Source organism: Kitasatospora indigofera, from assembly GCF_014655955.1.
GTDB lineage: Bacteria > Actinomycetota > Actinomycetes > Streptomycetales > Streptomycetaceae > Kitasatospora > Kitasatospora indigofera.
This window is the reverse complement of record NZ_BNBO01000006.1, coordinates 144777-201629: the sequence shown is the minus strand read 5'-3', so window position 1 is coordinate 201629 and position 56853 is coordinate 144777. Positions and strand designations below refer to the sequence as shown.

47 protein-coding genes and 1 pseudogene (1 of these 48 cut by a window edge) are annotated in these 56853 nt (G+C 75.1%); 22 read left to right on the top strand and 26 right to left on the bottom strand.

The annotated features are described in order from the left end of the window. Positions 1-57: 57 nt before the first annotated feature. Positions 58-1014 (bottom strand): GlxA family transcriptional regulator, encoded by a 957-nt coding sequence (locus IE329_RS08740; RefSeq protein WP_190210252.1) that lies wholly within the window; start codon positions 1012-1014, stop codon positions 58-60. Positions 1015-1521: 507 nt separating this feature from the next. Between IE329_RS08740 and IE329_RS08735 the strand changes: the two genes are divergently transcribed. Beyond that, positions 1522-3756 (top strand): carbohydrate-binding module family 20 domain-containing protein, encoded by a 2235-nt coding sequence (locus IE329_RS08735; RefSeq protein WP_190210251.1) that lies wholly within the window; start codon positions 1522-1524, stop codon positions 3754-3756. Positions 3757-3922: 166 nt separating this feature from the next. Here the strand turns inward: IE329_RS08735 and IE329_RS08730 are convergent, their stop codons facing one another. After that, a complete protein-coding gene (locus tag IE329_RS08730; RefSeq protein WP_190210250.1) occupies positions 3923-4324 on the bottom strand; it encodes a hypothetical protein in 402 nt (133 codons plus the stop codon). 610 nt (positions 4325-4934) lie between these two features. Between IE329_RS08730 and efeU the strand changes: the two genes are divergently transcribed. Together efeU and IE329_RS08720 are read left to right on the top strand one after the other, a co-directional pair. Further along, the gene (gene efeU / locus IE329_RS08725) at positions 4935-5822 is read left to right on the top strand and encodes an iron uptake transporter permease EfeU (RefSeq protein WP_190210249.1); all 888 of its coding nucleotides are present in this window, start codon (positions 4935-4937) and stop codon (positions 5820-5822) included. A 243-nt stretch (positions 5823-6065) separates the two neighbouring features. Further along, entirely contained in the window at positions 6066-6974 is a 909-nt protein-coding gene (locus IE329_RS08720) for a LysR family transcriptional regulator (RefSeq protein ID WP_190210248.1), read from the top strand. 53 nt (positions 6975-7027) lie between these two features. On the opposite strand, the gene IE329_RS08715 is transcribed toward IE329_RS08720, so the two are convergent. Next, positions 7028-8590 carry an aminotransferase class I/II-fold pyridoxal phosphate-dependent enzyme gene (locus IE329_RS08715; RefSeq protein WP_190210247.1) on the bottom strand — a complete coding sequence of 521 codons (1563 nt, stop codon included), beginning with the start codon at positions 8588-8590 and terminating at the stop codon, positions 7028-7030. A gap of 128 nt (positions 8591-8718) precedes the next feature. Here IE329_RS08715 and IE329_RS08710 point away from each other — a divergent pair, with 128 nt between their 5' ends. The 3 genes from IE329_RS08710 (at position 8719) to IE329_RS08700 (ending at position 12978) form a co-directional block, all read left to right on the top strand. Further along, positions 8719-9153, top strand: coding sequence for a VOC family protein (locus IE329_RS08710; RefSeq protein WP_190210246.1), 435 nt, complete (start codon positions 8719-8721; stop codon positions 9151-9153). Between the two features lie 450 nt (positions 9154-9603). Beyond that, positions 9604-10401 carry a class I SAM-dependent methyltransferase gene (locus IE329_RS08705; RefSeq protein ID WP_190210245.1) on the top strand — a complete coding sequence of 266 codons (798 nt, stop codon included), beginning with the start codon at positions 9604-9606 and terminating at the stop codon, positions 10399-10401. A gap of 108 nt (positions 10402-10509) precedes the next feature. Next, positions 10510-12978, top strand: a complete 2469-nt coding sequence (locus IE329_RS08700; RefSeq protein WP_190210244.1) for a hypothetical protein — start codon at positions 10510-10512, stop codon at positions 12976-12978. 240 nt (positions 12979-13218) lie between these two features. On the opposite strand, the gene IE329_RS08695 is transcribed toward IE329_RS08700, so the two are convergent. Both IE329_RS08695 and IE329_RS08690 read right to left on the bottom strand, forming a co-directional pair. After that, a complete protein-coding gene (locus tag IE329_RS08695; RefSeq protein WP_190210243.1) occupies positions 13219-15417 on the bottom strand; it encodes a TerD family protein in 2199 nt (732 codons plus the stop codon). Positions 15418-15520: 103 nt separating this feature from the next. After that, positions 15521-16501: a LysR family transcriptional regulator gene (locus tag IE329_RS08690; RefSeq protein ID WP_229927272.1), complete on the bottom strand. Its 981-nt coding sequence runs from the start codon at positions 16499-16501 to the stop codon at positions 15521-15523. Positions 16502-16608: 107 nt separating this feature from the next. Here IE329_RS08690 and IE329_RS08685 point away from each other — a divergent pair, with 107 nt between their 5' ends. After that, the gene (locus IE329_RS08685; protein ID WP_190210241.1) at positions 16609-17502 is read left to right on the top strand and encodes an NAD(P)H-binding protein; all 894 of its coding nucleotides are present in this window, start codon (positions 16609-16611) and stop codon (positions 17500-17502) included. A 76-nt stretch (positions 17503-17578) separates the two neighbouring features. Beyond that, positions 17579-17944 (top strand): darcynin family protein, encoded by a 366-nt coding sequence (locus IE329_RS08680; protein ID WP_190210240.1) that lies wholly within the window; start codon positions 17579-17581, stop codon positions 17942-17944. An 89-nt stretch (positions 17945-18033) separates the two neighbouring features. Here the strand turns inward: IE329_RS08680 and IE329_RS08675 are convergent, their stop codons facing one another. After that, complete coding sequence (locus tag IE329_RS08675) at positions 18034-18627, bottom strand: DinB family protein (RefSeq protein ID WP_190210239.1); 594 nt, start codon at positions 18625-18627, stop codon at positions 18034-18036. Positions 18628-18938: 311 nt separating this feature from the next. Between IE329_RS08675 and IE329_RS08670 the strand changes: the two genes are divergently transcribed. Together IE329_RS08670 and IE329_RS08665 are read left to right on the top strand one after the other, a co-directional pair. After that, positions 18939-19721 carry a hypothetical protein gene (locus IE329_RS08670; protein WP_190210238.1) on the top strand — a complete coding sequence of 261 codons (783 nt, stop codon included), beginning with the start codon at positions 18939-18941 and terminating at the stop codon, positions 19719-19721. 147 nt (positions 19722-19868) lie between these two features. Beyond that, positions 19869-20525 (top strand): hypothetical protein, encoded by a 657-nt coding sequence (locus IE329_RS08665; protein WP_190210237.1) that lies wholly within the window; start codon positions 19869-19871, stop codon positions 20523-20525. Positions 20526-20655: 130 nt separating this feature from the next. On the opposite strand, the gene IE329_RS08660 is transcribed toward IE329_RS08665, so the two are convergent. From IE329_RS08660 to IE329_RS08630, 7 genes are all read right to left on the bottom strand, one after another. After that, complete coding sequence (locus tag IE329_RS08660) at positions 20656-21720, bottom strand: 2-aminoethylphosphonate ABC transporter substrate-binding protein (protein ID WP_190210236.1); 1065 nt, start codon at positions 21718-21720, stop codon at positions 20656-20658. 77 nt (positions 21721-21797) lie between these two features. Continuing rightward, complete coding sequence (locus IE329_RS08655) at positions 21798-22595, bottom strand: ABC transporter permease (protein ID WP_190210235.1); 798 nt, start codon at positions 22593-22595, stop codon at positions 21798-21800. Next, complete coding sequence (locus IE329_RS08650; RefSeq protein WP_190210234.1) at positions 22582-23499, bottom strand: 2-aminoethylphosphonate ABC transporter permease subunit; 918 nt, start codon at positions 23497-23499, stop codon at positions 22582-22584. Before IE329_RS08650 ends, IE329_RS08655 begins: the two co-directional genes overlap by 14 nt. Beyond that, complete coding sequence (locus tag IE329_RS08645; RefSeq protein WP_190210233.1) at positions 23492-24646, bottom strand: ABC transporter ATP-binding protein; 1155 nt, start codon at positions 24644-24646, stop codon at positions 23492-23494. The genes IE329_RS08650 and IE329_RS08645 overlap by 8 nt, the downstream gene beginning before the upstream one ends. Then, positions 24643-25329: a phosphonatase-like hydrolase gene (locus IE329_RS08640; protein ID WP_190210232.1), complete on the bottom strand. Its 687-nt coding sequence runs from the start codon at positions 25327-25329 to the stop codon at positions 24643-24645. Before IE329_RS08640 ends, IE329_RS08645 begins: the two co-directional genes overlap by 4 nt. Positions 25330-25349: 20 nt before the next feature. After that, entirely contained in the window at positions 25350-26471 is a 1122-nt protein-coding gene (locus IE329_RS08635) for a TIGR03364 family FAD-dependent oxidoreductase (protein WP_190210231.1), read from the bottom strand. A 386-nt stretch (positions 26472-26857) separates the two neighbouring features. Further along, the gene (locus IE329_RS08630; protein ID WP_190210230.1) at positions 26858-28990 is read right to left on the bottom strand and encodes a family 20 glycosylhydrolase; all 2133 of its coding nucleotides are present in this window, start codon (positions 28988-28990) and stop codon (positions 26858-26860) included. A 1439-nt stretch (positions 28991-30429) separates the two neighbouring features. Here IE329_RS08630 and IE329_RS08625 point away from each other — a divergent pair. Beyond that, a complete protein-coding gene (locus IE329_RS08625) occupies positions 30430-31956 on the top strand; it encodes an alkaline phosphatase family protein (protein ID WP_190210229.1) in 1527 nt (508 codons plus the stop codon). A gap of 63 nt (positions 31957-32019) precedes the next feature. Here IE329_RS08625 and IE329_RS08620 read toward each other — a convergent pair whose 3' ends face one another. After that, positions 32020-34161: a SpoIIE family protein phosphatase gene (locus IE329_RS08620; RefSeq protein ID WP_190210228.1), complete on the bottom strand. Its 2142-nt coding sequence runs from the start codon at positions 34159-34161 to the stop codon at positions 32020-32022. A gap of 493 nt (positions 34162-34654) precedes the next feature. Here IE329_RS08620 and IE329_RS08615 point away from each other — a divergent pair, with 493 nt between their 5' ends. From IE329_RS08615 to IE329_RS08590, 6 genes are all read left to right on the top strand, one after another. After that, positions 34655-35011, top strand: coding sequence for a PRC-barrel domain-containing protein (locus tag IE329_RS08615; RefSeq protein WP_190210227.1), 357 nt, complete (start codon positions 34655-34657; stop codon positions 35009-35011). Between the two features lie 147 nt (positions 35012-35158). Then, a complete protein-coding gene (locus IE329_RS08610; RefSeq protein ID WP_190210226.1) occupies positions 35159-36109 on the top strand; it encodes an alpha/beta fold hydrolase in 951 nt (316 codons plus the stop codon). Positions 36110-36134: 25 nt separating this feature from the next. Continuing rightward, complete coding sequence (locus IE329_RS08605) at positions 36135-36659, top strand: hypothetical protein (RefSeq protein ID WP_190210225.1); 525 nt, start codon at positions 36135-36137, stop codon at positions 36657-36659. A 658-nt stretch (positions 36660-37317) separates the two neighbouring features. Beyond that, positions 37318-37692 carry a hypothetical protein gene (locus IE329_RS08600; protein ID WP_190210224.1) on the top strand — a complete coding sequence of 125 codons (375 nt, stop codon included), beginning with the start codon at positions 37318-37320 and terminating at the stop codon, positions 37690-37692. Between the two features lie 179 nt (positions 37693-37871). Further along, entirely contained in the window at positions 37872-38231 is a 360-nt protein-coding gene (locus tag IE329_RS08595) for a PadR family transcriptional regulator (protein WP_190210223.1), read from the top strand. Then, the gene (locus IE329_RS08590; RefSeq protein ID WP_190210222.1) at positions 38228-39229 is read left to right on the top strand and encodes a hypothetical protein; all 1002 of its coding nucleotides are present in this window, start codon (positions 38228-38230) and stop codon (positions 39227-39229) included. The genes IE329_RS08595 and IE329_RS08590 overlap by 4 nt, the downstream gene beginning before the upstream one ends. A gap of 104 nt (positions 39230-39333) precedes the next feature. On the opposite strand, the gene IE329_RS08585 is transcribed toward IE329_RS08590, so the two are convergent. Next, positions 39334-41775 (bottom strand): SpoIIE family protein phosphatase, encoded by a 2442-nt coding sequence (locus IE329_RS08585; RefSeq protein ID WP_190210221.1) that lies wholly within the window; start codon positions 41773-41775, stop codon positions 39334-39336. A gap of 183 nt (positions 41776-41958) precedes the next feature. On the opposite strand from IE329_RS08585, the gene IE329_RS08580 reads away from it, so the two are divergent. Continuing rightward, positions 41959-42783, top strand: coding sequence for a DUF1963 domain-containing protein (locus tag IE329_RS08580; RefSeq protein WP_190210220.1), 825 nt, complete (start codon positions 41959-41961; stop codon positions 42781-42783). Between the two features lie 105 nt (positions 42784-42888). Next, on the top strand, positions 42889-43527 hold the full coding sequence (locus tag IE329_RS08575) for a LysE family translocator (protein WP_190210219.1): 639 nt from the start codon (positions 42889-42891) through the stop codon (positions 43525-43527). A gap of 70 nt (positions 43528-43597) precedes the next feature. Here the strand turns inward: IE329_RS08575 and IE329_RS08570 are convergent, their stop codons facing one another. The 8 genes and pseudogenes from IE329_RS08570 to IE329_RS08535 form a co-directional block, all read right to left on the bottom strand. Next, positions 43598-44647: an SDR family oxidoreductase gene (locus IE329_RS08570; protein ID WP_190210218.1), complete on the bottom strand. Its 1050-nt coding sequence runs from the start codon at positions 44645-44647 to the stop codon at positions 43598-43600. Positions 44648-44957: 310 nt separating this feature from the next. Then, positions 44958-45410, bottom strand: a pseudogene (locus IE329_RS08565) (SRPBCC family protein); the annotation flags it as partial. Positions 45411-45542: 132 nt separating this feature from the next. Next, positions 45543-45836: a WhiB family transcriptional regulator gene (locus IE329_RS08560; protein ID WP_190210216.1), complete on the bottom strand. Its 294-nt coding sequence runs from the start codon at positions 45834-45836 to the stop codon at positions 45543-45545. A gap of 280 nt (positions 45837-46116) precedes the next feature. Further along, positions 46117-46962 carry a YihY/virulence factor BrkB family protein gene (locus IE329_RS08555; protein ID WP_229927271.1) on the bottom strand — a complete coding sequence of 282 codons (846 nt, stop codon included), beginning with the start codon at positions 46960-46962 and terminating at the stop codon, positions 46117-46119. A 133-nt stretch (positions 46963-47095) separates the two neighbouring features. After that, entirely contained in the window at positions 47096-48025 is a 930-nt protein-coding gene (locus tag IE329_RS08550) for a phosphatase PAP2 family protein (protein ID WP_190210215.1), read from the bottom strand. A 9-nt stretch (positions 48026-48034) separates the two neighbouring features. After that, complete coding sequence (locus IE329_RS08545) at positions 48035-49033, bottom strand: YihY/virulence factor BrkB family protein (protein WP_190210214.1); 999 nt, start codon at positions 49031-49033, stop codon at positions 48035-48037. After that, positions 49033-50676 (bottom strand): bifunctional phosphatase PAP2/diacylglycerol kinase family protein, encoded by a 1644-nt coding sequence (locus IE329_RS08540; protein ID WP_190210213.1) that lies wholly within the window; start codon positions 50674-50676, stop codon positions 49033-49035. The genes IE329_RS08545 and IE329_RS08540 overlap by 1 nt, the downstream gene beginning before the upstream one ends. Positions 50677-50907: 231 nt before the next feature. Continuing rightward, on the bottom strand, positions 50908-51864 hold the full coding sequence (locus IE329_RS08535) for an alpha/beta fold hydrolase (RefSeq protein WP_190210212.1): 957 nt from the start codon (positions 51862-51864) through the stop codon (positions 50908-50910). Positions 51865-51926: 62 nt separating this feature from the next. On the opposite strand from IE329_RS08535, the gene IE329_RS08530 reads away from it, so the two are divergent. The 3 genes from IE329_RS08530 (at position 51927) to IE329_RS08520 (ending at position 54389) form a co-directional block, all read left to right on the top strand. Next, on the top strand, positions 51927-52874 hold the full coding sequence (locus IE329_RS08530) for a helix-turn-helix transcriptional regulator (RefSeq protein WP_190210211.1): 948 nt from the start codon (positions 51927-51929) through the stop codon (positions 52872-52874). A 416-nt stretch (positions 52875-53290) separates the two neighbouring features. Beyond that, entirely contained in the window at positions 53291-53818 is a 528-nt protein-coding gene (locus tag IE329_RS08525) for a SixA phosphatase family protein (protein WP_190210210.1), read from the top strand. A 205-nt stretch (positions 53819-54023) separates the two neighbouring features. Next, positions 54024-54389 carry a PRC-barrel domain-containing protein gene (locus IE329_RS08520; RefSeq protein ID WP_190210209.1) on the top strand — a complete coding sequence of 122 codons (366 nt, stop codon included), beginning with the start codon at positions 54024-54026 and terminating at the stop codon, positions 54387-54389. A 652-nt stretch (positions 54390-55041) separates the two neighbouring features. Here the strand turns inward: IE329_RS08520 and IE329_RS08515 are convergent. From IE329_RS08515 to IE329_RS08505, 3 genes are all read right to left on the bottom strand, one after another. Continuing rightward, positions 55042-55476: an ATP-binding protein gene (locus IE329_RS08515; protein ID WP_190210208.1), complete on the bottom strand. Its 435-nt coding sequence runs from the start codon at positions 55474-55476 to the stop codon at positions 55042-55044. Then, complete coding sequence (locus tag IE329_RS08510) at positions 55476-55841, bottom strand: STAS domain-containing protein (protein WP_190210207.1); 366 nt, start codon at positions 55839-55841, stop codon at positions 55476-55478. Before IE329_RS08510 ends, IE329_RS08515 begins: the two co-directional genes overlap by 1 nt. A gap of 189 nt (positions 55842-56030) precedes the next feature. Continuing rightward, positions 56031-56853 carry the 3' portion of a SigB/SigF/SigG family RNA polymerase sigma factor gene (locus IE329_RS08505; RefSeq protein ID WP_373311113.1) on the bottom strand. The gene runs 59 nt beyond the window's last position, so only the last 823 of its 882 coding nucleotides appear in the window; its start codon lies beyond the right edge, outside the window; its stop codon occupies positions 56031-56033.

Genomic DNA, 56853 nt, shown 5'->3' with positions numbered 1-56853 from the left:
GTGAGTGCCATGGTTCGAAAGGATCGCGCCAAGCGGGGCCACCGGCCGGGGGGCGGGCTACTCCCCCTGCGCGAAGGTGCGCCGGTACTCGCTCGGCGTGGTCCCGAGAATGCTCTGGAAGTGCAGCCGCAGGTTGGCGCCGGTGCCCAGGCCGGTGTCGGCGGCGATCTGCTCGACGCCCCGCTCGGAGCGCTCCAGCAGCTCCCGGGCCATGTCGACGCGGGCGCGCATGACCCACTGCATCGGCGTGTAGCCGGTGTCCTCGACGAAGCGCCGGGAGAAGGTGCGCGGTGACACCGCCGCGTGCCGGGCGAGCGTCTCCAGGGTCAGGGGCTCGCCCAGCCGGTGCAGCGCCCACTCCCGGGTGGCGGCGAACCGCTCCCCGATCGGCTCCGGCACGCTGCGCGGCACGTACTGCGCCTGGCCGCCGCTCCGGTAGGGCGCGGCGACCAGGCGCCGGGCCGCGTGGTTGGCGGCGGCCACGCCGAGGTCGCCCCGCAGGACGTGCAGGCACAGGTCGATGCCCGAGGCGGCGCCGGCCGAGGTCAGCACGCTGCCCTCGTCGACGAAGAGGACGTTCTCGTCGACGCGGACGAGCGGGTACTGCGCGGCGAGCGCCCGGGTGTAGTGCCAGTGCGTGGTGGCACGCCTGCCGTCGAGCAGGCCGGTGGCGGCCAGCGCGAACGCGCCCGTGGAGATCGCCGCGAGCCGCGCGCCCCGGTCGTGGGCGGCCACCAGCGCTTCGAGCACGGCCGGCCCGGGGGGCTCGCGGTCGGGGTGCCGGTAGCCCGGGACGAAGACGATGTCCGCCCAGCCGAGCGCGTCGAGCCCGTGGGCCACGTGGTACGACAGGCCGTCACCACCGGTCACCAGCCCCGAGGCCGCGCCGCAGACCCGTACCTCGTACGGCATGCTCGCGCGGGTGGTGAACACCTGCGCGGGGATGCCGACGTCGAGCGGCTTGGCGCCGTCGAGCACCAGGACGGCTACGCGGTTCAGACGGGAGACGGGCACGGGGACAGGGTACGGAACGCAGCCCGGGACCAGTTGGTCCGGGCGGCGCCCGGAGCGGCGGGCCACGGCAGGAGCGGCACCCGGAGCGGCGGGCCGCGTCCGGGGCCCGGGCGAGGGCCCGGGGGCGGCCTGACGCGACGTCAGCGACGTCGTGCCCGCTCGATGAAATTCATTTCCGCAAGTTTCAGCAAAATGTGTCAGAAGCCTTGACGGTGCGTCGGTTCGACGGAATCGTCTTCACCGCACAGTCACACACCGCAGGACGGGCCCCACGCCGCGACCGCCGCGCAGGGCCCGGTCCGCGGGCGCCGCACACCGACCGGCAAGGGACCGCCGGCCGGGCCTCGCGGCGACCGCGGCCCTGCGTGCCGCGCACCGGCCGCCGGGAGCGGCCGTCCGAGTTCCCGCTCCGCCGATTCCGAAGAGTCCGGGCACACCCCAGCCCCGCAGGACTCCGACCGGCCCACCGGCGCGCCGTCCCACCCCGCCCCCACCCGAGGAGACCCCATGCCCGTCCTGTCCCGTTCCTCCGGACACCGGCCGAGACCGGACACCAGGACCGATGCCCCGGCGAAGCGCCGCGCCCGCCGGTCGCCGGCAGGCCTCGCGGCGGCGGCCGCGCTGCTGGCCGGCGCCCTGCTGCCGATCGCCTTCCAGCCGAGCGCCCAGGCCGTGGCCGCGCCCAACGGCGGCGACGTGATCGCCAACCTCTTCGAATGGAACTGGAACTCCGTCGCCGCCGAGTGCACCAACGTCCTCGGCCCCAAGGGCTACGGCGCCGTCCAGGTCGCGCCGCCCGCCGACTCGATCAAGCTGAGCGGCGCCCACCCCTGGTGGGAGGTCTACCAGCCGGTCTCGTACGGCCTGAACAGCCGGATGGGCACCGAGGCCCAGTTCAAGGCCATGGTGACGGCCTGTCACAACGCCGGCGTCAAGGTCTACGCCGACGCGGTCATCAACCACACCGCGGGCGTCAACCAGACCAGCACCAGCTCCTACGGCGGCGCGACGTTCAACCCGGTCGGCTACAGCTACGCCAACATCCCCTACAGCAGCGCGGACTTCCACGGCTCCCCGCCGTGCCCCAACTCGAACCTGGGCATCAACGACTGGAACAACGTCACCCAGGTCCAGGAGTGCCAGCTGCTCTCGCTCTCGGACCTCAACACCGAGTCGGACTACGTCCGCGGCAAGATCGCCGGATACCTCAACAGCATGGTCGACGCGGGCGTGGACGGCTTCCGCGTCGACGCGGCGAAGCACGTCGCCCAGGCCGACATGGCGAACATCCTGTCCCGCCTGCACAGCACCGTGTGGGGCGCGCGCCCGTACGTCTACCAGGAGATCTTCCCGGGGAGCAGCGGCCAGCTCGCCCCGGCCGCCTTCGAGGGCAACGGCAGCGTCCTGGAGTTCACGTACGCCTACAAGCTGAAGGACCAGTTCAACGGCAGCATCGCGAACCTGAAGACGTTCGGGGCGAGTTGGGGCCTGGAGCCGAGCGACAAGTCGGCCGTCATGGTGACCAACCACGACCTTGAGCGGGACCGGACCACGCTCACCTACAACGACGGCTCGAAGTACCAGCTGGCACACATCTTCGAACTCGCCTGGACCTACGGGACCCCGCAGGTCTACTCCGGCTTCCGCTTCGCGAACAAGGACGACTCGCCGCCCGCCGACGCCAACGGGTACGTCACCGACACCAACTGCTCCAACAACACCTGGACCTGCACCGACCGCGACCAGGGCATCGCCAACATGGTCGGCTGGCACAACGCCGCCCGGGGCCAGTCCGTCGCCAACTGGTGGGACAACGGCGGCAACGCCATCGCCTTCAGCCGCGGCGACAAGGCCTGGGTCGCGATCAACAACAGCGCCACCGCCGTCACCCAGACCTTCACCACCGGCCTCGCCGCGGGCACCTACTGCAACGTGATCCACGGTGACGTCACCGCCGCCGGCACCTGCACCGGCGGCACGGTGACCGTCGACGCCACCGGCAAGGCGACCACCACCGTCCCGGCCGGCGACGCGGTCGCCCTCTACACGCAGGCCCCGCCCTGCACCGCCGACTGCCCGACCCAGCCCCCGACCACCCAGCCCCCGACGACCCAGCCGCCCACCACCCAGCCGCCGACCGACGGCAGCGTCTCCGAGACCTTCAACGAGAACAAGAGCACCGTGGTGGGCCAGAACGTCTTCGTGGTCGGCTCGGTCGCGGCCCTCGGCACCTGGGCCCCGGCCTCGGCCGTCCCGCTCTCCTCCGCGAACTACCCCACCTGGTCGGCCACCGTCGCCCTGCCCGCCAACACCGCGTTCGAGTACAAGTACATCGTCAAGGACGCCGCGGGCAACGTCACCTGGGAGTCCGGCGCCAACCACACGGCCAACAGCGGCTCCGGCGGCACCCTGAACGACACCTGGAACGGCACCTCCGGGACCACCAACGGCCAGGTGACCGTCAACTTCAGCGAGAACAGGACCACCGTCCTCGGCCAGAACGTCTTCGTGGTCGGCTCGGTCGCGGCCCTCGGCAGCTGGGCCCCGGCCTCGGCCGTCCCGCTCTCCTCCGCGGGCTACCCGAACTGGACCGGTTCGGTGACCCTGCCCGCCAACACCGCGTTCGAGTACAAGTACATCGTCAAGGACGCCGCGGGCAACGTCACCTGGGAGTCCGGCGCCAACCGCACCGCGAACAGCGGCTCGGCCGGATCGCTCAACCTGACCGACAGCTGGAAGTGACGCTCCGGAACCCCTGAGCCGGGTGGCCCTGCCCTGGGCCACCTGGCTCCACCGTCATGACCGGGCCGCCTTCACGGCCGGGGGCCCGGCACCGCCGCGCCCCCGGCCGCCGACGTCAGCAGGACCAGGGGCCAGGGGCCAGGGGCGAGCAGCCGGCGGCCGGCGGTCAGGGCGTGGCCGTCGGGCTGGGACCGGCTCCGGGCCCGAAGGTGACCACGTCGGGCCGGGACGCGCCGAAGCACCCGGCGTCGAAGCCGGCCCGGTCCAGGCCGGCCTGCTTCTCCGGCGGAAGCTCGTTCCACTGCGCACCGCAGGTCTCGGCCGACGGCTGCCCCCCGCGGTGCAGGATGTTCATCACCGCGGCGGCCCCGGCCACCGCGGACTGCGCCCGGCTCGCCACCACCGGCTGCGCCGACACGGAGAGCGACGGAGCTGCCGTCCCGGGCGCCGACGTGACGGCGCGCGCGGTGCTGGAGACGGCCGGAGGCTGCGCGGAGGAACAGCCCGCGAGCAGCGCGAACGCGCTGCCGAGGACGGCGGCCCCGACCATCTGTGTGATCTTCTGCATGATGGCAGACCGTAGCCGACCGGGCGGACGTCGCTTCACGCGGGTCGCCCGGTGGGCGACGACCGCCCGCTCGATCCCCCGGCCCCGAAGAGCGGCCGGCCCCCGAATGCCAGGTGGCGCCCGAGAGCGGCAGGGCACCGAGCAGCGACGGCGCAGGCCGGCGCGCAGCCCGTACGACCCGCCCGCCGCCATCCGGGTGGCGCGGCGCGCCACCGGCTCCGTGGCCACGGCCGGACCGGCCAACTAAGGTATGCCTTAGCTTGCAGGAGGGTGCCCCTCGCCCCAGGACGGCGCCCGTGCCCGGGCCCGTCCCGGTCGCCGTCCTGGGGCGAGGGAGACCCGGGCCGGCCGCCTGCCGTCGCTCCCGGCGGGGAGCGCCTCGGCCTCGCCGCCCGCCGTCCGTCACCCGCCGCCCGCGTCGACCCGGCCGGCCGGCCGGCCGACCTGCCGTCGCTCCCGGCGGGGAGCGGCACGATCCGGAACGCTTCGGCGGCGGCCCGCCCGCGGCCGGCGGGCCGGGCTCCGCGCGTGCGGCCGCCGCCGGCCGAGCAGGCCGTCCCCGGCGTTCGGGCGGGGCCGTCCCGGCCGGATCACCATCCGAGGAGAACGCGTGTTCGCCAACTACCTGATCGGCCTCCGCGAGGGCCTCGAAGCGAGCCTGATCGTCTGCATCCTGATCGCCTACCTGGTGAAGACCGGCCGACGGGACAAGCTCCTCCCCGTGTGGGCCGGGATCACCGCCGCCGTCGTCCTCAGCATGGCCTTCGGGGCGCTGCTCCAGTACGGCTCCGCCCAGCTGGGCTTCGAGGCCCAGGAGGCACTCGCCGGGACGTTGTCCATCGCCGCCGTCTGCCTGGTGACCTGGATGGTCTTCTGGATGCGCCGCACCGCCCGCCACCTCAGGAGCGACCTGCACGGCAAGCTGGACGAGGCCGTCGCGCTCGGCACCGTCGCCCTGGTCACGACCGCCTTCCTGGCCGTCGGGCGGGAGGGGCTGGAGACCGCACTGTTCATCTGGAGCGCCGTCCAGGCCACCGATGACGGCGTCCGTCCGCTGATCGGCGCAGCGCTCGGCCTGCTGACCGCCGTCCTGCTCGGCTGGCTGTTCTACCGGGGAGCCCTGCGGATCAACCTCGCCGGGTTCTTCACCTGGACCGGGGCGCTGCTGATCGTCGTGGCGGCCGGTGTCCTCGCCCACGGCGTCCACGACCTCCAGGAGGCCGGCTGGCTGCCCGGCCCGGAAGACCTGGCGTTCGACATCAGCGGCACCGTCCCCCCGGACAGCTGGTACGGCACCCTGCTGAAGGGCATCCTGAACTTCCAGCCCGACCCCACCCTGCTGCAGGTCGTCGTCTGGGTGGCCTACCTCGTGCCCACGCTCTACCTCTTCCTGCGCAGGCCCGCGGCCGGGACCGCCCGCCCGGTGGCCGGAGCCGAGGCCGACGCCGGTACGGGCAGCGGTACGGGCAGCGGTACTGACCATCCCCGGCAGTCCTGACGCATCGTCCCGCGGCCACCCGTCCGGCCCACGGTGGCCGCCCGGAGCGACCTGCGCTGCAATGGTGTGGGCCCGTCCGTACGGTGCGGGCCCACCGCTACGGTCCCGGCCGTCCGCCGCCCGGCCGCCCGCGGCCGTTCCCGGCGGGCCCGCACCGCCCACGCCGGGCCCGGACGGGGACCGGGCCCGGCGCGAGCGTACGGGATCGGAGCCGTCGTCCTCCCGTCCACAGCAAGGCCGTCCATGCTCGAACTGCGCCATCTGCAGGTGCTGCGCGCGATCGCCCGCGAAGGTTCGCTCGCCGCGGCCGCCCGGGCGTTGCAGCACAGCCAGCCCACCGTGACCCACCATCTCGGCACCCTGGAGGCGCACTTCCGGACCAAGCTGGTCGAGCGCGGCCCGCGCGGCGCCGTCCTCACCGAGGCCGGGGAGGCGCTGCTGACGCACGCCGAGGCGGTGCTGGCCCGGATCGCGCTGGCCGAGCGGGAGGTCCGCGGCCTGGTCGAACAGGGCTCGGTCGCGCTGCGGGTCGGCACCTTCCCGACCGCGGGTGCGCTGCTGCTGCCGCCGGCCGTCCGGCAGGTGCACGGGCACGGGGTGCGGGTGTCGCTGACCGAGGGCGAGCCGCCCGAGCTGCTGGCCGGCCTGCGCAGCCGGGAGCTCCACCTGGCGCTGGTGTTCTCGCAGCCCGGCGACCGGCTCGGACTGGACGAGGACTTCGTGGTCCATCCGCTGATGGAGGACCCGCTGCTGCTCGTCCTGCCGGCCGGCCACCCGCAGGCCGGGATGGAACGCGTCCCGCTGGCCGCGCTGCGCGACGAGGCCTGGATCGTCGGCACGACGGACGCCGACCCGTGCGACCGGCTGCTCGGCCTGGCCTGCGCGCGGGAGGGGTTCGAGCCGGTGCACGCCCTGCGGACCGACGACTACGGCGTGATGCAGGGCTTCGTCGCGGCCGGCATCGGGGTGGCGCTGGTACCCCGCCTCGGCCTCGGCCGGCCCCGGGAGGACATCGTGGTGCGGGAGCTGGCGGACTTGGTGCTGGCCCGCCAGATCGGGGTCGCGATGCCCAGGTCGGGGGTGTCGCCGGCCGCGCTGGACCTGCTGGCGGCGCTTCGCCGGCAGGCGCGGGTGCTGGCCGGGCCGGCCTGACCCGTCCCGCGGCCCCGTCCGGCTGCCGCGCCCGCCGCCTCGCCCCGCTCCGGCTACGCCCCCTCGTCGACCACCCGCAGGGTGCTGACGGCGAGGTCGGCCGCGCCGCGGACGTGGCCGCCCGGGACGGCGGCGGTGCGCCGGAAGAAGTCGACCAGCTCCTGGGTGATCACCTCGCCCGGGAGGAGATTGGGAATGCCCGGCGGGTAGGCGGCCAGGGTGTCGGCCGACACCCGGCCGACCGCCTGCGCGGCGGGCACCGCCGTGCTCGGCGCGAGGAAGGCCGCCCGGGCCGTCGACCGGACCGGGCCGGGCGCCGGCAGCGGGATCCGGACCGGCGCGGCCTGCCCGCCCGACGGCGCGGGGAGCGCGTGCAGGGCCGCGGTGAAACGCTCCGGGTCGGGTGCCGCACCGGCGCCGACCACCGCGACGATCGCGGAGTCGGTGGCGACCTCGACCATGATCCGGTGCTCGTTCAGCAGGCGTCGCCTGGCCTCGTGGCCGGAGACTCCGCCGGCCCGGGTGTCGACGGCCACCCGCAGCGGATCGGCGGCCACGATGTCGGCGAACCGGCCGAAGCCGTCGCTGACGACACCGAACCGGCCCTCCGCCCGGACGGCCGCGCGCATCGCGTCGGCGGCGGCGAGCGAGGCGCCGATCGCCTCCCGCCCGGTCGCCAGGGTGCGGCGGGCGAGGTCGAGCGAGGCCAGCAGCAGGGCGCTCGCGCTGGTCGACTGGGTGAGGTGGAAGGCCCGGCGGAGGTGCGGTTCCAGCACGTCGGCGTACGGCCCTTCGCCCAGGTGCAGCATCGCCGACTGGGTCAGGCTGCCGCCCAGCTTGTGGGTGCTGGAGACCACCAGGTCGGCGCCGTGGGCGAGGGCGCCGCCGGGCAGGTCCGGGTGGAAGCCGAAGTGCGAGCCCCAGGCCTCGTCCACGATCAGCGGCACACCGGCCCGGTGCGCGGCCTCCGCCAGGCCCCGGACGTCCGCCACCGCGCCGAAGTAGCTGGGCGTCACCACGTACGCGGCCGCCGCATCGGGGGTGGCCGCGAGCGCCGCCGCGAGGTCCGCCGGGGTCACGCCGTGGGCGATCCCGAGGTCCAGGTCCACGGAGGGGTGGACGAAGGCGGCCCGCAGGCCGGAGAGCACCAGTCCGTCGATCACGCTGGAGTGCACGCTGCGCTGCACCACCAGCGTCCCGCCGAGGGCCCGGGCCGCCAGGACGGCGATGCGGTTGCCCTGGGACGCGCCGTTGGTGAGGAACCAGGTGCGGCGCGCGCCCCAGGCCTCGGCGGCGAGGCCGAGCGCCTGGTCCAGCGGACTGCCGGCGCCCAGGTCGACGCCCTCCAGCAGCGGCGGTACGTCCAGCCGCAGCGGGGCGTCGCCGAACATGCCGGCCAGGTCGGTGAACCGGCGGGTGCCGGCCGCGTGGCCGGGGACGTTGAGGCGCAGCCAGTCGTGGCCGGCGGTGCGCAGGACGGCGTCCGCGTAGGGCGCGGCGTGCTGCGACGCCGCGGTGCCGACGGGGTCGCAGCCGCCGGGCGGGCGGCTCGCGGGGGCGGAAGCGGGAGCAGGGGCGAGGGCACGGGCAGGGGCGGGAATTCGGGAAGGGCTCACCCTTGGAGGCTCGCAGCGGGCGGGTGGTCGCGGAATGCCGCAGTTCTCTGGCGGGGTCCAGCATTCGTCTATGGCTGCCGGCCGCGGCCCCGCCTGCGGGTGTCGGTGGCGAGCAGTACGGTCCTGTCATGGCAGCCAGCATCGATCTGACCCTCGACTGCACGGACGCGCAGCTCCTCGCCGGTTTCTGGAAGACGGCGCTGGGCTACGTCGACGAGCCGCCGCCGGCCCCGTTCACGACCCGGGAGGAGTGGCTCGCCCAGTTCGACCTGCCGGAGGACGACTCCGCCGACGACGGCGCCTGGCTCTGCGACCCCGACGGCGCCGGCCCCCGGCTCGCCATCCTCAAGGTCCCGGAGCCCAAGAGGGCGAAGAACCGGCTGCACATCGACATCCGGGTGCCGGGGCACGGCAGCGGCGACGAGCGGTGGGCGCGGATCAGGGCGGAAGCCGAACGGCTGGTACGGGCGGGCGGCACCGTCCTGGAGGAGTTCACCGGGCACCACCTGGTGATGGCCGACCCGGAGGGCAACGAGTTCTGCGTCGCCGCGGGCCCGGCCTGAGGGTCCCCCGCCGGGCCCGGTCCGGCGGCCCGGCACGGGTGCTCGGCGGGTTCCGGCGGTCAGGGGTCCCGGCGGTCAGTGGTTCCGGCGCTGAGGGATTCCGGCGCCGGGGGTCCCGTCCGGAGACGGCGCGGCCCGGCCGCGACGAGGAGAAGCGGCCGGGCCGGGAAGCAGGGCGCAGCAACGCCCGCCCTCGGACGGTAGCCGGGCCGGCGGGCGGATCCCCGGGACGCGCCGGGACGCGCCGGGATCCGGACGCGATCTCACCCGTCGGCCGGAACCCGCGGCGGGTGTCGCGATGGGTGTCGCGGCGGGTGTCGCGATGGGTGTCGCGGCGGGGCACCCGACCGGCGCGGGCGGCCACGGCGAAGCAGGCGACGGCGGGCAGGCGGGCCGCGGCGGGAAACCGGAGCGACAACCCCGGCCACCCGCGGGTAGCGTTCCGGGTTCATGACCGACACCAGCCGGGAACGGCTCCGCACCACCTTCACCGAGGACGCCGGACTCTACGACCGGGCCCGCCCCGGCTACCCGCGGCGGATGTACGAGGACCTCGCTGGCCTCGCGACGCTCGGCCCGGGGCGCCGGATCCTGGAGCTGGGCTGCGGCACCGGCCAGGCCACCGTCCCGCTGGCGGCGACCGGCTCCCGGGTCACCGCCGTCGAGCTGGGCGCGGAGATGGCGGAGGTGGCCCGGTGGAACCTGGCGCCGTACCCGCGGGCGGAGGTGGTGGTCAGCGCCTTCGAGGAGTGGCCGCTGCCGCCCGAGCCCTTCGACCTGGTGCTCGCGGCGACGTCCTTCCACTGGATCGACCCGGCGGTCCGGACCGCCAAGGCGGCCGACGCACTGCGGCCCGCCGGCGTCCTGGCGGTCGTCTCCACCCACCACGTCAAGGGCGGCAGCGAGGAGTTCTTCGCCGAGGCCCAGCCGCTCTACGAGCGCTTCGATCCGGCGACTCCGCCCGGCCTGCGGCTGTCGCCGGCGGCGGACATCGCCCCGGACGACACCGAGCTGGCCGGCTCCGGCCGCTTCGGTCCGGTGGAGGTCCGGCGCTACGAGTGGGACCTCACCTACTCCGCCCAGGAGTACCTGGACGTGCTCCGCACCTACTCCGGGCACCGGGCCCTGCCCGCGCCGGCCCGCACCGGGCTGCTGGCGGGCATCGCCGATCTCATCGACGACCGCCACGGCGGCAGCATCACCAAGCGCTACCTGACCGAGCTGATGACCGCCGGGCGGATCGCCTGACGCCGAGGGCCCGGCCTGCCCACGAGGCGCGAAGGCCCCCCTGGGGGCGGCCCGGACCGCCGTCGGGACGCATCGTCAAGTCCCCGGCCGGGCTGGGACGATGTCGGTGTGACTGATCCGGTGCACAACCACCTCGCGGGTTCCGCCCGGTACGCGATCATGGCGGGAAGCGTCAACGGGATCGAGTTCCACCACGACGCCTCCCCGGACCCGACGCCGGCCGCGCGCGCCGCGGACGAGCTGGCCAAGGTGGTGCTGGCCCAGTGGCGTGACGAGGCCAACCTCCGCGGTCTGCGGGGCCGGGCCCCGATGGCCGTCCCGTGGGAGGCGGACTGGGAGCCGGGGGCTCCGGCTGCCGGTCCGGACGGTCTGGTCGCGAAGGTCGGCGGGTTGTCGCCGCTGCGACTGATGATCACCGGGCCCGGCGGGGCGGGGAAGTCCTCGGTCGCCGTCCTGCTGGTGCTCGGCCTGCTGGAGCGGCGGCCCGACGGGGAGGCCGTCCCGGTCATCCTCTCGATGCCGGACTGGGACCCCGGGCAGGAGGGCTTCGAAACCTGGGTCGTCCGGCGGATCAGGGAGGACTACGGGGGCCACACGACCGGGCTCGACCAGCGAACGGCCGAGACGCTGGTGCGGGACCGGATGATCGTCCCGGTGCTGGACGGGTTCGACGAACTCCCGCCGCCGTCGCGCACCAGGGCGGCGGCGGCCCTGGCCCGTTCGCTGGGACCGGCGGACCCCCTGGTGCTGACCTCCCGCCCCGAGGCCCACGAGCAGGGCGTGGCCGACTCGCTCCTGCTCCTCGACATGCCGGTCCTGCGGGCCGGCCCGGTGCCCGCGCGGGCCGGCCGGGACTACCTCGCCCGGGCCTGCCATCCACGGCGCCTGCCCGCCTGGGAGCCGGTCTTCGGCGAACTGGCCGCACACCCCGGCGGCGCCCTGGCGACGGTCCTCTCCTCGCCGCTGATGCTCTGGCTCGCGGCGACGGTGTACTCGGCACCGGGCAGCGATCCCGCCGAACTGCTGGACGCGAGCCTGCTGCCGGGCCCGGACGCCGTCGAGGGCCACCTCCTGGACGGTCTGGTCCCGGCCGTCTGCTCGCAGGGCCCGCCGCCCGACCACCTCCCGGGACGGGTCCGTCAGCGGGACCCTGACCGCGCGTTGCGGTACCACCGCTTCCTGGCGCGCCAGCTCGGGCGCCGGCGGACCCAGGACATCGCCTGGTGGCAGATCCGCAGCCCGCTCACCGAACCCGCCGTCTGGGGAGCCGTCGTCCTGGCGGGCGTGGCGGTCTGCGGCGCGCTCGTCGGCTGTGCGGTCGCCGCGCTGCTCACCGCCACGGGGGCGGTGCCGGCCCGGTGGGGCTTCCTTCGGGTCGCCGAGGCGCTGAACGCCGTGAGCGGGTTCGCCACCCTGGCGACGGTGCTCGGACGGCTCGCGACCAGGCATCTCTTCAACGGCTTCGAGGACCGCCCCAGGAAGCCGGCGGGGGCCCGCGGCCGCCTGCTGACCGGCCTGGCCGGGGCGGTGCTGACCGGCCTCGGCGTGTTCGGCTCCGGCGGCCGGGGCGCCGTCCTCCTGGTCTTCCTGCTCCCGGTGCTGTCCGGCGTGATCCTGACCGGACCGGCCGAGTCCGGGACGGCGACCCGGCCGGGCCTCCTGCTGCTCGACGAACGGCGGATCGCCGTGGCGGAGGCGGCCCTGGTGGCGCCGGCCGTGGCAGGCATCGCGGTGGCGTTCTTCGACTGGCCGGACGGCTCGCTCGTCGCCGGCGGGTTCCTGACCGGCTGGCTGTGCTCGGCCGCGGTGCTCGCCGCGTTCACCAAGTGGGGCCGCTGGACGGCGACCCGGCTGGCGCTGGCGGCGCGCGGGCACCTGCCGTGGGACGTGCTGGGCTTCCTTGAGGACGCCCGCCGGTCGGGCGTCCTCCGGCAGGTGGGCGGGGTCCACCAGTACCGGCACGCCGGGTTGAGACTGCGGCTGGCCGGGCCCGGTGCGGGCGACCCGTCGGAGGGCGCCCCGGCGCCGCCCGAGGTCCGGACCAGGAGCAGCATCCGCAGCCTCGGCGCCCTGCGGATGCTCGGACTCGATCTGGTCGTCCCGGTGCTCGTGTACCTGGTGGTCGTGTCCCCGTTGTCCGCCGAAGGGGGGTACCGGGCCGACTGGCAACGGTCCTGGGAGCTGGTCGGGGCGCAGTGGACCCTGTTCGTGGCCCTGGGCGCGGTGCTCCTGCTCGCGGCCCTGGCCCTGCGGGCGGTGGCGACGGAGCTCCGGATCGACGCCGACGGGATCCGGCTCAGCGGGGGGCGCCGGCTGCGGCTGCGCTGGGAGGACGTCGCGGAGGTGCGGGTCCGGCGGGCCGAGGCCCCGCGGGGTGTGAAGGCCGCCTTCCCGGGCCTGCCGGCCGGGTACTTCCTGGCCGTGCGACCGCACCCGGACCGGACGGTCCCGCGCCTGCGGGCGGACGCCGAGGGGTGGGCCCGGGTCTGGGACCTGGGCGACGCGGCCATGGTGCCGATCGAGGTGGAGGTGGCCCTGGCCCGTTTCGCCACGGAGCGCTGGGACCCCCGGCTCTGACGGTGCGGGCGGCGGCCGCCGGAGCGGTCCGGCGGCCCCGGACGGTCACCGGCGGGACCGCACCCGCCGGACGCCCCCGCCACCGGACGGGGAAGGACGACGCGGGGTGGGGGGACGACGACGCCGAGGTGCCGTGGCGGCACCCCGGCGCGAAGTCGAGGGCGAGGAAAGCGAAGGGACTAACGTTGGAGGTGTGAGAAGGAAGCCCCTTCATGGCCTCGCCGGGCCCCACGGTAGCAGTCAGCCGGGGATCAGGTCGCGCAGGTTTTCCGGGGTGACGACCACGGAGTCCGGATGCAGCCCCGCCGGGCGCTCCAGCCCGACGTAGGTGACCGGTCCGTCCGGCAGGGCCCCGCCGTCCCACCGGGTGACGACGGTGCCGGAGCCGGCCATCAGGTCCGTGAGGTACCGGACCGTCAGGTACTCCCGCCCGACGACGCCGCGCAGCAGCGTGGCGACCGACACCCGGTTCCCCTCGACCCGGTTGGCGCTGGGACTGCCCTTGAGGTGGAGGTGCAGCCACTTCGCCTGCCAGCCGCCGTCCGGGCCGCGCAGGAACGCCAGCGGCAGGGCCACCCGGCCCGGCCCGCGCAGCTCCGACTTCAGCCGGACGGTGCGCGCCTCGAACGGACGCCCTCGCTGGTCGCCGTCGCGCAGCATGAACCCGAAGAACGACTCCGCGACCTCCTCGAAGCCCTCGCCCGAGAAGATGTTGACCTGCGGGACGATGAAGTCGCCGCGCACCGCCCCCAGGCGCAGGTTGATGAACTCCGAGGCTCCCTCGGGCGCGTCGGTGATGTCCCCCGAGTGCTCGCCCTCGACCTGGGTGAGCGAGGTGTAGGACAGCTGGCCGAGCGTCCCGTACGAGGCGTCCAGGAGCAGCGCGGAGAGGTCGAAGTCGGTGGTGCGGGCGGTCTGCCTCCAGTGGACGAAGAACCGGAGCAGGTCCCCCTCGACCGGGGAGACGGAGCCGCGGGGCAGCACCCCGAGGCCGGCGGCCGTCGCCTTGCCGCTGAGCGGGAGCGCCACGTCGAGGACGTCGGGGCCGATCAGCAGGTGGTCCGGTGCCGGGAGGCGGCGGCGCGTCTCGGCGTCCAGGGCGGTGATCAGCCGCTCGCGCGCGTCCGGCGGCACGGCCGGGCGGGTGTCGGGGGTGACCCAGGCCCGGCCCAGGCGGTTGACGAAGACGCGGGTCCCGCCGGGCTCGTCGGTGCGGTTGTGGAGGTGCTCGCGGACGGAGAGCAGGACCCGGCCGGCCACCCGCGGGGCGGCCCGCTCGGCCACGGCCAGCACGGCGTCGCGCTCGTCCTGGCCGGGGCAGGCCCGCAGCAGGCGGTCCAGGGCACGGAAGAGCTTGCCGGGGGCCTCGGCCAACAGCCCGGCCGCCGCGGTGACCTCGCCGGCTGCCAGCAGCTGATCGGCCCGGCTCTCGAAGGTGGGTGCCGCCGACTCGCCGCGGGCGACGGCGAAGACCTCGGCGGCGTGCGGCCGGCGCGGGTACTCGTGCGGGTGGAGCCGCTCGCCGAGGCGCTTGAAGGCCTCGCGGTGCGCGGTGACGTCGGCGAGCTTGGCGGGGGCCGCGGCGACCACGGTGTCGAGACCGGCGATCAGGGCGCGGCGGACGGGGCGGGACAGCGACCGGAACCGGGTCGGCCGCACCAGGGTCACATCGCCGTCGGACAGGGCGCAGGCCAGCCGCAGCACGTCGGTGACGGTGTCCAGCAGGAGGTCCGCGCCGGTGTCGAGGCGGGCCAGGTTGACGAGGGCGCGGTTCTCCCGGACCGGGATCGCCTCGGGCTGCGGGCCGGCCGCGCAATAACCCGCCAGCACCCGCAGGTCGGCGAGGTCCTCCTCGCCGAGCGGGGTGGCGCTGCCCGCCAGGGCCAGGTAGAGGGCGGTCACCTCGGCGTCCAGCGTGCCACCGGGGTGCAGGACCGTCAGCCGGTCGCCGGCGGCGGCGATCAGTTCCTCGTGCGCGGCGAGCAGTTCGGCGTAGGTGTGCCGGTAGTTGCCGTAGGCCGGGAGGGTCAGCAGGTCGAGCACCCCGGTGCGCAGTTGGCCGGCGGTGCTCGCGCGGGACGCGTCGTCGGCGAGCGCCTCGGTGACGCAGCTCGTCCAGAAGGCGAAGGTGTCCGGGACGTTGGCCGGGAAGTCGACGAAGTAGGCGTTGTGCGCGACGTGGTCGCCGGTGATCCCCCGGACGGTGGCCAGGGTGCGCCTCGCGGTGTCCACGACCGTGCCCTCGTCGAGTTCCGCGAGCTGCTCCAGCAGGCCGGCCGAGAGCTTGAAGCCGACGGACATCAGCGCGGCGTCGAACTGCCGTGCCGCGGTGGCCCCCTGACCGGCCGGCAGGGCGGCGCCGGCGTGGACGGCCCGCGCGGCGGGGGCGGGGAGGCGGCGGGTGTGCCGGACGACCATGGCTTCGAGACGCTGGAGCATCCGGCGATGATCCCAGACCCCGCCGGGCCGGCGCACACGGGTTTCGCAGCCCGGCCGGCACCGGGCCGGGCCGGGCTCCGCGGCCCGCGAGGGCGGTGTCGTGCTACTCGGGGCCGGTCGCGTCCGCCGCCGTGACTTCGGCGGCCGCGGTCGGTGTGCGGAGTGTGCGGCGGACGGCGGCGCGGAGCCAGCGGTGGGCTCCGTCGGCCGTGTTCCGGGGGTGCCAGGCCATCCCGATGGTCAGCGGCGGCAGGTCCAGCGGGATGTCGAGGAGCCGCAGTCCGAGGGCGGCGGCGTCCTGGGTGAGGGGCGAGGGGGCGGCGCCGGGGAGTGCGGCGGGCACCAGGCAGACGACGTCGGTGCGGGCGGCGAGGGCCATCGCGGCCAGGTGGCCGGGGAGGACGACGCCGACCCGCCGGTGCAGGCCCTGCGCGGCGAGGGCGGTGTCCAGGGGGCCGGTGAAGCGGCCGCGCCGGCTGACCGTGACGTGCCGGGCGGCGGCCAGCCGGGCCGGGGTCAACTCCCCTTCGGTGAGCGGGTGGCCGGGCCGGACGGCCGCCATCATGCGCAGGTCGGCCAGCTCCTCGACCCGGGTCTCGGGGTCCACGTGGTCGATGGACCCGATCTCCAGGTCGATCCGGCCGTCGCGCAGGGCGGGGCCGGCCTCCAGCTCCTCGGCCCGGATCCGGAACGAGACGCCCGGCGCCTCCCGCTGGGCCAGTCGGAGCAGCCCCGGGGCCAGTGCCGCACCCACCAGGTCGGCGGCCTGGAGGGTGAAGGTGCTGCTGAGTCCGGCGGGGTCGACGCTCGCGCCGGGGCTGAGCAGCGCCCCGAGGCTGCGCACCACCGCGGCGGCCTCCTCGCGCAGCGCCTGGGCGCGTGGGGTGGGGACCATGGTCTGTCCGGCCCGGACCAGCAGCGGGTCCTGGAGGATCCGGCGCAGACGGGCCAGGGTGCGGCTCATCGCGGCCGGCGAGGTGTGCAGGCGCGCGGCGGCGCGGGTCACGCTGTGCTCGGCCAGCAGGGCGTCCAGCGCGAGGGCGAGGTTGGCGTCGATGACCGGATCCGTGCTGCTCACCAGCATTATTCCATTTCAGTCAATAATTCCGTGCCGAAGTTCCCATTGTGGCATCACGGATGCCCTCAGCAGGATGAGGGACGTACCGAACCGGCACGACCCAAGAGGTTTTCATGATCGTCATTACTGCTCCCACCGGGAACATCGGCCGCCACCTGCTCTCCCTGCTGCTGGGGTCCGCCCCCGCCGCGGGCGAGGAACTGCGGGTGATCGTGCGCGATCCGGCCCGGCTGCCGGACACGGCGCGCGGCCGCGTCGAGGTGGTCACCGGCTCGCACGGCGACCCCGCGGTGCTCGACCGGGCCTTCGCGGGCGCGGACGCCGTCTTCTGGCTCGTCCCCCCGGACGCCTCCCTGGCTCCGCGGGACGCCTGGACCGGGTTCACCCGCCCCGCCGTCCGGGCGCTCGCCACCCATGGCGTCGGCCATGTCGTCGGCGTCTCCGCGCTCGGCCGCGGCACCCCGCTCGCCGGCCGGGCCGGCCTCGTCACCGCCTCCCTCGCCATGGACGACCTCATCGCCGGCGCGGGCGTGGCCTACCGGGCCCTGGCCAACCCGTCCTTCTTCGAGAACCTGCTGGAGGAGGCCGGCCCGATCCGCGAGCAGGGCGTCTTCACCGACGTCGTCGAGCCCGACCGCCGGGCCCCCTTGGTCGCCGTCGCCGACGTCGCGGCCGCCGCCGCCCGCCTGCTGCTCGACCGCTCCTGGACCGGCACCGCCGACATCCCGGTCCTCGGGCCGCAGGACCTCTCCCCCAACGACCTGGCCCGCATCATGACCGAACAGCTCGGCCGCCCCGTCCGCTACGAACGCCGGCCGCTCGACGAGATGTACAGCACCCTCGTCGGACACGGCCTCAACGCGGAATTCGTCCAGGGCATCGTCGACATGAAGCGGGCCAAGGACGAGGGCCTCGACGCCGGCGTCACCCGCACCCCGGACACCGGCTCCCCGACCAGCTTCGAGCAGTGGTGCGCCCGGACCCTCAAGCCCGCCGTCCTCTCCTGAGGCCACGCACCCGGCTCCGGCGCCCGCCGGGAGCCCGGCGCCCCAGGACCCACCACCCCGCTTTGGAGTCACCCCGATGCCGACCGACCCGACCGCGCCGCCGGTCACGGCCTTCATGCTGGTCAAGACCACGCCCGAATGGCTCGCCCTGACCGTCCGGCAACGCGTGGACGCCTTCACCACCGAGGTGCTGCCGGCCATCGAGGCCAGGACCACCGGCGTCCGGTCACGCTTCTTCGACACGGAGTTCTACTCCGCGCGCGTCACGGACGTCTGGATGTGGGAGGCCGAGGACCACCAGGCCTACCAGCTCCTCATCGACGCCCTGCGCGAAACCCCCTTCTGGGACCGCTACTTCGAGGTCGTCGACCTCCTCGTCGGCACCGAGAACGGCTACGCCCGGACGTACGGGCTCGAACCCGTCGCCACCATCACCACCTGACGCACCGCCCGGCCGCGCGGGCGCGCGGACCGGGCCGATGCCGTCGCCGCCCTCCGTCCGGTCACGGCCGGAGGGCGGCGGCACGGGCGCTACCCGCGCCCGCCGGCCTCCTTGGCCGCCTGCTCCAGCCGGTCCCGGTAGTTCTCCCACCAGGCCCGGTCCCCGGACGCCAGGCCGATGTTGTTCTCGCTCATCCCGGCGGAGCCGTCGATGAGTTCGCGCACGATGTCGGCATGGCCGGCGTGCCGGTGGGTGTCGCCGATCACCCGGACCAGGGCGTGGAACAGGGTGACGTCGTCCTGCCCGGCCGGCCACCAGGGGACCGTGCCGACCGCGTCCAGCTCCAGCGCGTCGAAGGTCGCGTCCGCGTGTTCCCACGCCCGCCGGTACCCCTCGACGATCTGCGCACGCGACTCCTCGGCGGTGGCCCACATGTCCGCGTTGGGCTCGGCGTCCGCCGCGGCCGAGAGCTGCGGCCCGGCGGCGGGGCGTCCGAAGGTGGCGCCGAAGTAGCCGAGTTCCGCCCCGGTGGCGTGCTTGACCAGGCCGAGGAGGTTGGTGCCGGTCGGCGTCAGCGGGCGGCGGATGTCGTACTCCGAGAGCCCTTCGAGCTTCCAGAGCAGGGCGTCGCGGGCGAACTGCAGGTAGAGGCGGAGGACAACCTTGGGATCGGACTCAGTCATGGCGTCATTCTGCCGCTCGCCGCCGGGCCGATCACCGGCTTTTCCGCCGGGCGGGCGGCGGCCGCGACCGGCGGCGCCTGCCCGGCGGAGGGCGATGCCGGGGTCGCCGAGCCCGCCGCCGTGGCGGACACGCGGGCCCCGTGCCGGCAGGGCCCGTCCGGGTGCCCGAGCGGCCCACCGCCCCCGATGTGATCAAACTCCCTTTCGCGCGCAGGAGTTCCTCGGCCGAACCCGAGCCCGGACGCGGCGGGTCTGCGATGATCGGGACGACGATGCGTCAGGCATCCTTGGACGGGAATTGGGGAGTTGGCATGACGTGGACGTCTCGGCGGCGCGCCGGCACAGCCGTGACCGGAGCGGGGGCGCTGCTGCTGGCACTCGCCGGCTGCTCCGGCGACTCGGGGCACGGGTCCGCGGAGGCGGCGCCCGGCCCGGCGGTGACCACGGCCGCGACCCCGACATCCGTCCCCACGCCCACACCCACACCCACGCCGGTCGCCGCCTGCACCGACACCTCGGCGTACACCCAGAAGCAGCTGCGCGACTACCTCAAGACCCTCCCGAACAGCAACGGGGCGAGCCGCACCGGCCTGTACACCGACTACGACGGCGTCTACTACGAGCCCGCCTTCGAGCACCGCCCCTGCCAGGTCCCGCAGGTCAGCGTCACGCAGTTCTGGGTGACACTGGACGGGAGCAGCGCCGGGCGGCCCACCCCGGGCGGTTCGTGGACGCCCACCTGGCGGCCCGCACCAACCATTCCCACCTTCCCCGGCCAGGGCGACCCCGGCGCGACGCCGGACGACTCGACCTCGCTGTTCACCTACTCGCTGATCGGCACCACTCCCCTGGCGCTCACACCGGGCCCCGGATCCGTCGCGAACAGCGCACCGCCCTTCCCGGAGTACTGCAAGGGCACCCTCACCGTCCTCCACCTCGGCGAGGCCGTGAAGGACGCGGAACTCCCGGACTCCCTCAGCTTCAAGTCCCGGCTCGGGGTGGACCGCGACCACGGAGCCTCCAAGGTCACCGTGAACGCGGACCGGGTGATCGACGCCACCCTCGTCGCACCCAAGAGCTCGACCGGCTGCTGAGCGGCCGCCGACGGCCCGGGCCGGGCAGCGGAGTCGGCGCGCCGGCCCCGCTCCGGCGCCTGCGCGCGGGGTGTCCTGCCGTTGCCCGGGCTCGCGGTAGCCTGCGACCCGGCGTTCTCGGGTCGTCACGAGAGGGAAGGAACAAGGATGCTGTCGGGATCGGATGTGACCACGCTCGCGGTGGCGTTGGTCGGGGTCGGTGGCACCATCGGCGCGACGGCGCTCGCCCAACGGGCCCGCCGGGCAGAGGTCGCGGAGCAGAACCGCCGTGCGGCACGCGAGCGGGAGCAGGACCGGGAGGACCGGGCCGTCCAGACCAAGCGCGAACTCTACGCCGCTCTGAACGCGACCGGTCGCGCCTACCGCAGCGCGGGCAGGGACACGGTGCTCGCCCTCAGGCGCGGGGAGGCGGTGACCGCCGACGCCCTGGATGCCGCGCGCCAGGCGTACTACGACCAGTACGCGCAGGCCCAGATGATCCTGGGCAGCACTGCCCTCGCCGTGGCCGGCGAGGTCAACCAGTGCCTGGGCGCGGGGTACCACCTCATCCGGAACCTGCCGCCGGACGCCTCCGGGGCCGGGCCCCACCTGCCCGGGGACGCGGAACTCGTCCGGGCGAAGCGGTGGTTCGCGGGGCCCCTCTCCGATGCGGTGCACCTGCTCCGGGAGGCGCTGCGGGCCGAACTGGGTGTGAGCGGCGCGCCGTCCGTCGAGCAGCTCACGGCGGGAGTGGTGGCGCTGTCCCGGGCCCGCGAGGCACTGCGGCAGGACCTCCGGCCGCTCCCGGCGCACCAGCAGGAATGAGCACTCCACCTCCTCGGCGAACCCCGGTGGGGGTGGGGCGAAGGCCGGGCACCGACCCCGCCCGGGCCGGGGAGCCGGGGAGGCTCCGACAGCCCGGGCGGAACGCCTCGCCCGGCCGCTTGGTCCGGGGTCAGCTGCCGGTGGCCTGCTTCCAGGCGCCCACGTAGGACTTCAGGTTGGCGTCGATGTCGTTCCAGTCCGGCGTGAACAGCTCCACCCCGTCCAGCAGCCGGCTCAGCCCGGCGGCGTTCTCCCCGCCGGGGGTGACGTCGGTACGGGCGGGGAAGCCGCCGGCGAGGGTGGTGGCCTGCTGCTGGACCTCCTGGGTGAGCAGATGGTCCAGCAGCTTCTTGGCGTTCTCCTGGTGCGGCCCGTTCTTCACCAGGCCCGCGGCGTAGGGCAGGGAGAAGGTACTGGGCCGGCCGTCCTTCGCCGCCGGGAACCAGATGGCCTGGTGGGGCATGGCCGGGCGGTTGGCGAAGTTCATCTGCACATCGCCGTTGGCGACCAGCAGTTCACCCTTCTCGACCTTGGGGGCGAGCTGGCCGGTGGAGGAGGACGGCCCGACGTTGTTCTTCTGCAGCCGCCCCAGGAAGTCGGTGGCGCCCTGGATGCCGCCGAAGTCGTGCATGGCCTTGATCAGCACGGCGGTGCCGTCGCCGGCCACCCCAGGGGTGGAGTACTGCAGCTTGTTCCGGTACCTGCCGTCCAGCAGGTCGTCCCAGGTCTTCGGCGGCGTGTCGAGCTCCTTGCTGTTGTAGATGAAGCACAGGTAGTTCTTCACCACGGACGTCCATGCCCCGGCCGGGTCCTTGTCGCCGTCGGCGACCTTGTCCGAGCCGGCCGGGCGGTAGTTCTCCAACAGGCCCTGGCTCGCCGCGGACTGGATGAACGGCGGCAGCGTCACGACCAGGTCGGCCTTGGTGTTGGACTTCTCGCGGAGCAGGCGCTGGACCATCTCGCCCGAGCCGCCCTCCACGTAGTTCACCTTGATGCCGGTGGCGGCGGTGAAGTCCTGGAAGGCCTGGTCGTAGAAGCCCTTGCCGTCCTCGGCCTTGAGGCCGTCGGCGCTGTAGACGGTGATCTCCTTGGCGTCGCCGCCGGACTGCGCGGAGGACCCGGAGCAGGCGGCGAGCGACCCGCCGAGGGCGAGGACGGTGAGCGCGGCGGTGAGCGGTCTGGGACGTGCGTTCATGGCGGGGTGTCATTTCTGGAGGCGTCCGGCGACCGGGCACCGGACGGGAACGGGGAGATCGGTGGCGGGGCCGCGGCTCAGCGGTACGAGGCCCGGGTGCGCAGCCGCGCGGTGGCGGCCAGGACCACCAGGGTGCTGGCGATCAGGGCCACGGCCAGCGCCGCGCCGGTGAACAGGGCCCCGCGGTCGGTGGCGGCGAAGATGCGCACCGGCAGCGGCAGCCAGTCCGGCGGGTAGAGCATCATGGTGGCGCTCAACTCGCCCATGGACAGGGCGAAGCAGAGGCCGAAGGCGGCGGTCAGCGAGGGCAGCAGCAGCGGCAGGGTGACGCGCCGGAGCACCTGCGCGGGCGGGGCCCCGAGGCCGGCCGCGCTCTGTTCCAGCGCCGGGTCGAGACGGCCGATCGCTGCCCGCACCGACTGGTAGGCGAAGGAGGTGACCAGCACGGTGTGCGCCAGGAGGACGATGGTGGTGGTGCCGTTGAGCAGCAGCGGCGGCTTGGAGAACGCGACCAGCAGGGCCAGGCCCACGACCACCGAGGGCACCGCCAGCGGCAGCATGAACAGCCCGTCCAGCAGGTGCCGCAGCCGGCGGCCGCTGCCTCGGGCGGCGAGGGCGGCCCAGCCGCCGACGGTCAGTGCGGCGAGGCCGGCGACCAGGGCGGTGCTGAGGCTGGTGACCAGGGCGTCCAGCGACTGGCCGCGGCCGAGGTCGGCGTAGTGGGCGGCGGTGAAGGCGGACGGCAGGGCGCCGTCCCACCGGTCGGCGAAGGAGGCACCGACCACCATCAGCAGGGGCAGCGCGAAGACCGGCACCACCAGCAGCAGGAACAGCGTCCAGTGGGCGAGGCGGGCGGCCCGGCTATGCACCAGCACGGTTGCCTCCTTCCTTGCCGGCCCGGGGCAGGCAGAGCCGGTAGAGCGAGTGGAGCGCGACCGAGAGGACGACGTTGACGACCGCGATCACGCAGGCGGCGGGGTAGTCGGACTCCAGCACCGCCCGGCTGTAGACCAGCAGGGTGAGGGTGGTGACGTCCTTGGCGCCGGTGAAGAGCACGATGCCGAACTGGTTGAGGGACATCACCAGCACCAGGCTTCCGCCGGCCGCCAGGGCGGGCAGCACCTCGGGCAGGATCACCTGACGGACGATCCGCCCGGGCCGGGCGCCCAGGGAGGCGGCCGTCTCGATCTGCGCGGTGTCGACCTGGGAGAAGGCGGCGAGCAGCGGCCGCATCACGAAGGGGGTGAAGTAGGTGATCTCGGCCAGCAGGACGCCCCAGGGCGTGGTGAGGAAGGCGAAGAGGGTGTGGTGACTGCCGGTGAGCCCGGTCCAGGCGCCGTTGGCGATGCCCGCGCTGCCGTAGATGAAGGCGAGCGACAGGGTGATCAGGAACGACGGCAGGGCGACGAAGAGGTCGATGAACCGCCCGGCCAGCCGGGCGCCGGGGAAGGGCACGAAGGCGATCACCCAGGCCAGGTAGAAGCCCAGCAGCAGGCAGCCGACGGTGGAGCCGGCCGCGACCCACACGGTGGTCCGCAGCGCCCGGTGGAACGCGGTCGAGCCGAGCACGTCCGACCAGGCCGCCAGCGAGTGCCCGCCGGTGTCGGGCGAGACGGACTGCCAGCCGACCAGCACCAGGGGGTAGAGGAAGACCAGGCCGAGTCCGGCCAGCGGCGGCAGGGCCCACACCCAGCCGGGGACGGACCGCGGGCGCCGGCCCGGCCGGACGACGGCCGGCGCGGGTGCCCGGACGGGTGCCTCGGACAGGACGCTAGCCATCCGCGCCGTCCTCTCCGGCGGCGGGGAGCACCACGGCGTCCTCGGGGTCGAAGCAGAGGGTCACCCGCTCGCCGGGTAGGGGCGGGACGCGCAGCTCGCCGAGGTCGGCGGTGAGGCGGGGGCCGGTGTCCAGGTCGACCAGCAGCCGGTGGCCGGCGCCGCGCCACTGGATGTCGGCGACGGTGCCGGCCAGCGCGTTCCGGCCCCCCACGGCGCCGAGCCGCACCAGGTGCGGGCGGATGCAGAGCACGGCTTCGTCGCCCGGGGCCAGGCCGGCGGCCGGGGCTCCGCGCAGCGCGGCGCCGGCCAGCGAGACGCTGCCGTCGTGCCACTCGACGGCCACCGGCAGCAGGTTGGCCTGGCCGACGAAGGCGGCGGTGAAGGTGTCGCCGGGCCGCCGGTAGAGGCGGCGCGGGGTGTCGCAGTCCACCAGCCGGGCGTCCTTCATCACCGCGATCCGGTCCGCCAGGGTGAGCGCCTCCAGCTGGTCGTGGGTCACGTAGAGGATGGAGACGTGCGGCAGTTCGCGGTGCAGCCGGGCCAGTTCGGCGAGCATCCCGGAGCGCAGTTGCGCGTCGAGCGCGGAGAGCGGTTCGTCGAGCAGCAGGACGTCCGGCCGGATGGCCAGTGCCCGGGCGATGGCGACCCGCTGCTGCTGGCCGCCGGAGAGCTCGCGCGGGTACCGGCGGGCGTAGCCGCCCATCCCGGTCATCTCCAGGGCACGGGCCACCCGGCCGGGGATCTCCGCCCGGGGCGTCCGGTGCGCCTTCAGACCGAAGGCCACGTTCTGCTCGACCCGCAGATGGGGGAAGAGGGCGTACTGCTGCACCACCATGCCGATGCCGCGCCGGTACGGTGGCAGGTCGGTGACGTCGCGGCCGCCGATGTGCACCCGGCCGCGCAGCGGCGTGGTGAAGCCGGCGGCGGTGCGCAGGGCGGTGGTCTTGCCGGATCCGCTGGGGCCGAGCAGCGCCACCACCTCGCCCGGGGCCACCTCCAGGGTGAAGCCGTCGAGCACGGTGGTGCCGTGGTAGGCGACCGTGACGTCCTGGAACCGCAGGCCGGAGCGGGTGGCCGCGCCGGCGTCCGGGGCGGGGGCGGCCGGGGGCGCCGGGGTGAGGGCGGGGCTCGCGCCGACGGCGGTCATCGCTCCCCCCGGGCGAGCAGGAGGGCGGGCAGCCCGGCGATCGAGGGCAGCAGGTGGGTGGCGCCGCCGGCGAGCAGCCGGTCCTCGCGGTGGGCGCCGGTGAGGACGCCCGCGACGACGCCGGCCCCGGCGTGGCGGCCGGTGAGCATGTCGTACCCGGTGTCGCCGACGACCGCGACCTGCTGGACGGCGTCCGTCCCGGTGCGCAGCAGGGCGGTGAGCACCATGTCGGGGTGGGGGCGGCCGCGCCCGGCGTCGGCGGGGCAGAGGGTGAGGTCCGCGAGGTCCTGCCAGCCGAGGGCGGCGAGGATGCGGTCCTGGGTGACCCGGGAGAAGCCGGTGGTCAGGGCGACCTTGATGCCGGCTCCGCGCAGCTCGGCCACGGTTTCGGCGGCGCCGGGCAGCGCCCGGCAGCGGCCGTCGTCGACCAGGTCGTGGTAGGCGGTCTCGAAGGCCCGGTTGGCGGCCTGGGCACGGTCTTCGTCGCCGAAGAGGTGGCGGAACACGGTGATCTTGCTTTCGCCCATGGTGGCCCGGACGTGGGCGAGCATGCGCTCGTGCTCGGCGCCGCCCGCCGCCACGCCCTGGCCGGCGGCGGCCTGTTCGAAGGCCTGCTCCACCAGGCCGTCGTCGGCGACGGTGGTGCCGGCCATGTCGAGGACCGCGAGTCGTATGTCGTGCATGGTTGAGCTCCTGTGCTGTTTCAGAGGCCGAGGATGTCGGCGGTGGTCTCGGCGATGGCCGGGGAGCAGGTCATGCCGCGTCCGCCGGGGCCGGTGACCAGCCAGACGCCGTCACCGACCGGCCTGCGGTGGACGACCCGGGTGGTGTCGGTGCACTGGGCGTAGACGCCCGCCCAGCGGTGGCGGATCCGGGGCAGCGGGCGGCCGAGCAGGTCCTCGGCGACGGTGGCGAGGTGCTCGTAGGGCTCCTCCACCACGTCGAAGCCGAAGGGCTGCTCGTACTCGTGGGTGTCGCCGATGGTCAGTCCCCCGTCGGCGCGCTGCACCATCAGCAGCTGCATCTTGTGCTCGGCGGCGGCGGGCGCCTGCGGCTGGACGGCGGCGAGGGTGTCCAGGGCGCCGCCGGCGTAGGCGGGGTAGTAGCGGAAGCTGTCGCCGTCGGCGACGGAGGTGGTCAGCCGCTCGCCGAGCGGGTCGGTCTGCATCATCTGCAGGCGCACCCGGCGGACCGGCAGGTCGGGGGCCAGCTCGCGGACCAGTCCGCCGAGCCAGGCGCCGGTGCAGAGGATCACCAGGTCGCCGGTGTGCAGGTCGCCGTGGTCGTCGCGGACGCCGCTGCCCGCGGTGACTTCGCGCACCTCCCGCCCGGGCAGGAAGGTGTAGCGGCCGGAGCGCTCCAGCTCGGCCCGGAGGGCGGGCTGGGCGACCCTGGGTTCGACCGCGCCGTCGCGGCCGCACCACAGGGCGCCGAGCAGCCGGCCGCGCAGGGCGGGGTTGGCGGCCCGGGTCTCCTCGGCGTCCAGCAGCCGCAGCCCGCGGGCCTCGGCGTCGGGGAGCTTCAGGGCCTGTTCGGCGACGGCGAGTTCGGCCTCGGTGCGGACGACGGTCAGCGACCCGTTGCCGCGGAAGCCCAGCGCGGGGACGCGGGCGCCGATCTCCTCCCACAGCTCGCGGGCCCGCAGCGCGGTCGCCAGCTCCTCCCCGCCCGCCCGGCCGCCGACCCAGACCAGGCCGAAGTTGCGTACCGAGGCGCCTCGGGCCTCGGGTTCGCGTTCGATGTGGACGACCTCGTGGCCGCGTCCGACCGCGTGCCAGGCATGCATGCTGCCCAGGACGCCTGCTCCAACAATGATGATTCTCACGGGGAACAGAGTTGGTCCGGAAGATGTATGGCAGGCAAGCAGATGGTGACGGGGCTGTTAACTTTGGATCAGACCGGTTATCGTTCCGTGACCTTGTCCGGCCCGTCGGATGCACCCCGGGGAGGCCGGGCCGATGCACCTCGCCAATCCCTTCGGACGGCCAGCACGCCTTTGGGCATGCATGTATGACGGAGCATCAGCTGATGCTCCGTCATACATGCGGCCGCGTGGCGGGCCGGGCGGGCGCACCCGCGCCCGCCCGGGGCAGGACGGCGGGCGCCCGCCCGGCCGGCGAGGTGGCCCTGCCCCGTGGGGGCGGCCCCGGCCGGGCCGGCACCGGCATGGACGGCACCGGCATGGACGGCACCGGCCGGGCGCAGGTCACCTCAGGTGATCGTCCAGTGCTGCAGGGCCGAGTTGGTGTCGGCCTGCTGGGTCACCAGGGCGCCGTTGGCGGTCGAGGCGGTGGTCAGCAGCAGCCCGCTCTTGGCCGAGGCCAGGGTGTAGCCGCCGCCGGCCAGTGCCACGGCCTGCCAGCGCTGGTTGAGGCCGCCGCCGCAGGTGTACTGGATCACGGCCGCCCCGGCGGACATCGAGCCGCCGTTCACGTCGAGGCAGAGCCCGGACGCGCCGTTGACCAGCGTGTAGGACCCGTCCGCCTGCTGGGTGAAGGTCCACTTCTGGTTGCTGCCGCCGTGCAGCGCCCAGGTGTCCAGCTGGAGGCCGTTGCTGCTGGAGCTGCCCGGGTCGTCCAGGGCCTGGCCACCGGTGGTGACGGTGTGCACGCCGTTCAGGCCGCCGGAACCACCGGTCGGCCAGGGGACGCCCGGGGCGGCGTAGTAGTTGACGCCCGCCGCCGTCCAGCGCGGGCCCTGCGCGGCGAGGCGCTGGCTGAAGGCCGTCCAGTCATGGGTGGACTGCGGCGACCAGCCGATCTCGGCGATGGCCGGCAGCCGGGGGAAGCTCATCTGGTCCGTGTAGACGGACGGTTCGGGGAACTGGCTGGTCGAGGTCGGCAGGCTGGTGCTGCCCGCGTAGGCGCGGTCCGCCCACAACGCGGCCTCCACACCGGCGATCTGGCCGGCCGGGACCACCGGCGAATTGCCGTTGGTCTTGGCCGTGACCGTGGTCGGGTCCCAGTCGTAGGCCTTCTGGACCGTGACGTAGCCCTCCCAGGACAGGCCGTAGGGAGTGCTGGAGTCGTACTTCATGTCCAGGTAGGCGTGGTCCGAGGGGGACATGATGAAGCCGGCGCCCTGCGCCACGCCCGCACGGACCTGCTGGATGCTCGCGGACTCCTGCGAACTGCCCACGGTGGCACGGTCGTCGGCGTCGCCCCAGAACTGGAGCAGGCTGTTCGCCGGGAGGGTGCCCTGGCCGAGCTGGTGCCAGCCGATGACCTTCTTGCCCTGCGCCGTGGTCGCCGAGGCGGCCGCGGACACGTAGGAGGCGTACTGCGCGGCCGTGGCCTGCGGGGTCTCGTCACCGCCGACGTGGATGTACGGGCCGGGGGTGAGCGCCGCCACCGTGCTGATCACGGTACTGAGGAAGGTGCCCACGTTGGTGACGTGCTGCGCGTCGCTCAGGCAGTACAGGCTGATGCCCACCGCGAAGCCCGAGTAGGGCGCGCCGGCCTGGTTGTTGCAGTTCAGGTTGGCGACGGAGGCCAGCGCCGCACTGGTGTGGCCCGGACCGTCGATCTCCGGGACGACCGTCATGAACCGCGACTTGGCGTACGCCACCAGGTCCTGGTACTCGGCCGCCGTGTAGTACCAGGAGGTGCCGCCGGTGAAGCCGCTCTGGGTGCTCGCGCCCACCGTGGTCAGGTTCGGCAGCGCGCCGATCGCGATCCGCCAGCCCTGGTCGTCGGTGAGGTGCAGGTGGAGCGTGTTGATCTTGTACGCGGCGGCCTGGTCGACGAAGCGCTTCACCTGCGCCACGGGGTAGAAGCGGCGCGCGACGTCGAGCATCGCGCCGCGGTAGGAGTACCGGGGCGAGTCGGAGATCTGCACGGGCGAGACCGTCCACGGCCCCGGCTTCACCGCGGGCGACTCGACGGCGGCCGGCAGCAGTTGGCGCAGGGTCTGGACCCCCCGGAAAAGGCCCTCGGCGCCGTGCGCCGTCACGGTGACGCCCCCGCTGTTGGAGGTGAGGGTGTAGCCCTCCGCCCCGAGCGTGGACGGGCCGTTCGGGTCCAGCACGACCGCGTTGCCCGCCGGCTGGGTGGAGCTGACCACCGGGAGGGTGAACCCGGTCGCGGGCGCCAGGATCCCGGCCAGGTAGGTGCCGACGCCGACCGCGGCCGGGTCGGTGGAGAGCACGTCGACCTGCGTCCCGGCGGCCAGGGTGAACCCACTGCCGGTGACGGCCGATTCGGAGACCGGCTGGGGCACGATCGCCGGCAGGGCCGGCACCGCACGAGCGGCCGTCACCGCCGTCGTGCCCGACAACAGCGACGTCGCCAGGGCGACGGCGCCCAGAACGGCGAGGTCACGGCCTCGCCGGCGAAACAACCGCATCGATGACTCCTTCTTGTCGACGGAGCCGCATGTGTCGTGGGGCAGGGAGCGGCACCGCGCTGGTCCTCAGGGAGGTGGAAAGGGATGTGCGGGAAGGCGACGCGGACCGGGGAACGGGCCCGCGCCGGCAGAACAGCTGATTCCGGGAGTGGACGCATTTCATGACGCGGCAGGAAAAGCCCCCGCCCCCGGCGGAGCGCGCTCGATCGTGCAGCGCACGTGTACGGCGAGGGGAATTCCCGATCGCTGTCGGACGGGATCGGAAGCCGGTGGAGAACGAACGGGCGTGGGACGACGCTCCGCGATGTCTCGGCTTCCCCCGCATCGTACGGCCACCCGGCGGGGAGTCCCCACGGGCACCTCGGGCACGGCGGGCCGAGTGCCCTCCAGACGGGCCGACTCTGCTTGATTGTGCATGCTAGTGGGCAGATTAGAGCATGTGCAAGCAGAGAGCGGGGTCGACCGCTCGACCGGGACGGAGTCGAGGACGGGACCAACCCCGCCGACATCCCGGGGAGTTCGGCACCCCGCCCCGACTCCGGCGAAGGCGCCCACCCCGGGGCATCCGCCCGCCGCCCAGCCGGCGGCGAGTCCGGCACAGCACCGGCGGGGAGGAGGCCGGCGGCGGCCCCACCGGGCCACTCGGCCGCAGCACCCCGGGGCCGCCGCGCAGTGATCGCCACACACGTTCACGCTCATTTCACCCGCGCGAATTCGCCCCGGGGCCACCGGTTCGCAGAATTTCACCCACCGGACCTCGACGCGCCGTCCGAAGCCGGGTATTCGCGCGACGCCGACAGAGCCCGTTCCCGCCCGCACGGCCACCCTCGCCACCACCGACGAACGGACCCGTGACCCACGAAGGGCGCGCAGCGGCCGGCCGCTCCCGGCCCCGAATCCACCCCGCCGGAGACGGCCGCCCACGGTCCCCCCGCGATGCGCGATTCTGTGCCATCGCGTTGAACTGTGGTTGTTTCACCACTCCATATGCCGAGGAATGTCCGCATATACCGCTTTTCCAAAGGTAACGATTCGACAACTGGTCTGGAACTTGACGCCGCGGGCGGTGAAGACTTGCGCCCGCCGGAGGACGGCTGCCGTCGGCCCGCCCCCGGAGACCCCCTGCCCGACTCCACCGACGCCGGACGTCCCCACGCCGCCGGCGCGGACATCCTCACGGCACCGCACCCGGCTACCCACCGGCGGCTCCACCGGTCATCCGGTCCGGCCAAGGCCGCCGCGGCGCCGGGCTGCAAAACTCCCTGACAGCCAGTCATCTCCCTTGCGCAGAAGAGGGAGTGGCCCGGCAACCCGCGGCGGGACCGCAGGCCGCCGCCCTCCGGCGGCCGAGGCGGCCGGCTCCTCACCGGCGCCGGCCGGCCGTACCGGACGTACCCCCGATCCCTCCCCCATCGCCTCCTCAGGAGACCCCTGTGCAGATGTCCCGGTCCGTTCGCACGCTCCTCGCGGTACTCACCGCCACCGCCGCGACCGTCCCGCTGGCCCTGGCCGCCGGCCCGGCCCAGGCCGCGCCCAAGCCCGGCACCTACAAGAACCTCCCGAACGGCACCAAGACCGCGAAGACCCTGGTGATCGGCATCGACGGCACCAGGTACGACAAGCTGCTGCTCGCGGACGCGCCCCGGATCAAGGCACTGATGGCGGCCGGCCTCACCGCCCCGAGCAGCCTCTACGCCGACCCGCTCTCCCCCACCGTGTCCGGACCGGGCTGGTCGACCATCGCCACCGGCGTGTGGCCGGACAAGCACGGCGTGAAGGAGAACACCTTCGCCGGCTCGCGCTTCAACACCTACCCCAGCCTGGGCAAGCGGCTGGAGACCGCCTCCTCGGCGACCTCCACCCTGGTCGTCGCCTCCTGGAACCCGGTCGCCGACACCATCTTCAACGGCGGGGCCGACCTGCGGATCGCCGAGAGCGAGAACGACAACAGGACGGCCGCCGACGCGGCCGACTACCTCGCCCACGGCAACCCCGACGCCACCTTCCTGCACTTCGACCAGGTCGACGAGGCCGGGCACGGCTACGGCGGGGCCAGTTCGCAGTACCTGGCCGCCATCCACAGCGTGGACACCCTGGTCGGGCAGGTGGTGGACGCCGTCAAGTCCCGTCCGGCGTACGCCTCGGAGGACTGGCTGATCCTGGTCACGACCGACCACGGCCACACCGACGCGGGCGGCCACGGCGGCAACTCCGCGTCCGAACGGCAGACCTTCGTGGTGGCCGACGGCGCCGGGTACGCCCCCGGCTCGATCCGGCGGGACGTGAAGGTGGTGGACATCGCCCCGACCGTGCTCCAGCACGAGGGCGTCGCGGTCAACCCGGCCTGGAACCTGGACGGCACCCCGATCACCGGCCTGGCCCCCGACGCCTTCGACCCGCTGCGCGGCTCGCTGCAGACCCGGGTCGACGAGACCGGCATCGACGCCGGCCTCACCGGCTTCACCCACACCCCGCCCGCGGGCTGGAGCATCGACAACTCGGCGATGCCCACCGGCGGCGTCACCGAGTGGCGCGGCTGGTCGTTCGCCACCGACGAGTTCTGGACGGCCGCCGAACGCGGCCAGGGCCGGGAGACCAACGTCCGGTCCCGCGACGTCTTCGCGGTGGCCGACTCCGACGAGTGGGACGACGCCGCGCACGGCGCCGGCCCGTTCGACTCCACCCTGGTCAGCCCGGTCTACCAGGTGGGCGGTGCCGCCACCGCGGTCGTCGGCTACGCCACCGACTACCGGGTGGACGGCCCGCAGACCGGTGACGTCCACATCTCCTTCGACGGCGGCGCCCCGCAGTTGGTGAAGTCCTACCGGGCGGACACCAACACCTTCGAGTCCGTCACCGTCAACGTCCCGGCGGGCGCCACCACGGCCCGGCTGACGTTCCGTTACACCGGTACCAACAGCGCCTTCTGGACCGTCGACCAGGTCACCCTCACCCCGCGGGGCTGACCCCTCCCCCGGGCGCCGCGGCCACCCGCGCGGTGCCCGGGCCCCGGCGTCCGCGGCGCCGGATCACGCCGGGGGCCGGACCGGTCGGCCCGGCGGGCCGGGCGGTGTGCCGGGCGGTGCGCCGGACGGATGGGGCAGCACCCGGGCGACCAGCAGGGCGACGTCGTCGTGGTCGTCCGGCCGGCGCAGGGCGCCGAGGAGGCGGCCGCAGGTGTCGTCCAGGGAGCGCAGCGGGTCGTCGAGCAGCTGAAGGAGCAGGTCGAGGCGGGCGTCGATGGGCTGGTCCCGGGTCTCGACGAGGCCGTCCGTGTACAGCACCAGCAGGTCTCCGGTGGTCAGGCCGAGGTCCCTGGCCTCGAACGGGACCCCGCCGACGCCGAGCGGCGCCCCGGTGGGCAGGTCGATCAGGCGCGGGCTGCCGTGCCGTGGCACCAGGACGGGCGGCAGGTGGCCGGCGTTGCAGAGGCGGCACCGGGCGCGGCGCGGGTCGTGCACCGCGTAGAGGCAGGTGGCCATGGATTCGCCCAGCCCCTCGGTGATGCGGTCCAGGTGCCGCATCACCTGGCTGGGGTCGAGGGCGAGGTCGGCGAGGGTGCGGGCGGCCGTGCGCAGCTGTCCCATCGCGGCCGCCGCCTTGATGCCGCTGCCCATGACGTCCCCGATCACCAGGACGGAGGTGTCCGCCTCGCCGGGGATGGCGTCGAACCAGTCGCCGCCGACCTCCTGGGTCGCCTGGGCCGGCTGGTAGCGGTAGGCGATCTCCAGTCCGGCCAGCCGCGGCGGGACCTGCGGGAGCAGGTGGCGCTGGAGGGCGAGGGCCGCGCCGCGTTCGCTCTGGTACCAGCGGGCGTTGTCGATGGACACCGCGGCGCGGCCGGCCAGCTCGACGGCCAGCGCCAGGTCGTCCTCGTCGAAGGGCAGCGGGTTGTGGGTGCGCTTGAGGTCCAGCGCGCCGAGGACCTCGCCGCGGGCGATCAGCGGCACCGCCAGGTAGGAGTGCAGACCGGCCCTGGCGAGCTGGGCCGCGGCGTCCGGGTCCCTGGCGATGTGGCGCAGGTCCTGCTCCCCGACCCGGGCGACGAGGATCGGCCGGCCGGTGGTCACGCACCGGGTGACCAGGCGGTCGGCCTCGTACCTGGCCAGTTCCCCGACGGGGTCGGCGGCGCCGAGCGCCTCCCCGGCGTGGGCCGCCGTGACGGCGAGCGCCCGGAAGTTCGCCGGTCCGCTCGGGACCTCCGTGCTGGGACGGCCGCCCAGGGCGGCGTCCAGGACGTCCACCGCGGCCACGTCGGCCAGCTCGGGGACGACGAGGTCCGCCAGTTCGCGGGCGGTGCGCTCCAGGTCGAGGGTGGTGCCGATCCGGACGGAGGCGTCCGCGATCACCGCGAGCCGGCGCCGGGCCGCGGCGGCCTCGGTGGCCGCCCGGAACCGGTCGGTGACGTCCACGACCGTGACGGCCACGCCGAGCACCCGCCCGGTGCCGTCCTCCAGCCGGTAGAACGAGCCCGACCAGGCGTGGTCCGTCCCGGGGTCGGCGGGGGTACGGCCGACGGTTTGCACGTTCAGCAGGGGCTCGCCGCTGGTCAGCACCTCGCGCATGGCAGCCTCGATGGCGCCAGCGTCCAGGAACGGCATCGCCTCGCGGACGCCCCGGCCGATGACCTGCTCGGCGGGGAGGCCGTTGATCCGCTCCAGGGCCGGGTTGACCAGCACGTACCGCAGGTCGGTGTCCACGACGGCGAACCCGATCGGGGACTGGGCGACCAGCCGGGTCGACAGGGCGACGTCCCGTTCGACGCTGCCCAGGACGGCCTGGTCGGCGCCGACCATCAACGCGAAGGAGCCGCCGTGCTCGTCGAGCAGGCGCATGTTGCGGAACTCCACCGGCTTGGTGCGGCCGTCCTTGTGCCGGACGGGAAAGACTCCGGCCCAGCTGCCACCGCCGCTCATCACCCGGGCGAACAGCTCGATGACCAGGGCGACGTCCTCCTCGGCGACCATCAGCTTCGCCGCGTGCCGGCCGAGCGCCTCCTCGGCGGTCCAGCCGAACAGCTCCTCGGCCTGCGGGCTCCACAGCGTGATCCGCCCCTGCGCGTCCAGCACCACCGCGGCGACGCCCAGCACGTCCAGCAGCCCGCCGGGCGGGGACAGGGAGACCCTGGCCGCCCCCGGGCCGTTCCCGGACGCGTCGGCCGCCGCACTCATCCGTCGCCCCTTTCCCGCGTACCCGCGTCGTCAGGCCGGTGATGTGGCGGGCGGGCCGCTCCTCACCCGTCCGGTCCGCCACCCCCATCGTCTCTCGGCAGCTGCCGAACCCGCCGCCGGGAGGGACGCCGGATTCACCGCCGGATGCGCCACCGGGTGGATTCCCGGGTGGATTCCGGGTGCGCCGAGGGTTCGCCCGGGGCCCGTGGACGGCCCGCCCCAGGGGTCGCGGGCCCGGTTGCCGACCGGGCGCCGGCGCCCTGGTGCCCGGTACCGGGCGGGCCCGGCAGGCGGGCCCGGCTGTTTGGGATCGGCGGCCCCGGGCAGGCGCGTTCCGCGGGCGGAGGGCCGGTCCGAGGACGTCGCCCCGGCGCCGGGCCCGTACGGTCCGGCCGGCACCCCGCACCGGCGGCCGCCACCGCATCGCTCGGTGGCCGGAAAGGCACAGGTGGCCGCAGGATGGAAGGCAATGCCCGTTGATCGGAGGCCGCGCATGATCCAGATCGCCGACATCCGCGAGTGGCGTGACCAAGAAGTCGTCGACCAGGACGGCAAGAAGATCGGGATCCTGGAGTCGGTGTACGTGGACACGTCCACCGACGCGCCGTCGTTCGCGACCGTCACCGTCGGCCTGCCGACCCGGCACCGCCTGGTGTTCGTGCCGCTGGGCGGGGCGATCGTCGGGCCCGGCTACGTCAAGGTCGCGTTCGGGAAGGCCGTCGTGAAGGACGCGCCCTCGATCGGCACGGACGGGGTCCTCACCGCCGAGGAGGAGCCCGGGGTGTTCGCCCACTACAAGCTGGAGTACGCGCCGGGAGCGAACGGCGAACGCCAACTCGCCCGCCGCTGAAGCCGGGGGACGAGCCGCCGGGGCCCGGCCGCTGCTGCTCGTCCCCGTCGCCGTCCTGCTCGGCGGGCCCGGCGTCCTCGCCCGCCGGGGGAACGGCCGGCCGCCGACGGGGGCCACAGGTGCCGGAGCGGGAGAGGAGGTCCGGCGATGGCCGAGCGCATGGTGGAGCGGGACGGTGTCGAGCTGTGCACCGAGCCCTTCGGCGACCCGGCGGCCCCGCCCGTCCTGCTCGTCATGGGCACGGGTGCCTCGATGCTCTGGTGGGAGGACGGCTTCTGCCGGATGCTCGCCGACGGCGGGCGCTTCGTGATCCGCTACGACCACCGTGACACCGGCCGGTCGGTCACCCACCCGCCGGGGCGCCCCGGATACACCGCGGCGGACCTCGTCCGGGACGCCGTCCGGGTGCTCGACGCCTACGAGATCCCGGCCGCGCACGTGGTGGGCGTCTCGGCCGGCGGGGCACTGGCGCAGCTGCTCGCGCTCGGTCAGGCCGGCCGCGTCCGTTCGCTCGTCCTGATCAGCACCAGCCCCGCCGTACCCGGTGATCTCGAACTGCCGCCGCCGACAGCCGAGTTCGTCCGGTTCGTCTCGACCCCGCCGGGCGACCGCCCCGAGGCCGACCCGGTGATCGACCACCAGGTGGCCTACGCGCGGGTGCTCGCGGGAGGCCGGCGTCCGTTCGACGAGACCGCCGCCCGCAGTCTGATCGGCCGCGACATCGCGCGCGCGCACGACTTCGCCGCGGCCCGCAACCACGACTCCCTCCCGGACGGCGGACTCCCGCGCGCCCCCCTGTCCTCGATCACCGTGCCCACCCTGGTGATCCACGGAACGGCCGATCCGATGTTCCCGCTCCGCCACGGCGAGGTACTGGCGGAACGGATCCCCGGAGCGGAGCTGCTGGCCCTGCCGGACGCAGGCCACGGGGTCGAGCGGGCCGACTGGGCGACGATCGTCGCCGCGGTCCTCGGACACACCGCCACCGGGACTGCCGCCGCCGGGACCAGCTCCGGCGGGACCAGCTCCGGCGACACCGGTCCCGGCGGCGGCCGGTCCGGCGGTCGGTCGGTCGAGCACCCCGGGCGCCCCTCCTGAGCGCGGTGCTGGCATGGTGAGCGTCATGGGAGCAGCAGGAACGACACCGGAGCCGGCAGCCCCGGCGCACGACGGCCGGACGTCGCTCGGTGAGGTGGCGTGCCGGTACCGGGCCGGCGAGATCGACCCGGCGGACCTGCCGATGATCGCCGCCGGGGCACTCGCGGCCGGGCTGGACACCCCGGCGCTGTGCGAGCTGGCCGGCCTGCCCCGCAACGCGGCGGCCGGGGACGTCCGCGACCTCTTCGAGCAGGCACTCGCCGAGGCCGGGACCGAGTTGCCCGATCCGGCTCTGGCGCGGCGCCATGCGCTGCACCGGCTGGTGCTGCGATTCCTCGACGGAGAGATCGACCCCGCCGGTCTGGTGACCGACGACTGGTGGGAGCTGGAGGCCGGGACCGCGGAGGAACGGTCGTTCGTACGACTGGTCCCGCAGTGCATGTGCTGCCTCGACTACACCTTGCAGACAGACCGGCGGACGTGGGCCGCCGAGTTGCGGATCGCCGCGCTCGCCCTGACGACGTCCGCACCGATCGGCCCCGGCTGCTGACCACCCCTGCGCCCGCACCGGCGACCGGCGGCGCCGGACCGCCGGCGCCCCCGCGAACGCGCTCACGCGGACGCGCCCGCTCGGGGCCGGTCGGTGGAGCGCGGCAGGATAGCAACCCGCACCGCCGGTGACAGGCCCTTTCGCCGAGCCGGCAAGGACTTCACCGTCCCTCTGCGAGCGTGGTGGTCGCCCCGGGGTGTCGAAGCCGCGCCCCGCCGGACGTGGAAGGGGTCCCTTGAAGTACTGCCCGACATGCCGACGCCACGTCAACGGTGCCGTCTCCTGCCCGGGTTGCGGGATCGCGTCGAGCACCCTGCCGGACGCCGTCCCGGAGCCCGTCCGGATGGTGACGGTCCGCCTGCTGCCACCGCGCGCGCCCGCCCGGCCGGTCCGGGCCGGCCTTCCCCGCCCGCTCGGCCTCCCGGGACCGGCCGTCACGACGGCGCGTACCGGGAGGCGCGCACCGCACGGGCCGGGCCTGCTGCCGGCCCTGCTGGCCACCTGCATCGGGGCCGTGGTCCTGCTCGTGGTCACCGGTGCGGGCACAGGCTCCGCACCGCCCCGCTCGTCCGTCCTGAGTGCGCCGATCGGCGGCGACGCGATCGCGAGCCGGCCGCCGGGGCCGGGGCCAGGTGCGGTGCCGCCTCAACAGGCGCTCGTGGCGGAGCCCCTGGCCGGCACGGGTGTCGGGGCCGGGTTGGAACCCCCCGCGGCGGCGCCCGGTCCGGCCGCGCGGCCCGGCGGCCCCGCCGACACGGCCGGGGCCCCCACCGCCGACGGCCCGGCGCACCAGGGGCCGGTCCGGCAGCCCGGCGCCGCACCCGCCGACCCGCCGCGGCCGCCCGCCCCCTCGGCTGCCGCGAAGAGCGCCGAGCCGGCTGCGCCCCCGTCCGCCCCCGCCCCGGGGCCGCCCGCACCCACCACCACCGGGCCCGGCGCGCCGAGCCCCGGCCCGTCCGTCCGCACCGGCCCGTCGCCCGCCGCCTCGCCGAACGGCTGCCTGCTCCGCCTCCTGTTCGTCTGCCTGTCCTGAGCGCCGACGCGGCTCGGGCACGGCCACCTGCCGCCCCCGCCGCGCACCCCCGCCACCTGCTCATGACCGCCCGTCACCTGATCACGCCCGCCCCTGCCCCCCGGCCGGCTCGACGTGGCCTCCCCGACCCCGATAGCTAAATGGTCGACATATCTAATTCAATGATCTATCGTCCTGGCATGGCACATCGTCAACTGCAGGAACCCACGCGGCTCGTGCTCACCGCACTGGCCGACGCGCCCCGGCACGGCTACGCGATCGTCCAGGAGATCCTGACGATCACCGGGGGCCGGACCAAGATGCTCACCGGCACCCTCTACACGGCGCTGGACCGCCTGCTCCAGCAGGGACTCGTCCGGATCGACCACGAGGAGGTGGTGGCCGGGCGACTGCGCCGCAGCTTCGCGCTGACCGAGCAGGGCCGGCAGACCCTGGCCGGGGAGACCGAACGGCTGCGCGCCGGCGTGGCCGAGGCCGAGCGCCGGCTCGCCCTCGGCAGCGTCCGGCCGGCGCTCCGGACGAACGCGGGCAGCGCATGACCGGGACCCGCCTCTCCGCCTCCGCGCTGCTCCGGCGGCTCCCCCTGAACAGCCTCTACCCGGCCGGGTACCGCGCCGCGCACGGCGAGGAGATCACCGCCGTCCTCGCCGAGGCCGTCCGGCACGCCGACCGGCGCACCGCCCTGCGCGAGTGGGCCGCCCTGGCCGCACACGCCCTGCGGCTGCGCACCCGGCTCAGCTCGCGCGACCCCGCGGGCCGGGTCATCGCCGGGGCCGCACCGTTCCTGCTGGCCGGCGGGGCCGCCCTGAGCGTGGTCCAGCTGCTGACCGGGCTCCTCCTCCCCCACCCCGGCACGGGCCTCGCCCGGACGGTGGTGGGCGCCGCGCAGACGGTCCCCTGGAGCCTCGCCCTGCTGTGCGTCGCCGTCCGCCGCTGGGCGCCGGCCCGGGCGCTCGTCCTGACGGCCGTCCTGGCCCGGGCCGGCGTCGCCGTGGCGGCGCAGTTCCACCCCGGTCCGGCGTTCACCCAGGAAGGGGACCTGCTCCGGCTCTGGGTCGTCATGGGCGTCCTGGTGCTGATCGCACCGCCCGACGCCGTCGACCTGTCACCGCGGGGCCGTTCCTGGACGATGGCCTCCGCCATCGGCATCGCCCTGCCGATGAGCGGCCTCGCCGTCCTCTGGCTGGGCACCTGGCACGAGGACTACGCCGACGTCGTGTTCCCGCCCTCCGTCCAGGTCCCGCTCGATGCCTCCACCGCCTGGCCGGCGTTGGTGACGGCCCTCGTCCACCTCGCCCGCCTCGCGAGTCCGGACACCGACCGGCTGCAGGCCGGCGGCACCGCGCTGGCCGTCCTGCCCTGGACGGTCATGGTCGCCCCGCCCCTCTACCGGAGCGCCCCGGCCGACGCCCATGACCTGCTCCGCAACGGCGGCGTCGTCCTGGCCCTGCTGGTCGTGGCCACCACCGTGGGTGTGCTGCTCCGCGCCGGCCGACGCACCCCGGCCCGCCCGGAGGCGCCCGGCCCGACGCCGTAGCCCGGAGGGGCGGGAGCCGGAAGCAACCGTGACCCGCGGTGGCCCTGACCAGCGGTGGCCGTGACCCGCCGGGCCCGGCGGCAGCGGGGCCGCGGCCCCGCACGTCAGCTCAACCGCAGGCCGACCACACAGGTGTCGTCCCGGGGGTTCGGCGCCTTGAGCCGGCGCAGCACGTGGTCCAGGCAGCCGTCGATGCCCGGCACCCGGTAGTCCTCCACCGCCCTGGCGAGGCGGTCGAGGCCGAATGCCAGGTCCTCACCGCGGCGCTCGATCAGGCCGTCGGTGAACAGCAGCACCAGGTCCTGCGGCTCCAGCCGCAGGACCGTGCTGCGGTACACCCCGTCCGGGACGGCGCCGAGCACCGGGCCGGGCAGCAGCTCCAGGTGGCGGGCGGTGCCGTCGCGGGCCAGCAGCGGGGGCAGGTGACCCGCCCGGGCCCAGGTCAGGGTGCGGGCCGCCGGGTCGAGCAGGCCGCAGACCACGGTGGCGATGAAGCCGCCGCCGAGATGGCAGAGCATCTGGTTGAGCCGCTCCAGCAGTCGGGCCGGATCGGCGCCGGCGAAGGCCATGCCGCGCAGCGCGTCCCGGAGCTGGGCCATGCCGGCGGCGGCGCGCAGGCCGTGCCCGGAGACGTCGCCGACGACGATCAGCACGGTGCCGTCGGGCAGGGTCAGGGCGTCGTACCAGTCCCCGCCGACCTTGGCCTCGGACTCGGCGGGCAGGTAGCGGGCGGCGACTTCGAGGCCGGGCGTGGGCGGGCCGCCCGGCACGTCCATCAGCGCGTGCTGCAGGGCCAGGACGGCCCGGTGCTCGTCGGCCGTCCTGCGGACCTGCTCGGCGAGCCGCGAGCGGGTGGCGACCAGCGCCTCCTCGGTGCGCCGCCAGGCGGTCACGTCCTGGACCACCCCGCGCACCGCCAGTACCCGGCTGCCGGGGGCAGGTCCGGGCACCGTCTCGGCCATCGCCCGGACATCACGGCCGACGCCGTCCGGGCGGACGATCCGGAACTCCAGGGCGGCGGCCCGCTCGCCGTCGAGCAGTCGCCGCGCCGCCCCGCGGACCGCCTGCCGGTCACCGGGTGCGACCGCCGCCTCGGCCTCGGCCGCCGTGAGGAAGCCGTGCCGGGCCGGCCGGGGCAGCCCGAGCAGCCGGAACACCTCGGGCGAGCAGTCGAACCGGTCGTCGGCCACCCGCCACTGCCAGGTGCCGAGGCTCGCCAGCCGTTGCGCCTGGGCGAGTTGGGTCTCCCGGCGCTCCTGCTCGTCGTGGGTGCGCCAGCTGACCAGGACGCCGTCCAGGAACGGGGTGGCCCGCAGCGTCATGCTGGAGCCGTGCACGGCCCCGCCGACCACCTCGACGAACTGTTCGGCCTCGCCGAGGTACGGCTCCCGGCCGACGGCGACGTCGACCAGCCGGCGGAAGGTGCCCGACGCCACCATGCCGGGGTAGAGCTCGCTGAGCAGCCGGCCGGTGAGGGCCGTGCCGGTACGGCCCGCCAGGTCGACGGTGGCGGCGTTGGCGTGCACCACCCGGAGGTCGGTCACCGTCCCGTCGGTCACCGTCCCGTCGGTCAGGCCGTCGGCGGCCCCGCGGACGGCGTGCAGGATGAGCACCGGGTCGAGCAGCGCGTCCAGCACCGCCTGGAACCACGGTTCGCCGGCGGGGAAGGGCGCTCCCCCGCCGTCCGGGCTCAGCGCGAGCACCCGGAGCAACTCACCGGCGCAGAGCCGGGCGAGGGCGGCGAGGTGCCGCCGGACGTCGGCGGTCGGGGCGTAGCTGCCCGGCCAGCCCAGCTTGACCGCGCCGATCAACTGCTCACCGGTGCGCAGCGGCAGCGCGCAGACGGTGTCGCCGGGGACGAGGTCCTGGCCGGTCAGGTCGGGGTAACGCCGGGCGAACTCGGCCCGGCCGTGCACCCAGACGGTGGCGCCGCGGCGTGCCGCGTCGGTCAGCGGCAGGGACATCTGCGGGGGGATCCGCTGCCACTGGCTGAGCTGATGGGCGGGCACCCCGTGGCCTGCCACCAGCCGCAGGGCGCCGTCGGGCTCCAGCCGGGTGACGGCGAGCGCGCCCACGCCGAGCGGGGCCAGCGCCGTCTCCATGAGCAGGGCGGCGAGTTCTTCGGGGGAATCGGCGGAGGACAGCGCCGAGGCGGCCATGTGGTACCGGGCGGCGAACTCGCCGGCCGACGGGTCGCCGGGCGCGGGCGCGGCCGGTGCGGGTACCCGGTCATCCACCCGGTGGACCCGGATCCTCGGCGCCGCGGGCGGCGTGACCGCCGGCGGACGCTCGTCGGCCGACGGTGGCGCGACCGACCCCACCAGGTCGGCGGCGAGGTCGACCAGCTTGCGGTTGGCGTCCTGGGAGAGCCGGGTGAGGTGCTGGAACGCCTGCTCCGGCGAGCACGCCAGCCGTTCCGCCAGGATGCCCTTGGCCTGCTCGATCACCGCGCGGGTGCGCATCGCGCGGCGCTGGCCCTCCACCTCGGCGCGCAGCCGGTCGATGGTGGCTTCCTGCAAGGCACTCTCCGGGCCGTTCTCCGGCATGCCCACCCCCTTCGGCCTTCGTCCGCCAGGGTCTGTGTCCAGGGTAGGCCGCGGGTCGGCGGCCGGCCCTCCTGGCGGCGGCCCGTCGGCAGGCCCCCGGCCGGACCGCCGCTCGGGCCCCCCGCTCGGACCGCCGCCGGAAATCACTGTCGGACGGCTCCCGGCCCTCGCTAGCCTGTGGGCATGACCCGCCGCACGCCGCCGCGCCCCGTCGACGTCGGGCGGCTCTTCCCCGAGGTGCTGCCCTTCCGGCGGGAGAGCGTGCGGCTGCATCCGCGGGCCGGCCGGCCCACGTACCGGGACAGCTCGGTGGGTGGTCCGCTGCTGTGGCCCGCCGTCGAGGCGTGGCCGCTCTGTCCCGAGCACGAGGGGTCACCGATGGTGCCGGTCGTGCAGGTCTACCGCGACAGCGTGCCCGGCCTCGTGCCGTTCCCCGACGGGTGTGACCTCCTCCAGGTGCTGTGGTGCCCGCGCAGACACAGCGACCACCGCTGGATCGTGCCGCACGTCCGCCGGCGGCGGTCCGACGCGGTCGGTACACCGCTGGAGGCTCCGCCGGGCCCCGCCGAGTGGGAGGAGGACTACCTCCCGCGTCCGTGCGTGGTCCATCCCGAGACGGTGACGGAGTACCCCTCCTGGGACCTCCGGGAGGACGTCTGGGACGCGTTGGAGGACCGCTTCCTGGCCCTGGACGAGGAGACGGGCTGGGACTACCAGCGGCACCTCTCCACCGCGCCCGGCACGAAGCTCGGCGGCTACCCCGGTTGGAGCCAGCACCCGGACTGGCCGGACTGCGCCGGCTGCGGGAGGCGGATGGAGCACCTGCTGACGGTCCGGAGCACCGAGGCCGACGCCATCTCCCGGCGGGCCTGGACACCGGTGGAGGAGGACGACGACACGCCCTGCCAGGGGCCGGGACTGGTGCTGGGCGACCTCGGCGGCGTGTACCTCTTCGAGTGCCCCCACTGCCCCGGGCGCCCCTTCGACCACCGCTACGACTGCGCCTGACGGGGGCGCGACGCCCACCGGCAGACGCCCACCGGCAGCCGGGACGGGTGCCGGGGGCCGGGGCGGCGGCAACGGGGCCGGCGCGGTGGCATAGGTTGGGCTCCCATGGCACCGAGCACCGCTCTCTGGTCCTTCGCCCTGGTGGTGGGACTGCTGACCCTGACCCCCGGCCTCGACACCGCGCTGATCCTGCGCACCTCGGCCCTCGGCCGTCGCCGCCGGGCCTGGGGCGTGGTCCTCGGCATCCAGACCGGGACCTTGCTCTGGGGCACCCTGACCTCGGTGGGCGTGACGGCACTGCTGACGGCCTCCCACCTCGCGTACGAGACGCTGCGCTGGGCCGGCGCCGCCTACCTGGTGTGGACGGGGCTCCGGATGCTGCGCGCCACCTTCGGGGGCGGGTCAGCGCCGGAGGCGGCCGCGCCCGATGCCCGTCCCCCGGCCGACACGGCCGGCGGCGGCTGGCGGCAGGGGACGCTGACCAACCTGCTCAACCCCAAGATGGGCGCCTTCTACGTGGCCCTGCTGCCGCAGTTCATCCCGCCGGGATCGAACCACTTCACGATGGGCCTGCTGCTGACCTCGGTCCACATCGTGCTGGGCCTGGCCTGGTCGGGTGTGCTCATCGCCTGTGCCCGGGCCCTGCGCGGTTGGCTGAGCCGGCCGGGGGCGCGCCGCCTGCTGGACCGCGTCACCGGCACGGTCGTCGCCGCCTTCGGCATCCGCCTGGCCCTCGGCGACTGACCATGCCGGCGCACGGCCGGCCGCGCGCCGGCGGCCCGCGGCGAGGCGCTCGGCCCGTGCCGGCCGGACGTCACGTTCCGCCACCGCGGCGGCCGGGCGCGCCGGCCGCCCGCGCCCACCTCGCGCAGACCCCGGTGCCCAGCAGCAGGGCGACGGCCGCGGCGGCGAGCGGAGCCCGGTGGGTGGTGGCCCAGAACTGCAGGCTGCGGTCCCGGGCGGTGTCGGTGAAGCGGCCGCGGGCGCCGTGGTCCTCCAGGTCGTCGACGGGCTTCCACAGGTTGACGGGATCGCCGCTGCGCCGGCGGCGGTCGGCCTGCTGGGCGCCGACGGCCGTCCGGGCGAGGCGGCGGTCCAGCAGGCCCGGAGCGACGGCGTTGGCCAGCAGGGTGACCGCCGTGCTGCCGCCCACCCAGTACTCACGCCGCTGCGGGCGGTCGGCGGCGTGCAGCACCGCTCGGGCCGCGACCTCGGGCTGGTAGACCGGCGGGACGGGCCGGGCCCGGTTCGGCAGCCGGGAGAGGGTCCAGTCGTACTGCGGGGTGTTCACCGAGGGCAGCTGGACCATGGTCGTCCGCACCGCGCTGCCGGAGGCCAGCAGTTCGCAGCGGAGCGCCTCGTGCCAGCCCTGGAGGGCGTGCTCGGCACCGCTGGCGGCGCTCTGCAGCGGCAGACCGCGGTAGGCGGCGGCGGAGCCGACGTGCACGAGCGTGCCGTGGTCACGCGGCAGCATGCGCTGCAGGGCGGTACGGGTGGCGTAGACGTACCCGAGGTAGCTGACCTCGGTGGCCCGGCGGAACTCCTCGGGCGTGATCTCGGTGAAGGGCGCGAGGACGGAGGAGAAGGCGTCGTTCACCCACACGTCGATCGGCCCGAGTTCGTGCTCGATCCGCTCGGCGGCCGCCTCGACGGCCTCCGGGTCGGCGATGTCGGCCTCGATCGTGACGGCCGTCGCGCCGGCCCGCCTGGCCTCGGCGGCCGCGGCCTCCAGGCCGGCCCGCCCACGGGCGATCAGCGCCAGCCGGTCCCCGCGCTCGGCGAACGCCCGTGCACAGGCACGTCCGATCCCCGCGCCGGCACCGGTGACCACCACGACCCGTCCGGTGTACTGCGATGCGTTCATGGTCGTCGTCTGTCCGGCCGCGCGAAGGGCAAACACACCCGCCGAGGCCGTCGCGGACGGCACCGTTCCCGCAGGTCAGGACCTCGCCGACGCTCCCGGGCGGGGCCGGGGGCACCGGCCCGCGCCGGAGCGGCCCGGCCCGGCCCGCCCGCCGACGGGCGGGCCCGGGTCAGCCGTGCCGCGGGTCGTCCCGGTCTGCGGGCGGGGGCGGCGCGCCCTCGCCGGTCATCCGGCTCTCGGGGCGCTCGCGGACCGGCGCGTCGCCGAGGCCCGCGGGCCCGCCGCCTGCCGGTGCGGCCGGGCCGCCGTCGGGCGCCAGGCGTCCGCGCCAGCCGCCGCTCTCCAGGCCCCGCTGCTCGATGAAGCCCTTGAACCGCTTCAGGTCGCCCGTGACCTGCCGGTCCAGGACGCCGAGCAGGTCACCCGCCTTCTCGGCGATGCTGTGCGGTTCGAAGTCCATGGCCAGGCTCACCCTGGTGCGGGCGTCGTCGAGGCGCTGGAAGGTCACGATGCCCATCTGCCGGACGTCGCCGCCCACCGTGCGCCAGGAGATCCGCTCGTCGGGGAGCTGGTCGACGATCTCGGTGCAGAACTCGCGGCGCGCGCCGGCGACCTTGGTCGTCCACTGGGCGTGCCGGTCGTCCGTCTGGTGGACCGCCTCCACGCCGTCCATGAAACTCGGGAAGTCCTCGAACTGCGTCCACTGGTTGTAGACGCTGTGCAGCGGGACATCCACGTCGATGGACTCCATCACCATGCTCACAACAGTCTCCTTCCGGATCGAGGGGCTCAGCGTTCGCTGTCACCGGCGCGCCTGCCCCGCTTCGGTACGGCCAATCACCCGGTACGGCCGATCACCCGGTGACGCAGCAACGGCTCCGGGGCGGCGCAGCGGTCACGCGGCCCGCGCGGAGCGGGCGCGGCCCAGCAGCACCGCCCGTTCGTCCTCGGACAGTCCGCCCCACACCCCGTACGGTTCGCGCACCGCCAGGGCGTGCCGGAGGCACCGCGCGCGGACGGGGCAGCCCTGGCAGATCTTCTTCGCCGCCGCCTCCCGGTCGTCGTGGGCCTGGCCGCGCTCGCCGAAGGGATGGAAGAACAACCCGGTGTCGACGGCCCGGCACGCCGCGGCGAGCTGCCAGTCCCAGCGGTGGTCGAAGGCGCCCGGCAGGCGCTTGAGATCGGTCATGGGGTTCTCACCTCGGCTTGAGTGGACGGGAAGGACGGGGACGGCGGGGGCGGGGACGGCGGGGGCGGAGCCTGAGGGCCGGGGTCGCCCGGAGCCGGTGGCGGGACGGCCGGAGCGGCCTGCGGACAGGCGGGCGCGCACGGCCGACCCCTCGCCGCCGGCCGCGCGGAGCGGCTCTCGCAACGGCCCCTCGCAACGGCCCCGAACCGGCTCCACGGCCGCCTGCCCGCTTTCGGACGTCCTACGCGCGCCCGGGCGTCCGGCCTGTTCCGCCGCCGCCTCACGGAGGCGGCACCCCGGGCCGCGGGCCGGCCCGCCGCCCCGTGATCGCGCGGCCGGCGAGCGCCCCGCCGTAGATGGTGTAGCCCACGCCGATCAGCCACGACTGGACGACCAGGACGGCTCCGACGGTGCCGTAGGAGACGGCGTTGGAGACCAGCAACGGTGCGAGCACCAGGCGCGAGAAGTACCGCAGGCCGGCCAGGGCGGCCATGGTGGCCACCGCTCCGGGCAGCAGCCGCGGCCAGGGCACGCGTGAGCCGAGCAGCAGGTGCTGCAGCCACCAGAAGAACAGCAGACCGCCGAGCAGCGTGGCCGTCAGGCGCAGCGCGGGCTGCGCGGCGCTGCGCCGCCAGGGGCTGCCGCTCCACGCGGCGACGAGGATGTAGGCGGTCAGCCCGGCGAGGCCGATCGCCTGGCGCCAGACCGCGTGCCAGGGGCTGCGGTCGAGCTGCCAGATGCGCTCGTAGACGGTCTGGACGGAGGCCATCAGGGAGATGCCGAAGACCGTCAGGGCGGCGATGCCGAAGCCGGTGGTGGTGCTGAGCACCTGGCCCCGGGAGGCGAACAGGCCGCGGGTCGCCTCGGCACCGCGGCCGGACAGCCCCAGGCCGTCGGTGATCCACTGGCTGATGCCGCCGCCACGGGTGGGCGAGGCGGCCGCGATGACGATCAGCAGGGGCACCAGGGTGACGAAGAACAGGGCGGCGAAGGCCATCGAACGCTGGAGCAGCTCGACCGATCGGCCCTGCTCGCAGACCTCCCGGACGACGGCGGACACGCCGCGCCGGCCGGGCGCGGGGGCCGTCCCGGCGGTGTCCGGTTCGTGTTCGCGGTCCGCAGCCACCCTGGCCTCCCTGCTTCGGCCCCGTCCTGGCTGCTACCCCGGAGCGGCCGGCGCAGTCGGGCCCGGGGCGGGCCGGCGGCGGGGGCCGGGCCGGCGGGCCGTCTCCCGGACGGTCTGCGGCGACGCTTCGCGGCTACCGGCGCACGGGCCCGCCCGGCGCACCGTCCGCCGCGCGGGCCGGTGCAGCGGCCGGGGACTCGTCCCGGCCGGTGGCGAGTTCGGGCTCCAGCCCCTCCGGCAGCGCCGGCACCCGCAGCCCGCTCTCCCGGCGCCAGGTGTCGAAGGCCCAGGCGGTGGAGGCGACCAGGGCGAGCCCGAGCAGCCAGCCGCCCAGGACGTCGCTGACCCAGTGCACGCCGAGGGCGATCCGGGTCAGCCCCGTCCCGAGGACGGTCACGGCGGCCGCCGTCCAGGCCGCCGGGCGGGCCCGCCGGGGCACCATCGGCAGCAGGACGAGCAGCAGGATCGCGCACGAGGCCATGGCGGTCATGGCGTGCCCCGACGGGAACGAGTAGCCGGGTGCCTGGGCGACCGGATCGGGCAGCCGGGGCCGGACCCGGCCCACCGCCACCTTGACCAGCAGGCCGGTCAGGCCCGCGGCCAGTTCGGTGAGGCCCGCCCAGAGGGCCAGCCGCCAGGCCCGCCGCAGGACCAGCCAGCCCACCACGGCGGCGACCAGCAGGCGCAGGGTGACCGGGTCCCACGGCCCGTCGGTCAGGGTCCGCGCCGCCTCCAGCAGCAGCGGGTGGTGGCGCACGCTCGCGTTCAGGCGGGCCGCCGCGCCGGCGTCCAGTGCGCGCAACGGCTCCCAGCCGGCCTCGATCAGCACCAGCAGGACGGCGGTCGGCACGGCCGTCACCGCGAAGGCGAGGACGGCCGCGAGCAGCCGGCTGCCGTAGCGCCGGTCCGCGCTGCGCGGGGAGAACCGGCGCGGGGAGAACCGGCGCGGGGAGAACGCGGAGAACCGGCGCGGGAAGAGCGCGGAGAACCGGCGCGCGGAGAACCGACGTCCGTGGACGCGGCCGGGCTCCTGACGGGGCTCCTGCTGGGGTGTGGGTGTCATCGGCCCCGCCTACCCGCGCCCCGCCGCGCCGCCCCCGGGGTCCTCCGGCCGGGCCGGCTCCTCCGGGTCCGGTCGGACGGGTTCCTGGACGCCCGCCCGGTCGGCCTCCAGCTGGGCGGCGAACGAGATCCCCAGCAGCAGGGCGACGGCGGTCAGGTACGCCCACATCAGCAGGGAGATGATCACGCTCAGCGGCCCGTACACCGCGTCGACGGAGTTGCTCACCCGCAGGTACACGCTGAACAGACCGGTCAGCCCGACCCACAGCACCAGGTACACGACGGCGCCGAACGCGAGCCAGCTGTGGCCGGGCTGCTCGCGACGCGGCGCCCGGTGGAAGATGACGCTCGCCGACAGCAGCGCGAGGACGACACCGGCGGGCCATCGCAGCACCGCCCAGGCGAGGGCGGCCCGGTGACCGCCCGGTCCGCCCGCCTCGGCGACCGCGGCGGCGATCTCCCCGCCCGCCACCAGCAGCACGAACCCGAGGCCGAGCGGCAGGCCGGCCAGCACAGCCATCAGCAGCCCGCGCGCGTACTTGCGGTGGAAGGGCCGGTCCCGCTCGATGCCGTAGATCCGGTTGGCGCCCCGCTCGATCTGGCACATCGCGGTGACCACGTTGACCAGGGAGAACACAGCGCCGCCCCACAGGGCGACGCTGCCGCCGTCCCCCGCGCGCTCGCGGCTGCGCCGCAGCACCTCGCCGACCAGTTCGGAGCTGGGGCCCGCGGTCAGCCGGGCGATCGTCAGCTCGGTCACCCGGCCGAGCCACTGGGTGTGCAGCACGGACGACAGGCCGACCACGGCGATCGCGAACGGGACGAGGGCCAGCACGGTCTGGAAGGCGATGGCCCGCGCATGGCTGAAGCCGTCGGCGTAGCGGAAGCGCAGGAAGGCGTCCCTGAGCAGCGGCCATCCTCCGTACGCGCGCAGGGTCGTGACGGCCTCGTCGGCGGAGAGCCCCTCCTGGGAGCCGTTCTTGCGCCCGACCCGGGTGGCGGTTCCCATCAGCTGCCCCCTCCTCGGGTTCGGACCGCCCCGCTGCCCGCCTGCTGCCGCTCGGCGGCCGGCGGCAGGTGGACCAGCAGGGCGGCCGGCCGCACGGCCAGCCGCAGCGTCCGGCCGGCGGGCAGGGACTCCCCGTCGAGCTCGCGGGGGTGGTCCCGGTCGGCGGTGAGGAGGATCCGCCGGGCCCGGAAGTGCTCGAACGGCGCCTCCCGGCCGGCCGAGCCGCCGCCGACCCGGCCGGTGAGCAGCCGCGCCACCGCCTCCGGCCAGCCGGTCAGGCCGCGGGGGTGGACGAGGACGAGGTCGAGCACGCCGTCGTCCGGCCGGGCGTCGGGCAGCAGCCGGATCCCGCCCTGGAGCGCGCCGACGTTGCCGATCACCGCCATCGCGGCCCGCCGCTGGACTGGCGGCGCGTCGTCCAGCGTGACGGTCAGCCGCATCCGCCGGTCGCCCAGGTGCCGGACCAGCGGCGGCAGGTAGGCGGGCCACCCGTAGCGGTCCTTGGCGCTGCGGCGGGTGTCCGCCATCGTCGCGGCGTCGAGGCCGATGCCGGCCATCGCGCTGACCGTGGTGGCGGTGATGCCGTCCCCGTCCGCCAGGGCCAGGTCGATCCGCCGGGGTTCGCCGCCGAGCGCCTCGGCCAGGGCCCGCGCCGGGTCCGAGGGCAGGCCCAGGTTGCGGGCGAGCAGGTTCCCGGTGCCGCAGGGGACGATCGCGAGGGCGACCCCCGTCCCGGCGAGGGCGTGCGCGCAGGCCGTCACCGTGCCGTCGCCGCCGCAGGCCACCACCAGGCGGGCCCCGGCCTCGACGGCGCGCGTGGCGGCTCCCCGGCCGGGGTCCTCCGCGCTGGTGGCGGCGTGCTCGGGGGCCGGGCAGCCGTGCTCGGCGAGGACGCGGTCGATCCGGTCGAGGGTGTCGACGTCGACCAGCAACGGGTTGAACACCACGACGACCGCCCGGCCGCCCGGCGGGCGGTGCGGGGCTTCCCGGCCGGCCGTGGAGCGCCCCCGGTCGGCCAGGAAGGCCCGCCACATGACCAGGAGCACGACGACGCCGTTCACCAGCCCGGCCAGCACGTCGCTCGGGTGGTGCATCCCGCGGTAGAGCCTGCCGCCGGCGACCAGCAGGGGCAGCACCGCCGCCAGGGCGCAGAGCGGCAGCCGGAGCGGACCGCGCAGTCGCAGGGCCACGAGGACGGCCAGCGCGCCGTACAGCGCGACGGCCGCGCCGACGTGGCCGGACGGGAAGCTGGACGTCGGCGGCGCGGCGTCCAGGTGCGGCGCGGACGGCCGGGGCCGGTCCACGCCTATGGTGACCAGCAGGAACACCGCGGACTGGGCGGCGACCGCGCCACCGAGGAAGGCCGCTTCCCGCCACCGCGACCGCAGCAGCAGCACGAGCACCGCGACCGCCGCCACGGTCACCACCGCCCCGGTTCCGGCCAGGAACGAGAGCCAGGAGGTGACGGTGTCCAGCGCGGGGACGCGGTTGGCGGCCAGCCGGTCCGTCACCGCGTTCTCCCCCGGACGCCAGAGGTGCAGCGGCGGGTGGGTGACGGCGAGGCCGGCCAGCACCATGAGGACCGTCTGGAGCAGCAGCGGCGGTGCGATCCGGCGGAGCAGGTGGTTTACCCCTGGTGTCATGCGCCTCGTGTGCCCGGGCGCGGCCGCTTCATCCGCGCCGGAGCGGGGCAATCCGGGTGCCGGCCCTCCCCCGGCCGGGCCCGCCGCCGGGAACAGCTGGACGCGTCCGGGCACCGCGGTCCGGCCGGGCCCGCGACAGCCGGGTGCGGAAGCGGGTGTCCGGCGGGTCCGGGGTGTCCGGCGGGTCCGGGAGGGACCTGCCGCCGGTGGAGCGCCCGCCAGGGGCTGAGCTCAGCCGGTCCGCCTGCTCGGCCCGTCCTGATGTTCCAGCCATTGCGTGATCACTCGGTTCGTCTCCTCGGGTTCTTCCTGCTGGATCCAGTGGCCGCAGTCCAGGCTCACCACTTCCACGTTGGGCACGAACGCGGCCAGGTTCTCCGACCTCGCGACCAGGTCCCGGTCGCCGTAGATCATGAGGGTGGGCTGGTGGATGATCGGGTCGGCGTCCGCCAGCAGGTGCCAGTTGCGGTCGAGGTTCCGGTACCAGTTGATGCTGCCGGTGAACCCGGATGTCTCGAAGGCGGAGACGAGGACGGCCAGTTCGCTGTCACTCATGACGGGCTCTCCGCCTGGTGCCTCCGCTCCGGCGAGATTGATCAGCGCCATGCCCGGCCGGGGCTCCGCGGGGGGCTCGTTCTTCCGGTACAGGTTGCGAAGGAACCGGTAGGTGTTGTCGTCGAAGACGGCGTCCGCGACGCCCGGCTGCCGATTGAAGTGGACGAAGTAGAAGTCGCCGCCGAGCACGGCTTCCATGAACTCGATCCAGGGCTTCTCCCCGCGCTCCTGGTAGGGCAGGCTCAGGTTGATCACCTTGTTCACCCGGTCGGGGTGCAGCAGGGTCAGGCCCCAGACGACGAACGCGCCCCAGTCATGGCCGACGAAGGTGGCGTCTTCGTAGCCGTAGTGGTCGAGGAGCGCGACGAGGTCGCCCGACAGGTGCGCGATGTCGTAGTCCGTCACTTCGGCCGGGCGGGACGAGCGGCCGTAACCCCGCTGGTTCGGGGCGATGACGTGGTAGCCGGCCGCGGCGAGGGCGGGCATCTGGTGACGCCAGGAGAAGGCGTGCTCCGGCCAGCCGTGGCAGAGCACGATGGGCTTTCCCGCGTTCTCCCGTCCCGCTTCGAAGACTTCGAGTTCGACTCCGTTGACCGGAACGAGAGTGGGTTCGGGGAAATCGGTTGAGGTCATGCCGCCATCCTGCCGCCCGAAACCGGTCACCTCATGACCGGTTTGTATGAGAGTTTTTCGGGGTGCGAACCGACCGGCTGGTGGCCGTCCTCCTGTTGCTGCAACGGCGCGAGCAGGTGACGGCGGCGGAGGTCGCCCGGGAGCTGGAGGTCTCCGAGCGCACCGCCCGCCGCGACCTCGACGCCCTCGCCATGGCCGGGGTGCCCGTGTACTCCACCCAGGGCCGAGGCGGCGGCTGGCGCCTGGTGGGCGGCGCCCGCACCGACCTGTCGGGGCTGACCGCCGGTGAGGCCCGCGCCCTGTTCCTGGTCGCCGGCCCGGCCTCGGCCGCGGCACCAGCCGTGAGAGCGGCACTGCGCAAGCTCGTCCATGCCCTGCCGGAGCCGTTCCGCGTGCAGGCCGAGGCGGCGGCGGCGTCACTGGTGACGGACCCTCGACAATGGGGGGCGAACCGGGCCGAGCACCGACCGCCCCGCTTCCTCGACGAACTCCAGGACGCGGTGATCCGCGGCGTCCAGGTGCGGCTGGGCTACATCGACGGCAAAGGCACCGGGACGATGAGAACCGTCCACCCGCTGGGCATCGTCGCCAAAGGTCCGTCGTGGTACCTCGTCACCCGTACCGAGGCCGGCCGGCGGACCTTCCGGATCGACCGCGTGTCGTCCGCCGACCCGACCGACGATCCGGTGACCCGGCCCGCGGACTTCGACCTCGCCGGAAGCTGGCGCGAGATCGCCGACGAGGTCGAACGCAGGCGAACGCCGCTGGAGATCCAGGCGCTCTGCACGCCCCGCGGCATCGGCATACTCCGGATCGGACTCGGCGATCGACTCGACGTGGGAGGCGCCACGACCGACGGCCGCATCGAGGTCGTCATCCGCGGCCGCGACGAGTACACCCTCGCCGGCGAGCTCGCCGGGCTCGTCGAATGGATCGAGGTGACCGGCCCCCCGAACGTGCGAGCCCACCTGGCCGCGATCGGCAACGCACTCGTCGAACGCTACCGCTGAGCCCGGACCCACCGAGCTGATCCGAGGGTGAGCACTTCTGGGGCTCGGCCGGGCCGATCGGCTGGAGGACGTGGGGTGTCCGCCGGTCCGCCCAGCTCTTCCACGTCCGCTCCGGCCGGGCCCCGGCGGGCGGGGTGTCGATCACCGCGTCGCCGGACCCGGCCCCCAGGACGACAAGGCCGTGGTGTCGCATGCCCGGCGGGCTGCCCCCGGAGGCCGCCCGGACCCCGGACCGGACGAGCCGGCCCGGCCGGTGTCGCCGGTGCTCCGTGGAGTCCCCGCAGCGGGCTTCGGCCGGACTCCCCGCCCCGGGCTTCGGCCCGGTCGGCGAGGTCGCGCCCGGGCCCGCCTCCCGGCCGCCCGGGGAGGTCCACCGGTATCCTCGGGGCGCACAGGGACCACCGCGGGAGGGCCGGATGAGCGACGAGCCGACGCGCAGGATCGTCCTGCTGCGGCATGCCAAGGCCGACCCCAAGGACCGGACGGAGTACCCGGACCACGAGCGTCCGCTGACCCCGCGCGGCCGGCTGGACGCGCCCCGCAGCGGGCGGTGGCTCGCCGCCTCGGGCCCGGCGGCGGACCACGCCTTGGTCTCGACCTCGGCGCGCACCCGGGAGACCTGGGAGTTGACGGCCGCCGAGCTGCCCGGGCCGCCCTCGGCCGCGTTCGAGCCGCGCCTCTACCGGGCCGGGGCCGGGGAGGTCCTGGCCCTGCTCGGACAGCTGCCGGACGACACCACCACGGTGCTGGTGGTCGGCCACAATCCGGGCTTCCGGGACTTGGCGGGCAGTCTCGCCGGCCACGGTCCGCAGGAGGTGCGGGAGCTCCTGGAGCACGCGGGCTTCCAGACCGCCGGCGTCGCCGTCCTGAGCTTCACCGGCTCCTGGGCGGACCTCGCCCCCGGCCGGGCGCGCCTCGACGCCTACTGGTCCCCGCGCCTCTGACGGCTCGTCGGGCGGTGGCCGGTACGGCCCGCGGTCGGGGCGCCCGCCGGCCCCGGCGGCCGGTCCGGCGCGGCCTGCCCTCACCCCGCCCCGGCGGCCCCCGCGCGAACGTCAGGTGTGGGAGGCCAGGTCCGGGGCAGGCGGGGGCCGTGAGCGCGTCGCACCGGGAACAGCCCGCGCGGCGCCGCAACGTGAAGGAGACGCGATGAGCAGCATCGAGATCTGGGAGTTCCGCACCACGTCCGGCCACGTCTCCGGCACCGATCTGGTCGGCTTCCACGTGGAGGCGACGGACGGTGCCATCGGCAAGGTCGACAAGCTGTCCGAGGAGGTCGGCGCCCAGTACCTGGTCGTGGACACCGGTCCGTGGATCTTCGGCCGGCACGTCCTGGTCCCGGCGGGCACCGTCGTGCGGGTCGACCAGGCCGAGGAGAAGGTCTACATCGACCGGACCAAGGACGAGGTCAAGGGCAGCCCCGAGTTCGAACGTGCCACGCACGACACGGACACCGGCTACCAGGAGCGGTACGCGGGCTACTACGGCCCGTTCTACGGCGGCCCGGTCATCTGACCCGTCGCTCCACGACCGGCCGAGCGACCGGCTCAGATCCGGCTCAGGAACCCGGCTCAGGAACCCGCTGCGGGCCGCCACCGACACCGGTGGCGGCCCGCAGGGCTGGGCGGGTCCGCGCGGGGCCGGTCAGGTCCGACCGGGTCCGTCCGGGTCCGTCCCGCCGGACGGCGAGGGCGGTGAAGCGGTGAAGCGGTGAAGTCGGGGGGCCTGACCCGAGGTGTCGATCCGCGCAGGCCGGGTAGGCGCCGACCATGGGCGTGCTACGCGCCCGCCCGGGCGGTTCCCCGACCGCCGGCCGCACGACGGGGCACCACCGGGGCCGCCCCGAGGACGAGCCCGGCCCGCTGCACCGCCGGGCGACGAGGCAGGTGAGCGTGATGACCGTTCCCGTTCCGCCCGACCCGGACACCCGTCCGCCCGCGCCCGGGCCGCAGCCACCGGTGCCCGACCCGTGGCCCGGCCCCCCGCCCGACCCGCAGGAGCCGCGGCCGACACCGCCGCTGCCCGGTCCGGACCCGGTGCCGCCGCCGCTGCCGATGCCGCGCGCGACCCGCTGACCGGGCGGACGGCACGCCAGGACGGCACCGGGCTCCGGCCGGGGGTGTGGCTCCGCCGACGGGCGTGGCTCCGGCCGACCGGCGTGGCGGGCTCAGCCCGGGGGCCGCAGGACGGCGGGTGGGGCCGCGATCTCGGACCACACCGTCTTGCCGTGCTCGTGCGGCCGGCTGCCCCAGGACCAGGAGAGCAGGTCGACCACCCGCAGCCCGTGGCCACCGGGGAGCACGGGGTCGCCACCGCGCCGCAGGACCGGGGGTTCGGAGCTGCAGTCCGCCACCTCCACCCGCACCCCGACGGCGGAGCGGGTCAGGCTCAGTTCGATCGGCCCGTCGGCGTGCTGGGCCGCGTTGGTGACGAGTTCGCTGACGACCAGCAGGACGTCCCGGGCGACTTCGCCGCGCTCCCCCTCGCCCGCCTGCGGCCAGTCCCAGCGGGCCAGCGCGTCCCGGGCGAAGGCCCGGCAGCGGCCGACCGCGCCCCGGCCGGAGGCGAGGACCAGTCGTCGGGTGTCGGTGTCCGGGAGCATCAGAGGTCCTCGGCGGCGAGCGCCTCGGCGACGGACGGGTAGATGTGGAAGACCGCCCGGACACCGGTGATGTCCAGCATCCTGGACACCATCGGGCCCGGGTCGGCGAGCATCAGCAGCAGTCCTGCCTCCTGGGCGTCGAGCCTGGTGTGCAGCAGCAGGTTCAGCCCGGTGGAGTCGCAGAAGTCGAGCCCGGCGCAGTCGATCACGACCCGGCCCAGGCCGCCGTCCACGGCGCTCCGCAGTGCCTCGCGCAGCGGCCCGGCGGTGTCGTGGTCGAGTTCGCCCTCGGGCCGCACGACCACGCCCCGTGGGGAGGTGCGGACGGCCACCGTCAGCTCGGACGCGGTGCTTTCGGGCTCCATCGGCCTCGCTCCTCCCGCTTCGGCGGACTCGCCGGGCCGCCTGCTGTCGACGGGCTCCCCGGATTCGGCAGGCTTCCCGGTTTCGACGGGCGCCCTGGTTCGGCAGGCGCCCCGGTCTCGGCAGGCTCCCTGGTTCCCACGATAGGCCGGGTCCCGCGCCGTCGGCCCGGTCCGCCGCGACCGGCCCGGTCAGGGTGCGTCCGCCGGCGGTTCCTCCAGCCGGGCGCGGAGCGAGCCGAGGGTGGCGGCGAGCAGCCGGGACACCTGCATCTGGGAGCAGCCGATCCGCTCGGCAATCTCGGACTGGGTGCAGGCGCCCCAGAAGCGCAGCATCAGGACGGTGCGTTCGCGGGGCGTGAGGTCCGCCAGCAGGGGCCGGACGGATTCGCGGAACTCGACCAGGGCGAGGTTGCCGTCCTCGTCGCCGAGCCGGTCGAGCAGGGTGCTGCCCGGCTCGTCGTCGCGGTCGTCGTACAGGGCGTCGAGCGACCCGGCCCGGTAGGCGCGGCCGACGCGCAGGGCGGCGTCGACGTCCGGGACGTCCAGGCCGAGGTCGGCGGCGATCTCCGCCTGCGTGGGCAGGCGGCCGAGCTGCTGCTCCAGCCGGTCGGAGCTGCGGGCCACCCGCAGGTAGAGCTCCTGGAGGCCGCGCGGCACCCGGACCGGCCAGGAGGTGTCCCGGAAGAACCGCTTGATCTCGCCGGCGATGGTGGGGATCGCGTAGGTCAGGAACTCCACCCCGCGACGGTGGTCGTAACCGTCCACGGCCTTGATCAGGCCGACGATGCCCACCTGGAGGATGTCGTCCGGCTCGGCGGCGCGGTGGCGGAAGCCGGCGGCGACGAAGCGGACCAGCGGCATGTTGAGCTCGATCACGGTCCCGCGCACGTAGCTGTAGGCGGCGGACCCGCGTTCCAGACCGGCCAGCCGCTCGAAGAGCGCGTCGCTCAGCTCACGGGCCTCGGTCTTGCCCATGGCCCGCATCTCCTGGCGGGTGGGCCGGCGCGGTTCC

Bases quoted from the DNA above. Each gene is read 5' to 3' on its own strand.
- IE329_RS08735 (WP_190210251.1), top strand. From the start codon at position 1,522: ATGCCCGTCCTGTCCCGTTCCTCCGGACACCGGCCGAGACCGGACACC.
- IE329_RS08730 (WP_190210250.1), bottom strand. From the start codon at position 4,324: ATGCAGAAGATCACACAGATGGTCGGGGCCGCCGTCCTCGGCAGCGCG.
- IE329_RS08720 (WP_190210248.1), top strand. From the start codon at position 6,066: ATGCTCGAACTGCGCCATCTGCAGGTGCTGCGCGCGATCGCCCGCGAA.
- IE329_RS08710 (WP_190210246.1), top strand. From the start codon at position 8,719: ATGGCAGCCAGCATCGATCTGACCCTCGACTGCACGGACGCGCAGCTC.
- IE329_RS08705 (WP_190210245.1), top strand. From the start codon at position 9,604: ATGACCGACACCAGCCGGGAACGGCTCCGCACCACCTTCACCGAGGAC.
- IE329_RS08695 (WP_190210243.1), bottom strand. From the start codon at position 15,417: ATGCTCCAGCGTCTCGAAGCCATGGTCGTCCGGCACACCCGCCGCCTC.
- IE329_RS08690 (WP_229927272.1), bottom strand. From the start codon at position 16,501: ATGCTGGTGAGCAGCACGGATCCGGTCATCGACGCCAACCTCGCCCTC.
- IE329_RS08685 (WP_190210241.1), top strand. From the start codon at position 16,609: ATGATCGTCATTACTGCTCCCACCGGGAACATCGGCCGCCACCTGCTC.
- IE329_RS08680 (WP_190210240.1), top strand. From the start codon at position 17,579: ATGCCGACCGACCCGACCGCGCCGCCGGTCACGGCCTTCATGCTGGTC.
- IE329_RS08675 (WP_190210239.1), bottom strand. From the start codon at position 18,627: ATGACTGAGTCCGATCCCAAGGTTGTCCTCCGCCTCTACCTGCAGTTC.
- IE329_RS08670 (WP_190210238.1), top strand. From the start codon at position 18,939: ATGACGTGGACGTCTCGGCGGCGCGCCGGCACAGCCGTGACCGGAGCG.
- IE329_RS08665 (WP_190210237.1), top strand. From the start codon at position 19,869: ATGCTGTCGGGATCGGATGTGACCACGCTCGCGGTGGCGTTGGTCGGG.
- IE329_RS08660 (WP_190210236.1), bottom strand. From the start codon at position 21,720: ATGAACGCACGTCCCAGACCGCTCACCGCCGCGCTCACCGTCCTCGCC.
- IE329_RS08650 (WP_190210234.1), bottom strand. From the start codon at position 23,499: ATGGCTAGCGTCCTGTCCGAGGCACCCGTCCGGGCACCCGCGCCGGCC.
- IE329_RS08645 (WP_190210233.1), bottom strand. From the start codon at position 24,646: ATGACCGCCGTCGGCGCGAGCCCCGCCCTCACCCCGGCGCCCCCGGCC.
- IE329_RS08640 (WP_190210232.1), bottom strand. From the start codon at position 25,329: ATGCACGACATACGACTCGCGGTCCTCGACATGGCCGGCACCACCGTC.
- IE329_RS08630 (WP_190210230.1), bottom strand. From the start codon at position 28,990: ATGCGGTTGTTTCGCCGGCGAGGCCGTGACCTCGCCGTTCTGGGCGCC.
- IE329_RS08625 (WP_190210229.1), top strand. From the start codon at position 30,430: ATGTCCCGGTCCGTTCGCACGCTCCTCGCGGTACTCACCGCCACCGCC.
- IE329_RS08620 (WP_190210228.1), bottom strand. From the start codon at position 34,161: ATGAGTGCGGCGGCCGACGCGTCCGGGAACGGCCCGGGGGCGGCCAGG.
- IE329_RS08615 (WP_190210227.1), top strand. From the start codon at position 34,655: ATGATCCAGATCGCCGACATCCGCGAGTGGCGTGACCAAGAAGTCGTC.
- IE329_RS08610 (WP_190210226.1), top strand. From the start codon at position 35,159: ATGGCCGAGCGCATGGTGGAGCGGGACGGTGTCGAGCTGTGCACCGAG.
- IE329_RS08605 (WP_190210225.1), top strand. From the start codon at position 36,135: ATGGGAGCAGCAGGAACGACACCGGAGCCGGCAGCCCCGGCGCACGAC.
- IE329_RS08595 (WP_190210223.1), top strand. From the start codon at position 37,872: ATGGCACATCGTCAACTGCAGGAACCCACGCGGCTCGTGCTCACCGCA.
- IE329_RS08590 (WP_190210222.1), top strand. From the start codon at position 38,228: ATGACCGGGACCCGCCTCTCCGCCTCCGCGCTGCTCCGGCGGCTCCCC.
- IE329_RS08585 (WP_190210221.1), bottom strand. From the start codon at position 41,775: ATGCCGGAGAACGGCCCGGAGAGTGCCTTGCAGGAAGCCACCATCGAC.
- IE329_RS08580 (WP_190210220.1), top strand. From the start codon at position 41,959: ATGACCCGCCGCACGCCGCCGCGCCCCGTCGACGTCGGGCGGCTCTTC.
- IE329_RS08575 (WP_190210219.1), top strand. From the start codon at position 42,889: ATGGCACCGAGCACCGCTCTCTGGTCCTTCGCCCTGGTGGTGGGACTG.
- IE329_RS08570 (WP_190210218.1), bottom strand. From the start codon at position 44,647: ATGAACGCATCGCAGTACACCGGACGGGTCGTGGTGGTCACCGGTGCC.
- IE329_RS08560 (WP_190210216.1), bottom strand. From the start codon at position 45,836: ATGACCGATCTCAAGCGCCTGCCGGGCGCCTTCGACCACCGCTGGGAC.
- IE329_RS08550 (WP_190210215.1), bottom strand. From the start codon at position 48,025: ATGACACCCACACCCCAGCAGGAGCCCCGTCAGGAGCCCGGCCGCGTC.
- IE329_RS08545 (WP_190210214.1), bottom strand. From the start codon at position 49,033: ATGGGAACCGCCACCCGGGTCGGGCGCAAGAACGGCTCCCAGGAGGGG.
- IE329_RS08540 (WP_190210213.1), bottom strand. From the start codon at position 50,676: ATGACACCAGGGGTAAACCACCTGCTCCGCCGGATCGCACCGCCGCTG.
- IE329_RS08535 (WP_190210212.1), bottom strand. From the start codon at position 51,864: ATGACCTCAACCGATTTCCCCGAACCCACTCTCGTTCCGGTCAACGGA.
- IE329_RS08525 (WP_190210210.1), top strand. From the start codon at position 53,291: ATGAGCGACGAGCCGACGCGCAGGATCGTCCTGCTGCGGCATGCCAAG.
- IE329_RS08520 (WP_190210209.1), top strand. From the start codon at position 54,024: ATGAGCAGCATCGAGATCTGGGAGTTCCGCACCACGTCCGGCCACGTC.
- IE329_RS08515 (WP_190210208.1), bottom strand. From the start codon at position 55,476: ATGCTCCCGGACACCGACACCCGACGACTGGTCCTCGCCTCCGGCCGG.
- IE329_RS08510 (WP_190210207.1), bottom strand. From the start codon at position 55,841: ATGGAGCCCGAAAGCACCGCGTCCGAGCTGACGGTGGCCGTCCGCACC.